The 56266-nt window shown below is 58.4% G+C and carries 53 protein-coding genes, 1 tRNA gene and 2 pseudogenes (1 of these 56 cut by a window edge); 37 read left to right on the top strand and 19 right to left on the bottom strand.

What is annotated here, in order from left to right:
* Window positions 1–121: the 3' portion of a polysaccharide biosynthesis protein gene (locus tag Q7W83_RS18225; RefSeq protein WP_473656432.1), read on the top strand. 1889 nt of this gene lie to the left of the window's left edge; 121 of the gene's 2010 nt are visible here — the last part of the coding sequence; the start codon falls outside the window, past its left edge; its stop codon occupies window positions 119–121.
* 582 nt (window positions 122–703) lie between these two features.
* Here the strand turns inward: Q7W83_RS18225 and Q7W83_RS18220 are convergent.
* Complete coding sequence (locus Q7W83_RS18220; RefSeq protein ID WP_473656431.1) at window positions 704–1900, bottom strand: hypothetical protein; 1197 nt, start codon at window positions 1898–1900, stop codon at window positions 704–706.
* 434 nt (window positions 1901–2334) lie between these two features.
* On the bottom strand, window positions 2335–2985 hold the full coding sequence (locus Q7W83_RS18215; protein ID WP_473656430.1) for a Wzz/FepE/Etk N-terminal domain-containing protein: 651 nt from the start codon (window positions 2983–2985) through the stop codon (window positions 2335–2337).
* Window positions 2986–3331: 346 nt separating this feature from the next.
* Here Q7W83_RS18215 and Q7W83_RS18210 point away from each other — a divergent pair, with 346 nt between their 5' ends.
* From Q7W83_RS18210 to fabF, 3 genes are all read left to right on the top strand, one after another.
* Window positions 3332–3667, top strand: a complete 336-nt coding sequence (locus Q7W83_RS18210) for a ComEA family DNA-binding protein (protein WP_473656429.1) — start codon at window positions 3332–3334, stop codon at window positions 3665–3667.
* 206 nt (window positions 3668–3873) lie between these two features.
* The gene (locus tag Q7W83_RS18205) at window positions 3874–4668 is read left to right on the top strand and encodes an SDR family NAD(P)-dependent oxidoreductase (RefSeq protein ID WP_473656428.1); all 795 of its coding nucleotides are present in this window, start codon (window positions 3874–3876) and stop codon (window positions 4666–4668) included.
* A 32-nt stretch (window positions 4669–4700) separates the two neighbouring features.
* Window positions 4701–5975, top strand: coding sequence for a beta-ketoacyl-ACP synthase II (gene fabF, locus Q7W83_RS18200; RefSeq protein WP_473656427.1), 1275 nt, complete (start codon window positions 4701–4703; stop codon window positions 5973–5975).
* Here fabF and Q7W83_RS18195 read toward each other — a convergent pair.
* On the bottom strand, window positions 5972–6529 hold the full coding sequence (locus tag Q7W83_RS18195; RefSeq protein ID WP_150630117.1) for a TetR/AcrR family transcriptional regulator: 558 nt from the start codon (window positions 6527–6529) through the stop codon (window positions 5972–5974). The two genes, fabF and Q7W83_RS18195, sit on opposite strands and share 4 nt — an antisense overlap.
* A gap of 176 nt (window positions 6530–6705) precedes the next feature.
* Here Q7W83_RS18195 and Q7W83_RS18190 point away from each other — a divergent pair, with 176 nt between their 5' ends.
* The gene (locus Q7W83_RS18190; RefSeq protein WP_473656426.1) at window positions 6706–7356 is read left to right on the top strand and encodes a GntR family transcriptional regulator; all 651 of its coding nucleotides are present in this window, start codon (window positions 6706–6708) and stop codon (window positions 7354–7356) included.
* Window positions 7357–7371: 15 nt separating this feature from the next.
* Window positions 7372–8223, top strand: a complete 852-nt coding sequence (locus tag Q7W83_RS18185; RefSeq protein ID WP_150630115.1) for an urea carboxylase-associated family protein — start codon at window positions 7372–7374, stop codon at window positions 8221–8223.
* Window positions 8224–8268: 45 nt separating this feature from the next.
* Here the strand turns inward: Q7W83_RS18185 and Q7W83_RS18180 are convergent, their stop codons facing one another.
* A complete protein-coding gene (locus Q7W83_RS18180; protein ID WP_017337332.1) occupies window positions 8269–8436 on the bottom strand; it encodes a DUF2897 family protein in 168 nt (55 codons plus the stop codon).
* 124 nt (window positions 8437–8560) lie between these two features.
* Complete coding sequence (gene eat, locus Q7W83_RS18175) at window positions 8561–9925, bottom strand: ethanolamine permease (protein ID WP_473656425.1); 1365 nt, start codon at window positions 9923–9925, stop codon at window positions 8561–8563.
* Between the two features lie 405 nt (window positions 9926–10330).
* Between eat and kdpF the strand changes: the two genes are divergently transcribed.
* The 6 genes from kdpF to Q7W83_RS18145 all read left to right on the top strand — a co-directional run bounded on the left by kdpF (window position 10331) and on the right by Q7W83_RS18145 (window position 18431).
* Window positions 10331–10420 (top strand): K(+)-transporting ATPase subunit F, encoded by a 90-nt coding sequence (gene kdpF / locus Q7W83_RS18170; RefSeq protein WP_007899818.1) that lies wholly within the window; start codon window positions 10331–10333, stop codon window positions 10418–10420.
* 8 nt (window positions 10421–10428) lie between these two features.
* Complete coding sequence (gene kdpA, locus Q7W83_RS18165; RefSeq protein WP_150630113.1) at window positions 10429–12123, top strand: potassium-transporting ATPase subunit KdpA; 1695 nt, start codon at window positions 10429–10431, stop codon at window positions 12121–12123.
* Window positions 12124–12133: 10 nt separating this feature from the next.
* Complete coding sequence (gene kdpB / locus Q7W83_RS18160; RefSeq protein WP_150637818.1) at window positions 12134–14191, top strand: potassium-transporting ATPase subunit KdpB; 2058 nt, start codon at window positions 12134–12136, stop codon at window positions 14189–14191.
* Between the two features lie 161 nt (window positions 14192–14352).
* Entirely contained in the window at window positions 14353–14898 is a 546-nt protein-coding gene (gene kdpC / locus Q7W83_RS18155; protein ID WP_150630111.1) for a potassium-transporting ATPase subunit KdpC, read from the top strand.
* A 133-nt stretch (window positions 14899–15031) separates the two neighbouring features.
* A complete protein-coding gene (locus tag Q7W83_RS18150; protein ID WP_150653026.1) occupies window positions 15032–17683 on the top strand; it encodes a sensor histidine kinase in 2652 nt (883 codons plus the stop codon).
* Between the two features lie 49 nt (window positions 17684–17732).
* On the top strand, window positions 17733–18431 hold the full coding sequence (locus Q7W83_RS18145; RefSeq protein WP_150630109.1) for a response regulator: 699 nt from the start codon (window positions 17733–17735) through the stop codon (window positions 18429–18431).
* 141 nt (window positions 18432–18572) lie between these two features.
* Here Q7W83_RS18145 and Q7W83_RS18140 read toward each other — a convergent pair whose 3' ends face one another.
* Entirely contained in the window at window positions 18573–19619 is a 1047-nt protein-coding gene (locus tag Q7W83_RS18140; protein WP_150630108.1) for a patatin-like phospholipase family protein, read from the bottom strand.
* A 222-nt stretch (window positions 19620–19841) separates the two neighbouring features.
* Between Q7W83_RS18140 and Q7W83_RS18135 the strand changes: the two genes are divergently transcribed.
* The 3 genes from Q7W83_RS18135 (at window position 19842) to Q7W83_RS18125 (ending at window position 21972) form a co-directional block, all read left to right on the top strand.
* On the top strand, window positions 19842–20120 hold the full coding sequence (locus Q7W83_RS18135; protein ID WP_045058957.1) for a hypothetical protein: 279 nt from the start codon (window positions 19842–19844) through the stop codon (window positions 20118–20120).
* 93 nt (window positions 20121–20213) lie between these two features.
* Window positions 20214–20972 carry a CHAD domain-containing protein gene (locus Q7W83_RS18130; RefSeq protein WP_473656424.1) on the top strand — a complete coding sequence of 253 codons (759 nt, stop codon included), beginning with the start codon at window positions 20214–20216 and terminating at the stop codon, window positions 20970–20972.
* 202 nt (window positions 20973–21174) lie between these two features.
* Window positions 21175–21972, top strand: coding sequence for an acyl-CoA thioesterase (locus Q7W83_RS18125; protein ID WP_150630106.1), 798 nt, complete (start codon window positions 21175–21177; stop codon window positions 21970–21972).
* On the opposite strand, the gene Q7W83_RS18120 is transcribed toward Q7W83_RS18125, so the two are convergent.
* The gene (locus Q7W83_RS18120; RefSeq protein WP_008027303.1) at window positions 21973–22338 is read right to left on the bottom strand and encodes an Mpo1-like protein; all 366 of its coding nucleotides are present in this window, start codon (window positions 22336–22338) and stop codon (window positions 21973–21975) included.
* 207 nt (window positions 22339–22545) lie between these two features.
* On the bottom strand, window positions 22546–24027 hold the full coding sequence (locus Q7W83_RS18115) for a methyl-accepting chemotaxis protein (protein WP_150630104.1): 1482 nt from the start codon (window positions 24025–24027) through the stop codon (window positions 22546–22548).
* Between the two features lie 179 nt (window positions 24028–24206).
* On the opposite strand from Q7W83_RS18115, the gene Q7W83_RS18110 reads away from it, so the two are divergent.
* The 8 genes from Q7W83_RS18110 (at window position 24207) to Q7W83_RS18075 (ending at window position 30711) form a co-directional block, all read left to right on the top strand.
* The gene (locus Q7W83_RS18110) at window positions 24207–24737 is read left to right on the top strand and encodes a hypothetical protein (RefSeq protein WP_150630103.1); all 531 of its coding nucleotides are present in this window, start codon (window positions 24207–24209) and stop codon (window positions 24735–24737) included.
* A 70-nt stretch (window positions 24738–24807) separates the two neighbouring features.
* Window positions 24808–24999, top strand: coding sequence for a PLDc N-terminal domain-containing protein (locus tag Q7W83_RS18105; protein WP_150630102.1), 192 nt, complete (start codon window positions 24808–24810; stop codon window positions 24997–24999).
* Between the two features lie 259 nt (window positions 25000–25258).
* Complete coding sequence (speE, locus tag Q7W83_RS18100; protein ID WP_150630101.1) at window positions 25259–26134, top strand: polyamine aminopropyltransferase; 876 nt, start codon at window positions 25259–25261, stop codon at window positions 26132–26134.
* 153 nt (window positions 26135–26287) lie between these two features.
* On the top strand, window positions 26288–26521 hold the full coding sequence (locus Q7W83_RS18095; RefSeq protein WP_150637829.1) for a hypothetical protein: 234 nt from the start codon (window positions 26288–26290) through the stop codon (window positions 26519–26521).
* A gap of 217 nt (window positions 26522–26738) precedes the next feature.
* Entirely contained in the window at window positions 26739–27080 is a 342-nt protein-coding gene (locus tag Q7W83_RS18090; protein WP_017337348.1) for a ribonuclease E inhibitor RraB, read from the top strand.
* Between the two features lie 452 nt (window positions 27081–27532).
* On the top strand, window positions 27533–28942 hold the full coding sequence (locus Q7W83_RS18085) for a circularly permuted type 2 ATP-grasp protein (RefSeq protein ID WP_150630099.1): 1410 nt from the start codon (window positions 27533–27535) through the stop codon (window positions 28940–28942).
* A 12-nt stretch (window positions 28943–28954) separates the two neighbouring features.
* A complete protein-coding gene (locus tag Q7W83_RS18080) occupies window positions 28955–29905 on the top strand; it encodes an alpha-E domain-containing protein (protein ID WP_150630098.1) in 951 nt (316 codons plus the stop codon).
* Window positions 29902–30711 carry a transglutaminase family protein gene (locus Q7W83_RS18075; protein WP_150630097.1) on the top strand — a complete coding sequence of 270 codons (810 nt, stop codon included), beginning with the start codon at window positions 29902–29904 and terminating at the stop codon, window positions 30709–30711. Before Q7W83_RS18080 ends, Q7W83_RS18075 begins: the two co-directional genes overlap by 4 nt.
* Before the next feature lie 75 nt (window positions 30712–30786).
* Here the strand turns inward: Q7W83_RS18075 and Q7W83_RS18070 are convergent, their stop codons facing one another.
* Complete coding sequence (locus tag Q7W83_RS18070; RefSeq protein ID WP_150630295.1) at window positions 30787–31608, bottom strand: c-type cytochrome; 822 nt, start codon at window positions 31606–31608, stop codon at window positions 30787–30789.
* 592 nt (window positions 31609–32200) lie between these two features.
* On the opposite strand from Q7W83_RS18070, the gene Q7W83_RS18065 reads away from it, so the two are divergent.
* From Q7W83_RS18065 to Q7W83_RS18055, 3 genes are all read left to right on the top strand, one after another.
* Window positions 32201–33406, top strand: coding sequence for an acetyl-CoA C-acetyltransferase (locus tag Q7W83_RS18065; RefSeq protein ID WP_150630096.1), 1206 nt, complete (start codon window positions 32201–32203; stop codon window positions 33404–33406).
* A 24-nt stretch (window positions 33407–33430) separates the two neighbouring features.
* Window positions 33431–35575, top strand: a complete 2145-nt coding sequence (locus Q7W83_RS18060; RefSeq protein ID WP_473656423.1) for a 3-hydroxyacyl-CoA dehydrogenase NAD-binding domain-containing protein — start codon at window positions 33431–33433, stop codon at window positions 35573–35575.
* Window positions 35576–35670: 95 nt separating this feature from the next.
* Window positions 35671–36393 carry an amidotransferase gene (locus tag Q7W83_RS18055; RefSeq protein WP_150630094.1) on the top strand — a complete coding sequence of 241 codons (723 nt, stop codon included), beginning with the start codon at window positions 35671–35673 and terminating at the stop codon, window positions 36391–36393.
* Between the two features lie 95 nt (window positions 36394–36488).
* On the opposite strand, the gene Q7W83_RS18050 is transcribed toward Q7W83_RS18055, so the two are convergent.
* The 3 genes from Q7W83_RS18050 to Q7W83_RS18040 form a co-directional block, all read right to left on the bottom strand.
* Complete coding sequence (locus Q7W83_RS18050; protein WP_150630093.1) at window positions 36489–37460, bottom strand: magnesium and cobalt transport protein CorA; 972 nt, start codon at window positions 37458–37460, stop codon at window positions 36489–36491.
* 157 nt (window positions 37461–37617) lie between these two features.
* A complete protein-coding gene (locus Q7W83_RS18045) occupies window positions 37618–38340 on the bottom strand; it encodes a 1-acylglycerol-3-phosphate O-acyltransferase (protein ID WP_150630092.1) in 723 nt (240 codons plus the stop codon).
* A gap of 213 nt (window positions 38341–38553) precedes the next feature.
* Complete coding sequence (locus tag Q7W83_RS18040) at window positions 38554–39243, bottom strand: crotonase/enoyl-CoA hydratase family protein (RefSeq protein WP_150653029.1); 690 nt, start codon at window positions 39241–39243, stop codon at window positions 38554–38556.
* 308 nt (window positions 39244–39551) lie between these two features.
* Between Q7W83_RS18040 and Q7W83_RS18035 the strand changes: the two genes are divergently transcribed.
* The 8 genes and pseudogenes from Q7W83_RS18035 (at window position 39552) to Q7W83_RS18000 (ending at window position 43817) form a co-directional block, all read left to right on the top strand.
* A tRNA-Ser gene (locus Q7W83_RS18035) sits at window positions 39552–39641 on the top strand.
* Between the two features lie 262 nt (window positions 39642–39903).
* Window positions 39904–41172, top strand: coding sequence for a GNVR domain-containing protein (locus Q7W83_RS18030; protein ID WP_473656422.1), 1269 nt, complete (start codon window positions 39904–39906; stop codon window positions 41170–41172).
* A 128-nt stretch (window positions 41173–41300) separates the two neighbouring features.
* Window positions 41301–41501: pseudogene (locus Q7W83_RS18025) on the top strand (YbjQ family protein); the annotation flags it as partial.
* A gap of 178 nt (window positions 41502–41679) precedes the next feature.
* Entirely contained in the window at window positions 41680–41868 is a 189-nt protein-coding gene (locus tag Q7W83_RS18020; RefSeq protein ID WP_150634790.1) for a hypothetical protein, read from the top strand.
* A gap of 312 nt (window positions 41869–42180) precedes the next feature.
* A complete protein-coding gene (locus Q7W83_RS18015; RefSeq protein WP_017337435.1) occupies window positions 42181–42552 on the top strand; it encodes a hypothetical protein in 372 nt (123 codons plus the stop codon).
* A gap of 189 nt (window positions 42553–42741) precedes the next feature.
* Window positions 42742–43170, top strand: a complete 429-nt coding sequence (locus Q7W83_RS18010; RefSeq protein WP_150637843.1) for a glycine zipper domain-containing protein — start codon at window positions 42742–42744, stop codon at window positions 43168–43170.
* 127 nt (window positions 43171–43297) lie between these two features.
* On the top strand, window positions 43298–43486 hold the full coding sequence (locus tag Q7W83_RS18005) for a hypothetical protein (RefSeq protein WP_150633968.1): 189 nt from the start codon (window positions 43298–43300) through the stop codon (window positions 43484–43486).
* A gap of 109 nt (window positions 43487–43595) precedes the next feature.
* Window positions 43596–43817, top strand: coding sequence for a hypothetical protein (locus Q7W83_RS18000; protein WP_458377699.1), 222 nt, complete (start codon window positions 43596–43598; stop codon window positions 43815–43817).
* A gap of 119 nt (window positions 43818–43936) precedes the next feature.
* On the opposite strand, the gene Q7W83_RS17995 is transcribed toward Q7W83_RS18000, so the two are convergent.
* The 3 genes from Q7W83_RS17995 to Q7W83_RS17985 form a co-directional block, all read right to left on the bottom strand.
* The gene (locus tag Q7W83_RS17995; RefSeq protein ID WP_458377698.1) at window positions 43937–44329 is read right to left on the bottom strand and encodes a hypothetical protein; all 393 of its coding nucleotides are present in this window, start codon (window positions 44327–44329) and stop codon (window positions 43937–43939) included.
* 155 nt (window positions 44330–44484) lie between these two features.
* Complete coding sequence (locus Q7W83_RS17990; RefSeq protein WP_407010694.1) at window positions 44485–44880, bottom strand: hypothetical protein; 396 nt, start codon at window positions 44878–44880, stop codon at window positions 44485–44487.
* A 3-nt stretch (window positions 44881–44883) separates the two neighbouring features.
* Window positions 44884–49752 carry an RHS repeat-associated core domain-containing protein gene (locus Q7W83_RS17985; protein ID WP_473656421.1) on the bottom strand — a complete coding sequence of 1623 codons (4869 nt, stop codon included), beginning with the start codon at window positions 49750–49752 and terminating at the stop codon, window positions 44884–44886.
* A gap of 261 nt (window positions 49753–50013) precedes the next feature.
* Here Q7W83_RS17985 and Q7W83_RS17980 point away from each other — a divergent pair, with 261 nt between their 5' ends.
* On the top strand, window positions 50014–50709 hold the full coding sequence (locus tag Q7W83_RS17980; protein ID WP_150633972.1) for an HAD-IA family hydrolase: 696 nt from the start codon (window positions 50014–50016) through the stop codon (window positions 50707–50709).
* A 62-nt stretch (window positions 50710–50771) separates the two neighbouring features.
* Here the strand turns inward: Q7W83_RS17980 and Q7W83_RS17975 are convergent, their stop codons facing one another.
* Entirely contained in the window at window positions 50772–51518 is a 747-nt protein-coding gene (locus tag Q7W83_RS17975; protein WP_150633973.1) for a 3-oxoacyl-ACP reductase family protein, read from the bottom strand.
* A gap of 126 nt (window positions 51519–51644) precedes the next feature.
* On the opposite strand from Q7W83_RS17975, the gene Q7W83_RS17970 reads away from it, so the two are divergent.
* On the top strand, window positions 51645–52568 hold the full coding sequence (locus tag Q7W83_RS17970) for a LysR family transcriptional regulator (RefSeq protein WP_150633974.1): 924 nt from the start codon (window positions 51645–51647) through the stop codon (window positions 52566–52568).
* A gap of 145 nt (window positions 52569–52713) precedes the next feature.
* Here Q7W83_RS17970 and Q7W83_RS17965 read toward each other — a convergent pair.
* Together Q7W83_RS17965 and Q7W83_RS17960 are read right to left on the bottom strand one after the other, a co-directional pair.
* Window positions 52714–52839 (bottom strand): annotated as a pseudogene (locus Q7W83_RS17965) (hypothetical protein); the annotation flags it as partial.
* Between the two features lie 258 nt (window positions 52840–53097).
* Window positions 53098–53838, bottom strand: coding sequence for a phosphoadenylyl-sulfate reductase (locus Q7W83_RS17960; RefSeq protein WP_008042297.1), 741 nt, complete (start codon window positions 53836–53838; stop codon window positions 53098–53100).
* A 173-nt stretch (window positions 53839–54011) separates the two neighbouring features.
* On the opposite strand from Q7W83_RS17960, the gene thrH reads away from it, so the two are divergent.
* Window positions 54012–54629, top strand: a complete 618-nt coding sequence (gene thrH, locus Q7W83_RS17955; RefSeq protein WP_150633975.1) for a bifunctional phosphoserine phosphatase/homoserine phosphotransferase ThrH — start codon at window positions 54012–54014, stop codon at window positions 54627–54629.
* 111 nt (window positions 54630–54740) lie between these two features.
* On the opposite strand, the gene pabB is transcribed toward thrH, so the two are convergent.
* Window positions 54741–56078: an aminodeoxychorismate synthase component I gene (pabB, locus tag Q7W83_RS17950; RefSeq protein ID WP_473656420.1), complete on the bottom strand. Its 1338-nt coding sequence runs from the start codon at window positions 56076–56078 to the stop codon at window positions 54741–54743.
* Window positions 56079–56266 lie beyond the last annotated feature (188 nt).

Genomic DNA, 56266 nt, shown 5'->3' with positions numbered 1-56266 from the left:
GGCAGTAGACCAAGATGATTACTCGCGTGTACGCCAGCTTTTACGTGAAACTGTAAGTGGTTATACACCCGATGGAGATATTGTTGATTGGATCTACCAGCAACGTCGCTTGGACTCCTGATTGGTTACATTATTTTGTAATCGATAGGTTGTTGCGTGGTAACCGCTGCCTAAACTCCCCATTCAAAGCGCTGAGCTAATCCCGAATGCTGTGCTCCCGATTTCTATCCGGAGCCAGCACCTCATGATGCGACTCGACGCCGCAGACGAAGTCATCGTCTTATCCGTTCAGGAACTGAACTGGTTACTCGACCTTTTTGATTTGTGACGCAACCGTCCCCATCAGGCTTTAACTCCAGGATTCTTGGTATTTCAGTGCCGCGAACACTATCAGCCACTGCTGAATCTGATCCGCGACGGATTCTGGAAAGCCCGGTAATTGCCTGCGATGAACTCATGTCCAGATGCTTGAAGAACCTGATCTAGGCCAGGCCAGCCGATTTTGGATCGCAGGCACAGTCGGTGGCCGACTCCGTGGAACTACTCGCCGGAAATGCCAACTATCAACTTGCCATGGAAATGCATGGAAGACCGATCATTGATCGGTCTTTTGCTGTCGGCCAGCTCAACACCAAATTAGTGCTATTACCGGGGGCGTGGGCTGACTGAGTTCTTTAGAAGTCAGGTCGGTGCTTTTAAATGGCTAACTTTGTGCTGTTTCGATGGAGGAAAGGTTGGACTTTCTCGTCAGCTTAAGTGCCACGCAGGCAAGTCCCCATGCCAGTGCAGGGTAGGGCCAGGCAATCGCTTTGGATGCAATAATGCCGACAGTGCTAACTATAGAGGCGTATATCAGGATTTCGACCTGTCTGTTCTGTTTGGCAACTCTTACTTGTTTTAATCCAACAAAAAGTGCCATCAACGTCAAATAGCAATACGCCATGAACGCAAATATTCCATACTGCTGCAGTACTGATAACGCATTATGGACGTAAGCTCCCGTTGTTCCATACTCCCTCACCTGACCCAAATAATCTCCCAAGATAGGGCTTTCAATTATTCCTGGTATGGCGCTTTGCAAAAGCAAAAGCCTTTCGTTGCCGCCGGATACAAGAGAGGCGTAACGAGCATTAACTCCAAAGTAAAGTAGAATAATTAAGATGGCAGGAATTGATGCGATTGCAATGGCTAGTGTAGGTCTGAAGCCGTAGTTGATGTAGACATAAAAAGGAATTATCGACAATATCAGAAAGAACTCGGTCCTTGAGCCGATAAAATACAGGGTGGCCAGCGATAGCGTTAATGTCAGGCTCTTGAGAAGCCTGCTTTTTATAAAGACACATAAAGTGGTTGTATAAACGACTGCGCCCGCAAGGCTTTGGTACGAGGCAATGGTGTTCGTCGATGGATCAACCTCTCGTGGCAGCCATATCGTGTTGTTGATTGGGCTATAGTAGAGGTAAGTGAAAAAAGCAAATCCCATGAAGCAAAGTATCAGTGATAAGGTAAATATTCTGCTGGTTGTAATGCTAATGCGAGATCCAATAGTGTATAGACCAATTAAAAGGACGATGTTTTCCAGGCTCCATCTCATTCCATCAGATGTGATATAGCTTCCTGTATTTATTGCGTGGTTTATCAACGTTGCTGCGATTATGTAGATAAAAAATGCGGTCGCCGGCACTGATATGATGGCAGAGCTCAAATTTACTTTTTGTTTTCCACTCAGCACATATAGGCCTGTTTTCGCCGATGTGAGTAGTATTGTAAAGACGATAAAAATACCAAACCAACCGACGTACGAAGCATACCCTTCACTGTGTGCAACATGGAAAAAGAAATAGCCAGGAAATAGCAGTAGCAAATATAACTTGAATAAGCCTGGAAATTTAAAGTTCATTGTCTGTCCATTTATGGTTTTGCTCTACCGCCGGATTCACTTTAGGGCACCGTTGTCTGTCATGTTGGGGGCTAAAGATTAACTACCTTAACTCAGTTTTAGCCGCGGTGTAGCCTAGAATTTTCGCCTCTCCAGCGAGCATTGATCTGCTCGATTTTTTTCGGCAGCCAGTCCAGTCATTTGATGGCCGGACAAGGTATCGAAGTCGAACTGTGGGCCAGAAGTTTCTCATGATAAGCGACTCTCTCCTGAAGCTTCTTGCGAAATCCTGACCCTTGCTACAAACCTGTTAATACCAATCTGGGTTTCTCTCAGTAGCCGCCGATAGTGCCTGTTCTTCAAGGTAGTATGCGTTTCTCCGTTTACGATGGCTGAAAGGTTCTCCGGTTGACTTTCTACTTTTCATACAGAAAACACAAGAGAGGTTTTTCCTTTTAGACTAGCGGCTTGATATATTTATTAAAAAGCTCTTTGGACAGAACCAATGTGCAGCCGATGAATAATCCAGCGATGATCCCAAGAAGTATGAAAACTTTCAGACTGTGCTGGACTTTGGCTGTGCTGATGGTGCCCAATTCGCCTAGCGAGTTGAACGCTTTAACTTTTTTGTTTTCTGCAAGTTCTGGAAGGTTAAGTGCTATTGCTTCGGCATTGGCCGCTACCAACCGAGATTTAAGTTGAGATCTCGCCAAGTCCTCAGTGTCGGATACTACGGATACTGTATAAATATTACTTCCCTTGACCGGGTCTGCCACGTTGACGCCTTTGACCGCTAACACACCAACAGCCGTAGAGAACGTTTCTTTTTTGATGGCTTTATATACACCGTTTTGTCCAAATCCATAACGATTAAATTCAGGGGACTGGACTTGCAAGTCTATTTCTTTAAAGAAATCATAAAGCGATGGAGGCGAAATATGGGTCGTGGCCACCCATTGGACGGGCAGAGTTGAATACCATACAGTCGCTAGAATCGCACAGATTGATGTGAATATTAGAATGTGCCATTTTTTTTTCCAAAGAGGAATAATGATGGCTGTTAGATCTATCTCATCACTATTGGTTGTGGCTTTTGCATTGTTCACACTCAAATCCTTTATCTTTTATGTATTTTTACGAGTTGGTTGTACGTCGACGGCGATATTACTCTAGAAGTCGCTCAAAATCATCAGGGCTCTCAGGTCTCTCGCGTAGTAAGTTGCGCTGGACACCGTTCTTGTGGTGGCGAGCGTCACTGGAGCTGTCAGTGGAACGAGTTCGGGCAGATGCCACTGACTGCATAAGCAAGCGGTGGATAGCTGGACCCACCGTGATCCTGATTGTTTCACATCCTGTAACGGACGTGTTTTTGACAAGCTTCAGGCATCGCCTAAGTTTGGGAGGCAGCTTCGGAAAAGCTGCTATCCCAATCGATGTCATGGAGTGTCATCTATGCGTACCGGCTATTTCAGTTCCCTGCTATTTGCTCTGCTCGCCAGCGGTTCTATCGTTGCTTTTGCGGCCCCGGCCGTGAAAACCGAGGTGTCTGCCGCCCCAGTGGCTGTGGAGATCTCTACTCAATCACAATCTGGCCGAATCAATCTCAACGGCGCTGATGCATCAACCTTGCAACGAGAGTTGTCCGGCATCGGGGAGGCCAAGGCCAAGGCGATTGTTGCGTATCGTGAAAGTAATGGGTCGTTTGCGTCGGTAGACGAGCTGCTCGAAGTGAAGGGAATCGGCAAAGCCATTCTGGATAAGAACCGCGAAAAGCTTGAGGTGAACTAAGCTTGTAATTCAGCGCCATGGGCCGGTCATTGACCGGCCTTTTTGCATTCTGGCGTACGTGGCGATTTAGCGCCTTCCGTCGATGGGCGAAAAATTACGGCTGTCATATTGTGATTGAATTATGCCTATAATAAATTCGTCGTTCGGCTTGGCGCTGTGAAGCGCAGGCGCTTTTCTTTCCCTTGTGCATTTCCAGGAGCACTGTCATGAATTCTGTCCAGGTCCAAGGTACGGCTCTCGTTACCGGTGCTTCTTCCGGCATTGGCGCGATTTACGCTGAGCGGTTGGCGGCGCGTGGTTTTGATTTGTTGCTGGTCGCTCGCGACGAGCCGCGTCTTGAGGCCGCGGCGAGCAAGTTGCGCACCGAGCACGGCATTCAGGTCGAGGTGCTCAAGGCCGACCTGACTCAAAAAGACGACGTGTTGAAACTTGAGCAGCGCCTTCGCAGCGATTCGAGTATCAGCCTGCTGCTGAACAACGCGGGTGTCGCGTCTGATGGCTTGCTGGCCAACGCCGATTTGGACCAGGTTGAACGCTTGATTCAATTGAACGTGACGACGGTCACGCGCCTGGCTTCGGCGGCGGCCGCCAGTTTTGCCAAAGCCGGCCGGGGCACGATCATCAACATTGCCTCGGTGGTGGCGCTGTTTCCCGAGCGTTTCAATGCAACCTACAGCGCCAGCAAGGCTTATGTGTTAAGTCTGACCCAGTCGTTGAACGCCGAGCTCGATGGCACCGGTGTCAAAGTACAAGCCGTGTTGCCCGGCGTAACACGCACGGAAATCTGGGAGCGCTCCGGTGTCGACGCGACCCAGATTCCGGCGGACATGGTGATGGAGGCGGGGGAGATGGTCGATGCGGCGTTGTCCGGTCTCGACCAGGGTGAACTGATCACCATTCCTTCGTTGCCCGATGCTTCCGAATGGGATGCGTTTGTCGCGGCGCGTCATGTGATGGCGCCGAATCTTTCCAAAAGCAAGGCCGCTTCGCGTTACAAGTGAGGCACCTTCCATTGGCTTGAGGTAGTTGCGGTATGAGTGAACGTCGAGTGGTTGTAACGGGCATGGGTTTGGTTTCGCCGCTGGGTAGCGGGGTCGAAGCGGTCTGGGCGCGCCTGTTGGCCGGGCGTTCCGGGTTGCGCAGTTTGCCGGACGACGTCGTGGCTGATCTGCCGGCCAAGGTCGGTGGCGCAGTGCCGACGCTGGCCGAAGATGCCGAGGCGGGTTTTGATCCGGTTCGTGCGACGCCACCCAAAGAGCAGAAGAAGATGGACCGTTTCATACTGTTCGCCATGGAAGCGGCGCGTCAGGCAATCGAGCAGGCCGGTTGGCAGGCGCAAACCGCTGATGCTCAGGAGCGCACGGCTACCATTATCGGTTCAGGCGTCGGCGGTTTCGGCGCGATTGCCGATGCGGTGCGCACCACCGACAGTCGTGGCCCGCGGCGATTGTCGCCTTTCACCATTCCCTCGTTTCTGGTCAACCTAGCCGCGGGCCATGTGTCGATTCAGCATGGTTTCAAAGGTCCACTGGGTGCTCCCGTAACGGCGTGTGCGGCCGGGGTTCAGGCGATTGGCGATGCGGCGCGGCTGATTCGTTGTGGCGAAGCGGATATTGCGGTGTGCGGCGGCGCGGAAGCGGCGATCGATCGGGTCAGCCTTGCCGGGTTCGCCGCTGCTCGCGCCTTGTCCAGCGGTTTCAACGACACCCCGGAACGTGCTTCGCGCCCATTCGACCGTGATCGCGATGGTTTCGTCATGGGAGAGGGCGCGGGTCTTTTGGTGATCGAATCCCTGGAGCATGCACTGGCCCGTGGCGCGCAACCGCTGGCGGAACTGGTCGGGTACGGCACCAGCGCTGACGCCTATCACCTGACCGCCGGCCCCGAAGATGGCAGCGGTGCGCGACGCGCGATGTCACTGGCGCTGGCTCAGGCGGGGATTGCTGCCGCACAGGTGCAGCATCTCAATGCTCACGCGACCTCGACGCCAGTTGGAGATCTGGGAGAGTTGGCGGCCATCAAATCGTTGTTCGGCACGGATAACAAGATTGCGGTCACGTCGACCAAGTCGGCCACCGGGCATTTACTCGGCGCAGCGGGCGGGATCGAGGCGATCTTCACGCTGTTGGCGATCCGTGATCAGATCGTGCCGGCCACCCTCAATCTGGATAACCCGGATCCGGCCGCGCAAGGTGTGGACATCGTCCATGGTCAGGCGCGGCCAATGGCGATCGAGTACGCGCTGTCCAATGGCTTCGGGTTCGGCGGGGTCAATGCCAGCGTACTCTTCAAGCGCTGGGAGGGTTAATCCCGGGGCTTTTTGAGAAACTCGCGTGTGACGTCGAGAATCCGCTGGGCCAGATCGGCGCTCTCGACACTGCGCGACAGCAGTAGCGCCCCGACCATTGCGGACATGATGAAGATACTCTGGTCGGCGGCACCCTCGCCTTCAAGGGTGCCTTGTATTTGTTCGAGCCGTGCATTGAGCACCTCATCGGAGGTCGGACTTGGCTGTCCGCGCATGCCGAGTTCCGATGACATGGTCGGCAGCGGGCACCCTTCATGGGGCGAAGTCTGGTGCCATTCGGACAAATACGCGTCAATGAACGCCTCCAGTGGGCGCTCCTGAGCGAACAGCTCAGCGCAGACGATCTCCACCTCGGCGCCTGCGGCCTGCAGGGCTTTCTCTACCAGTTCATCCTTGGATTTGAAATGCGAGTAGAAGCCGCCGTGAGTCAAACCCAGCGCTTTCATCAGCGGCTGCAAGCCGGTCGCGCCAATACCGTCGCGGCGAAATCGCGCTGAGGCTTCCTTGATGATGCGTTGGTGGGTCTGGGCTTTGTGGTCTTGCGAGTAACGCATCGGGAGTCTCCGCAACAATGCGCCATCTTAACCAATGGGAATGGGATGGTGACTGTACTTCTACTTCTAAAAAGCATGCAGATGCGTCCAACTTCTTCATAGCATTGCGAAGGAACTGGCACGGATAGTGATTACTCATTAGCGGACGATTGTTGAACAATCATGAGGCAATAAGTATGAGCGGACTGTCCCTGGCCGACCACATTACCCTGGAGTTGCGCGCCGACATCATCGGCGGGCGTTTGCTGCCCGGTATGGCGTTGGTGGAAAACGATCTGGTGTCAGCCTACAACGCCTCCCGCAACACCATTCGCGAAGCCTTGCATCGCCTGGGGCAGGAAGGTCTGACCCGCTATGTACGCAACAAAGGCGTGATGGTGCGTCGCCTGGGCGTGGACGATGTGCGGGATCTGTTCAATGTTCGCCGCACGCTGGAGTTGCAGGCCATCAGCGCCAGTCGGCCGCTGCGCGATTATCAGTCCGACCGGATGCTCCAGGCCCTGGAAGCCACTCAACTGGCCCGGGAGCGCGAGGACTGGCGTGCCGTGGGCACGCACAGTCTGGCGTTTCATCAACACATCGTCGGGTTGCTGCGTAGCCCGTTGTTCGATGAGTTCTTCACCAATGTCGTTGCGCAACTGCGCCTGGTGTTTTGCTCCGCACCCGATGAGTCACGGTTTCAGGCACCGTGGCTGGCGCGCGACCGGCAGATCCACGAGCTATTGGCCGAGGGCGACAAACGCGCCGCCGAGGACGCCATGAGCCTTTATCTTGACGACTCCGAACACCTTCTCTTGCAAATGCTTGCCCCTTCTTCCCCTCACTGATCGAGGATTCGTGCCATGTACAAAGACTATCCGGCGGCCTACCAAGTCAGCAAAGGTTCAGCCTTGCAGGTGGACAAAGCCTTCTATGAAAAGATCCGGGATACACAGGAGGGGCGCACGCTGATCGAGCAGTTCGAAGTGCCGATCCGCACCGGCCGCGCCTGGAACGTCCCGGCCGGGCATGTGTTTCGTGTGACCACGCCGGTCGGCCCGCAAGTCGGGGATTTCAATGTCTGGAATGCCAACGATCCGCGCGAACGCTTGTGGGCGTCGCGCACGCGGCAGTTGCAGGGGGCACATGTCAGCACTCACGACCGGCTCTGGTCGAACCTGCCATTCTTGCGGCCGCTGGTGACCATCACCGATGACAGCCTGGCCGGCTACGGCATCGACGAACATGGCGGACGCCTGCACGACTTGCTCGGCACCCGCTGCGATCCCTATGTGAACAAAATGCTCACCGGCGAAGACTTTCACCATCACTGCCATTCCAACCTGACTCGCGCGGTATTGCCCCACGGCTTAACCGAATTCGACGTGCATGATGTGCTGAACATTTTCCAATGCACCGGGCTCAACCACGACGACATGTACTTCATGAAAGCCTGTCCGGCGCAGAAGGGCGATTACCTGGAGTTCTTTGCCGAGATCGATTTGTTGTGTGCACTCTCGACCTGTCCGGGTGGCGATCTGTCGCTGGCCATGTGGGGGCCGGACGCGCAGGACCCGCTGAGCGTGTGTCGCCCGCTCGGGGTAGAGATTTACAAACTGGAGGATTCGTTGCTCGAAGGCTGGAGCCAGCCTGAGCGAGCGGCATACAAAGGGCTGCATGGCTTGCACATCGCCAAGGCCGAATGGGAACAGTAGAAACGCCAAACCCTGTCATTCGATGAGAATGACAGGGTTTTTGTTTTAGCGGTCCTGCGCATCCTTGGCGTCCGCTTGCGCGTTGCGCTCAGCGACGCGTTTACGTTGCTCATCGGTCAGTTCGACCTTGTTGGCGGTGTCACGCAACATCATCAAACCGCCAACGATCGAGCCGATTGCAACGACCAGAATCAACCAGGCATACCAGGGCATAGGGCTCTCCTTGAGGGCAGGCCGATTGGCGGGTTTCGCCAATCGATCGTGCATACCACTTTGAGCGATTCAGCTTCGCACTGGTTCCATTCTATGCCTGATATGCCAGCAGCACCGCGACTGTTTAAAGCCCGGTCAACATCGCGTCCGCTGGTGCATCGGCGCGCAATTGCGCGGTCAACATGAAGTACACGAAACCCACCGCCATGAAGCCGAGGAAAATCAAGCCGATCAGCGTATTGAACCAGGCCATCGCCACCAGGCACACCACGGCCAGTAACAGCGCAATGAACGGCACCAGCGGGTAGCACGGCGCGCGGAACGTGCGCTCCAGGTTCGGCTCGGTTTTACGCAGTTTGAACAGGCTGAGCATGCTCATGATGTACATCACGATCGCGCCAAATACCGCCATGGTGATCATCGCGGCGGTCAGCGTCATGCCGCCGAGGTTGATCAAACCGTCGCTGTAGATTGCCGCGATGCCGATCACACCGCCGGCGATGATTGCCCGGTGTGGCGTCTGGAACCGTGAGAGTTTGGCCAGCGACGCCGGCAGGTAACCGGCACGGGCGAGGGCGAAGAACTGCCGCGAGTAGCCGAGGATGATCCCGTGGAAACTCGCCACCAGGCCGAACAGGCCGATCCACACCAGCATGTGCAACCAGCCGGAGCTTTCGCCGACCACGGTTTTCATCGCTTGCGGCAGCGGGTCGTTGATGTTCGACAGGGTGCGCCAGTCGCCGACGCCGCCGGCAAAGAACATCACGCCCATGGCCAACAACACCAGGGTCAAAATCCCGCTGATGTACGCCTTGGGAATCGTGCGTTTCGGGTCCTTGGCTTCTTCGGCGGCCATGGCCGCGCCTTCGATTGCGAGGAAAAACCAGATGGCAAATGGAATCGCCGCGAACATCCCGGTAATCGCCGGTGCGCCGAACACATCGGAACCGGCCCAGCCATTCAGCGCGAAGTTGCTGAAACTGAACGCCGGCGCAACAACGCCCATGAACACCAGCAATTCAGCCACCGCGAGTACACAGACCACCAGCTCGAAGGTGGCCGCCAGTTTCACGCCGAGGATGTTCAGGCCCATGAACACGATGTAGGCGCCGACCGCTGCGTGTTTCGGATCAAGTGCCGGGAACTGCACGTTCAAGTACGCGCCAATGGCCAGTGCAATGGCGGGTGGGGCGAAGACGAATTCGATCAGCGTCGCCAGCCCGGCGATCAGTCCGCCTTTCTCGCCAAAGGCGCGGCGGCTGTAGGCGAAGGGACCGCCTGCGTGGGGAATGGCAGTGGTCAGTTCGGTGAAACTGAAGATGAAGCAGGTGTACATGGTGGCGACCATAAAGGACGTCACCAGAAAACCGAGTGTGCCCGCCACGCCCCAGCCGTAACTCCAGCCGAAATACTCACCGGAAATCACCAGCCCGACCGCGATGCCCCACAGGTGCAGCGTGCCCAGCGTGGGTTTGAGTTGTGTGTTCATGCGTTTGCTCCCTGAACGGTTTGGAAAGCTCGGGGAGGGCGTGTGCAGCGGGCGTGCCAGTGGGGTGATGGCAGTCGTAAAGCGTAAAAAGGTGTCGTATCGGGGATGTTAGCTGCTGGATGCATGCATTTTTGTGCGCCAGTTGAGGGCGCGGTTGTCAGTTCTGCCGCCATCGCGAGCAGGCTCGCTCCCACATTGGACTGCGGTGGCCCAAACAACATCAAACCCCTGTGGGAGCTAGCCTGCTAGCGATGGGGCCCGCCCAGACAACGCTGTAACAAAGCCATAAACCCACTCTTTACGCTTTCTTTATGCACAGCCAACACCCTCGACCTCGCTCCTTTACAGCCTTCCTTCCGACAATGGCTCCACACGCGGCAATACGCCGTAACACGGAGAACTTCCATGAGCGTTCTGGACGGGGTGTCACTGCTATTGGCAGTGGGGCTGTTCATTTATCTGTTGGTTGCGCTGTTGCGCGCGGACCGGAACTAGGAGCGGCTATGCACAGTTATGACTATTGGCTGGTCCTCGCGTTTTTCGCGGTGGTATTGGTCCCGGCACCGTTTCTTGGGCGGTTCTACTACAAGGTCATGGAGGGGCAGCGCACCTGGCTGACACCGATCCTGGGACCGGTGGAGCGTGGTTGTTATCGGGTGGCCGGCGTTGATCCGCAGGCCGAACAGAGCTGGCAGAAATACACCCTGGCCTTGCTCGCCTTCAACCTTGCGGGCTTCTTGCTGTTGTTCGCGATCCTGTTGTTCCAGGATCACTTGCCGCTCAACCCGCAAAACCTGCCGGGTCAGGAGTGGACGCTGGCGTTCAACACCGCCGTCAGTTTCATGACCAACACCAACTGGCAGGCCTACAGCGGCGAAGCCTCGCTGAGCTACCTGAGTCAGATGGCCGGCCTTACCGTGCAGAACTTCGTCAGCGCCGCCACCGGCCTCGCTGTGCTGGTTGCGCTGTGCCGCGGTATCGGTCGCAAATCGACCAAGACCCTTGGCAACTTCTGGGTCGACATGACCCGCGCCACCCTCTACGGCTTGTTGCCGCTGTGCCTGCTGCTGGCGCTGTATCTGGTCTGGCAGGGCGTGCCACAAACCTTCGCGCAGTACGTGAATGCCGTGACGATGCAAGGCGTCGATCAGGTGATCCCGCTCGGCCCGGCCGCCAGCCAGATTGCGATCAAGCAACTGGGCACCAACGGCGGTGGCTTCTTCGGCGTCAACTCGGCGCACCCGTTCGAGAACCCGACGGCGTGGAGCAACTTGTTCGAAGTTTCCTCGATCATCCTGATCCCCGCCGCCCTGGTGTTCACCTTCGGCCATTACGTGAAGGACCTGCGTCAGAGCCGCGCAATCATCGCCTGCATGCTGGCGTTGTTCCTGATCGGCGGCGCCACCTCGTTGTGGGCGGAAAACCAACCGAACCCTGGCCTGAACAACGTCGCCGTCGAACAGACTGCGCCGCTGGAAGGCAAGGAAGCGCGCTTTGGCACCACCGCCACCGTGCTGTGGTCGGTGACCACTACCGCAGCGTCCAACGGTTCGGTCAACGGCATGCATGACAGCCTCAACCCGCTGAGCGGCATGGTCGCGCTGGTCAACATGATGGTCGGCGAAGTGATCTTCGGCGGCGTCGGCGCCGGGCTCTACGGCATGTTGCTTAACGTGCTGATCGCGGTGTTCCTCGCCGGCCTGATGATCGGTCGTACACCGGAATACCTCGGCAAGAAACTGCAGGCCAAGGAAGTGCAATTGCTGGTGGTGACCTTGCTGGTGATGCCGGTCGGCGTGCTGGTGCTCAGTGCGATTGCCGCCAGCCTGCCAGGTCCGGTGGCCTCGGTAACCAACCCCGGTGCCCACGGTTTCAGCCAGTTGCTTTATGCCTATACGTCGGCCGGCGCGAACAATGGTTCGGCGTTCGGCGGTTTCGGCGCCAACACACCGTTTCACAACCTGATGCTCGGTTTTGGCATGTTGATCGGTCGCTTCGGTTACATCCTCCCGGTACTGGCCCTGGCCGGCAGCCTGGCGATGAAGAAAACCGCACCGATTGGCCAGAACAGCTTCCCGACGCATGGCCCGCTGTTCGTGACATTGCTGACCGTGACCATTTTGCTGGTGGGTGGTTTGACCTTCTTGCCGACGCTGGCGCTGGGTCCAATCGCTGAACACTTGAGCATGGGCTTCTGAGGATCTGATGATGAATTTGCCCGCAACTAAACCCGTCGCCGTGAAGGCGCCGGAGCAACCGAAAACCGCGATCTCGGCCCTGTGGCGCCCGGCGCTGGTGCAAGCCTTCGTCAAGCTCGATCCGCGGCAATTGCAGCGTGCGCCGGTGATGCTGGTGGTCGAACTGACCGCCGTGCTGACCACCGTGTTGTGCTTCATTCCCGACAGCGCCGTGCCGACCTTTGTCGCTGCACAAATCGCACTGTGGCTGTGGTTCACCGTGCTCTTCGCCAACTTCGCCGAAGCCCTGGCCGAAGGCCGCGGCAAGGCCCGCGCCGACAGCCTCAAGGCCGGCAGCGAAGGTTTGAGTGCGCGCCGCAAAACCAGCAATGGCGCCTTTCAAGTGGTGCCGGCGACCAGCCTGCGCAAGGGCGATGTGGTGCGCGTCGAAGCCGGGGAAATGATTCCCGGTGACGGCGAAGTCATCGAAGGCATCGCGGCAGTTAACGAGGCGGCGATTACCGGTGAATCCGCACCGGTGATCCGCGAATCCGGCGGCGACCGTTCGGCCGTCACCGGCAACACTCGCCTGGTCTCCGACTGGCTGCTGGTGCGCATCACCGCCAACCCTGGCGAGTCGACACTGGACCGCATGATCGCGCTGGTCGAAGGCGCCAAACGCCAGAAAACCCCGAACGAAGTGGCGCTCGACATCCTGCTGATCGGCCTCACGCTGATCTTCCTGCTGGTGGTCGTCACCCTGCAACCGTTCGCCCACTTCGCCAACGGCAGCCTGCCGCTGGTGTTCCTGGTGGCGTTACTGGTCACGCTGATTCCGACCACCATCGGCGGTTTGCTCTCGGCCATCGGTATCGCCGGGATGGACCGTCTGGTGCGCCTGAACGTGATCGCCAAATCCGGCCGCGCCGTGGAAGCGGCGGGGGACGTGCATGTCCTGCTGCTGGACAAGACCGGCACCATCACCTTTGGTAACCGTCGTTGCACCGCGGTGTATACCGCACCGGGGGTGAACGCCAAGGAGCTGGCCGAGGGCGCGCTGTTCGCTTCGCTGGCCGATGACACGGCGGAAGGTAAATCCATCGTCGAGTACCTGCGGGGCCTGCATCCGCAGCCTGAGCCAAGCACCGAGCTCTTGACCGCCGTACCGTTCAGCGCTGAAACCCGTCTGTCCGGCGTTGACTATCAGGGCCGCGTGTATCGCAAAGGCGCAGTGGATTCGCTGTTGGCGTTCGTCGGCCTGAAACGCGCCGATCTCGCACCTGCTCTGTCCCGTGAAATCGACAAGATTGCCCAGAGCGGCGGCACGCCATTGCTGGTCTGCGTCGACGGTAAATTGCTCGGTGCGATCCACCTCAAGGACGTGGTCAAACCCGGCATCCGCGAACGTTTTGCCGAGCTGCGCAAACTGGGGATTCGCACCGTCATGGTGACCGGCGACAACCCGCTGACCGCAGCAGCGATTGCGGCCGAAGCGGGTGTGGACGACGTGCTGGCCGAAGCCACGCCGGAGAAAAAACTGGCGCGTATTCGTCATGAGCAGAATGACGGTCGTCTGGTCGCCATGTGCGGCGACGGCGCCAACGACGCCCCGGCCCTGGCCCAGGCGGACGTCGGTATGGCGATGAACGATGGCACGCAAGCGGCGCGCGAAGCGGCGAACATGGTCGACCTCGACAGCGACCCGACCAAGCTGCTGGACGTGGTGCAGATCGGCAAGGAATTGCTGGTGACCCGCGGTGCGCTGACGACCTTTTCCATTGCCAACGACGTGGCCAAATACTTCGCGATTCTGCCGGCGCTGTTTGCCTCGATCTACCCGCAATTGGGCGTGCTCAACGTCATGCACTTGACCAGCCCGCAGAGCGCGATTCTGTCGGCGATTGTGTTCAACGCCTTGATCATTGTGGTGCTGATTCCACTGGCGTTGCGCGGCGTGCGGGTGCAGGCGGCGAGTGCGGCGGCGTTGCTGCGTCGCAATCTGCTGATCTATGGGCTGGGCGGGATTCTGGTGCCGTTTGTGGGCATCAAGGCGATCGACATGCTGTTGACGGCGTTGCATCTGGTTTGACCCTGGCGAGCGCTGCGCGCTCGATCGCCGGCAAGCCGGCTCCTACGGTGTACGCGAGTGTCACGAACGTCTCCGCCCCGTAGGAGCAAGCTTGCTCGCGATGAACACACCACGGTCCACCTGACCAAACGCAGTTTTTCACCGAATTCGAGGATTTTGAAATGTCCACAATGATACGTCCGGCCCTGAGCCTGCTGGTCCTGATGACGCTGATCACCGGCGTCGCTTACCCGTTAGTGGTCACCGGTGTCGCGCAGGTCGCGTTTCCGGATCAGGCCAATGGCAGCCTTGTGCGCGACGCCGACGGCAAAGTCCGCGGCTCCTCGCTGATTGCCCAGGATTTCACCGGTGACGCGTGGTTCCATCCACGGCCATCTGCCGGCGCTTTCGCCACGGTGTCGAGTGGCGCCAGCAACCTCTCGCCAAGCAACCCGGCACTGGCCACTCGGGTGATCGACGATGCCAACAAACTGTTGGTGCCGGGTCAGGGACCGGTACCGTTGGCGCTGTTGACCACTTCGGGCAGCGGGCTTGATCCACACTTGCCACCGGCGGCAATTGCCTATCAACTGGCGCGAGTTGCGGCGGCGCGGAATCTGCCGGTGGCGACGCTCCAGAACCTGTTGGATGCGCACATCGAGCAGCCGTTGGTGGGGCCGCCGGTGGTGAATGTGTTGGCGCTGAACATGGCGTTGGAAAAACTGTAGATCGGTGGTGGCGTCAATCGCTGGCAGGCTAGCTCCCACAGGTGAGTGCTGACTTCTTGTGGGCGCTAGCCTGCTAGCGATGGCGGCAGAACAATCCACCCCATCAACCTCTGAAAAAAAGAGATATCAAAGCATGAGTGACTCCGGCCGCGCCGACGCGCTGTTAGCAGACCTGCCCCGCGATGGCCGTGGCCGGCTCAAGGTTTTCCTCGGCGCCGCGCCCGGTGTCGGCAAGACCTTCGCCATGCTGCAAGCCGCCCATACCCAACAGCGCCAGGGCGTGAAACTCATCGCCGGCGTGGTCGAAACCCATGGCCGTGCCGAAACCGAAGCGCTGCTCGGCGGCTTGCCGCAGCAACCCCTGGTGCGCTCGGAATACCGTGGCGTGACCCTCGAAGAAATGGACCTCGACGGCTTGCTCGCCGCCAAGCCGAAACTGGTGCTGGTGGACGAACTGGCCCACACCAATGCACCGGGCAGTCGTCACGCCAAACGCTGGCAAGACATCCAGGAACTGCTCGCCGCCGGCATCGACGTGTACACCACGGTCAACGTTCAGCACCTGGAGAGCCTCAATGATCAGGTGCGCGGTATCACCGGCGTGCAGGTCCGCGAAACCCTGCCGGACTGGGTGCTGCAAGAAGCCTATGAACTGCTGCTGATCGACTTGCCCCCACGGGAGCTGCTTGAGCGTTTGCGTGACGGCAAAGTCTATGTGCCGGAGCAGGCGCGGGCGGCCATCGATGCGTACTTCTCCCAGACCAACCTCACCGCCCTGCGTGAGCTGGCGATGCAAACTGCTGCAGCTCAGGTCGATAACGACCTGACCCAGGGGTATCGTCAGCTCGGCCAGGCCGCACCGACGGTGCGCGGCCGTTTGCTGGTTGGCGTCGATGGTGATGCCCAGGCCGAGCGTCTGGTGCGTCACGCCAGCCGCGTCGCTCAGCGCAGGCATCTGCCGTGGAGTCTGGTGCATGTGGATACCGGCAGCGTGCGTGATGAGCAATCACGCCTGCGTTTGCAAAGTGCCCAGCAACTGGCCGAACGCCTCGGGGGTGAAGTGGTATTGCTGCGGGCCGGTGAGGTGGCGAAAACCCTGATTCAGCACGCCACTGAACGACGCGCCAGCCTGGTCCTGGTCGGCCGGTCCCGGCAGCGATTGCGCCGTCGGCTGTTCGGTGGCGGCTTGGCCGAGCGTTTGTTGCGCCATGCGCGCGGGCTGGAAATCAACGTCATCGACAACGATCACGAACAGGACCCACCAAGACAACGTCCCGCACAGTCGCTGGTGTGGTTCGACTATGCGCTGGCGCTGGTCGCAACCGTGCTCGCCAGTGCGCTGGCCTGGGCGGTGGCGAGTGTCTTGCCGCTGCCCAATATTTCACTGGTGTTCCTCGCCGCCGTGTTGCTGGTGGCGGTGCGCAGCAGCCTCGGCCCAGCGCTGGCCTGTGCCGCGCTGTCCTTCCTGACTTACGATTTCCTGTTCATTCCACCGAATTTTTCCTTCAGCATCCAGCGCGAAGAAGACGTGTTGACCTTGCTGTTCTTCCTGTTGATGGCCGCGCTCACCGGCAACCTCGCGGCGCGTCAGCGGCGGCAATTGCAGGCCTTGCGCGACACCCAGGAGGAAACCACCGAACTGCTCGACCTTTCGCGCAAACTGACGGCTGCCACTGACCGTCAGGCCGTGGTCAATGCCGCCGCTCATCACCTCGAGGGCTGGAGCGATCTGCAATTGTGCCTGCTCAATCGCGATGGCCAGAGCGGCTGGAAAGTCGAAACCGGTGGCCCGCTGGAGCTTTCCGAAGCCGAACGCGCCGCCGCCGATTGGGCCTGGCAACACGATCAACCCGCGGGCGCGGGCACCGGCACGTTGCCGTTCGGGCGTTGGTGGTGGTGGCCGCTGTCGGTGGAAGACGGGCCGCTGGCGCTGCTCGGCGTCTGTGCCAAAGAAGGGCAGACCTTGAGCGGTCAGCGTCGACGGTTACTGACCGCGCTGAGTCAGCCGCTGGCCCAGGCGCTGGCGCGTGCGCAGTTGGCCGAAGACCTGGAAGCGGCGCGGCTGCACGGCGAAACCGAGCAACTGCGCAGTGCCTTATTGGCCTCGGTGTCCCACGATTTGCGTACACCGCTGACCTCCATGCGCGGCAGCATCGACAGCCTGTTGGCGCTCGGCGAAGCCATCCCGCTGGAGGATCGCCGGGAACTGCTCGAAGGCACCCGCGATGAAGCCGAACGCCTTGATCGCTATATTCAAAACCTGCTGGACATGACCCGTCTCGGCCACGGCGCGTTGAAGCTGGCGCGGGACTGGGTGTCGCCGGCCGACATCGTGGGCAGCTCGCTCAATCGCCTGCGCGCGGTGCTGGCGCCATTGCAGGTCAGCACTGACGTACCTGCGGAGCTGCCGCTGCTCTACGTTCACGCCGCGCTGATCGAACAGGCGCTGGTCAACGTGCTGGAAAACGCTGCACGGTTTTCACCGGTGCATGGGCGTTTGCAATTGCGCGCCGGCGCGGATGAAAACGAGCTGTTCTTCTCGGTCAGCGATGAAGGCCCGGGGATTCCGGAGGAGGAGCGGGCGAAGATTTTCGACATGTTCTACACCGCCGCGCGGGGGGATCGTGGCGGGCAGGGCACGGGGCTGGGACTGGCGATCTGTCAGGGCATGGTCGGTGCACACGGCGGGCGAATCAGCGTCGGCGAGGGTATCGAAGGGCGTGGCACTTGCATCACCCTTCATTTGCCGTTGCAGGAGCAGCCTGCGTTTGAAAGTGAGCGCTGACAGTGAAGCCTGATACCCTTTGGAATTCTCCATGCCACGATCAGAAATAATGAGCCAGACCGCGACCATTTTGGTCATCGACGACGAACCGCAGATCCGTAAATTCCTGCGCATCAGCCTCGCTTCCCAAGGCTATAAAGTACTGGAGGCCGGCACCGGAACGGAAGGTCTGGCACAGGCCGCGTTGAACAAACCGGACCTGCTGGTGCTCGACCTCGGCCTGCCGGACATGGACGGCCAGCAAGTGCTGCGCGAATTTCGCGAATGGTCGACGGTGCCGGTGCTGGTGCTGTCGGTGCGTGCCAGCGAAGGGCAGAAAGTCGAAGCACTGGATGGCGGCGCCAATGACTACGTGACCAAACCGTTCGGCATTCAGGAGTTTCTGGCGCGGGTGCGTGCCCTGTTGCGACAGGCGCCGGTGGGCGAGGCTCAACAAGCGGCGCTGGCGTTCGGCCCGTTGACTGTGGACCTGGCCTATCGCCGGGTGCTGCTCGACGGTGTCGAAGTGGCGTTGACCCGCAAGGAGTACGCGGTGCTGGCGCAACTGGCGCGGCATCCGGGGCGGGTGATCACCCAGCAGCAATTGCTCAAGGATATCTGGGGGCCGACCCATACCGAAGACAGCCACTATTTGCGGATTGTGGTTGGGCATTTGCGGCAGAAGCTGGCGGATGATCCGATGCAGCCGAGGTTTATCGTGACCGAGGCGGGGGTTGGGTATCGGTTGTTGAGTGAGGGTGGGCTTTAGTATTTGTGTTGCCTGATCCAGCCCCATCGCTGGCAAGCCAACTCCCACAGGTGTTGAGGTGATCACAGTACTTGTGAACGATACAAATCCTGTGGGAGCCGGGTTTGCCAGCGATGAGGTTCTAACAGCCTCCCGAGAACGTCAGGATTCTCGATCTCGCTCGCTCTCATACCTGTCCAGCGTATCCCGCGCAATTTCGCGCCCCAGCGCGATCAACTCCGGCGCCTTGTAAAACTCGAAAAACCGGCACACCCGCTTTGGCACGTTGATCAGAATATCCGGCGGATACCCGGCAATCTTGTACTGCGCCAACGACGTCTGCATCACCTCGAAACTCTGGTTGATCAAATCCAGCAAGGACGCCGGGCCCACGTTATCGATGATGAACGAACCGGTGGCGGACTTCGGTGCGCCGTCGCGTTCAGGAGCAGCCGCCGGTTGCTGGGCTTCGGGTTCGGCGGACTCGATCCAGGGGTTGATCTCGGCTGCTTCTGCAATCAACGCTTCTTTTTCCAGCAGCAGCAATTTCTCCGCTTGCTTGCGGCGGAACGGCAACTTCGAGCCCACCGAGTTGATCAGGCTGTCAAACCGGGTCCTGAACGCGGCGGGGCGCTGGATCACCGGCAATTTATAGTGGCGCTGGTTGGTGGAGTTGAGATTGACCGCGATGATCAGGTCGCAATGGCTCGACACCACCGGCACGATCGGCAACGGGTTGAGGATGCCGCCGTCTACCAGCATGCGATTGCCCTGCATCACCGGGGTGAACAGGCTCGGAATTGCCGCCGAGGCGCGCATCGCCTGGTGCAGGCAACCTTCCTGAAACCAGATTTCCTGCTGGTTGGTCAGGTCGGTGGCGACCGCCGTGTAGGGGATGCGCAAGTCTTCGATATTGATTTCGCCGACGATCTTGCGGATCTGCCCGAAGACCTTCTCGCCGCGAATCGCCCCCAGCCGAAAACTGACGTCCACCAGGCGCAACACGTCGAGGTAATCCAGGCTTTCGATCCAGTTCCGGTATTCGTCCAGTTTGCCGGCCGCATAAATCCCGCCCACCACGGCGCCCATCGAGCAGCCAGCAATGCAGGCGATGTCGTAGCCACGCCGTTCGATCTCTTCAATGACACCGATATGGGCATAGCCCCGGGCTCCACCTGAGCCCAACACCAGTGCGACACGCTTTTTCATGAATCGACCTCTTCTGAACAAGGTTCAACAATGCACCCATCGAGGGCTGTGCTTCAATCGCTAAGGTCGTATGGCAGGGTGACGGCGTCGTTTTTTCGACACTCCATGGCGGCAGGGGGTATTCTCGCCAGCGCTAGAGTTTGCGCGGCGGGAGCAAGGCACTTTTCACGCGCCAGACCGTCTTACGTGCACGACTGTTTACCTATTGTTGAGGTGTAAGTGATGAAAGCCTGGATCTGTGTGCCCTTGATTGCGCTGGCACTCGCCGGTTGTGCCGGTAAAACCGCTTACCGTGACAGCTGTGGCAGCGGGATCGATGCCGCGTGGCATGAGCTGGACCTGGCCAAGGCCGAAGGTTTCGCCGGCACCGTCAGTTACTCCAAGGCCCTGTCGTTACTGACCGGCGCCAAGACCCAGCAGCAATTCGAAGCGTTCGAAGGCTGCACCAAGAAAGCCGAAAAGGCACGCTTCTATATTCGTGAGTCACGTGCCGGCCGTTAATCAAGGCGCTAGTCTGTAGAAGCCGGCTTGCCGGCGATGGCGCCATCACGGCCACCCTCGCCAGCAAGCCGGCTCCTAATTGGAGTCAATCCCATGATTAATCGGTTGGTGGCTCATGTTCTGGGCCTGGAAGTCCGTTTGCTGGCCTGTCAGGCCCGTTTGAGTGCTCGAACAGACCCGGAAGCGTTGCACGATCTGCGCACCACGGTTCGCCGTTTGCGCAGTCTGCTGCGTCCATTGCGCGGCTTGCCCGGGGTCGAGCAGCTGGAAGTGGCGGCGTCCCGGGTCGGTGACCTGACCACGCCGTTGCGAGATCGTGAGGTGCTGGCGGCGTACTTGCTTGAGCACGATCAACCCGAAGCAGCGCAGCGACGCATGGCGCAGATGGCCAAGGCTTATCCGGCCGTTGCGGCGAGCCCTGAGCTGGCGCAGTTGCTGATGATCCTTGACGCCTTTCCGCGTTTCTTGCGCGCCTCGCAGCGTCAGGGGTTGCTCAAGGGCTTGGGTCAACGCATCGGGAAACGCCTGGCCAAACAATGGAAGAAACTCGACCAGGCGCTGCATGATCCCGCCCATGATCGCCATCGTCTGCGCCTGTTGATCAAACGCGTTCGCTACGGCATCGAAGCGTATCCCGAGCTGGATCGCTTGCCGAAACCGGCACTGCCCAGACTGAAATCGGCCCAGGCCGCATTGGGCGATTGGCACGATTGCTGGCAATGGCTGGCCCGGGCCGAACAGGAAGCCGATTTGCAGCCTTGCGTGGCCGTGTGGAAAACCACCATGGTCAACGCTGAGGGTCGTGCGGACCGAGTCCTCGACAAACTCAGTGCCGCCTGTTTCAAATCCTGAAACCTCCGCCGATCCAATGTGGGTCTCATCGCCAATAGGGCGGACAACACAAAACCCTGTGGGAGCGGGCTTGTGTTGAACATGAAAGTTGTGTTCGATCCGATTGCGGCCTATCTGTCAGTCTCTTTGGCCAGAATAAGCGCTGTGTCGTCCCCCGTGGCTGGTTAACATTCCTCCATCCTTTTCTGCCCTTGAGGTTTTCATGCGCTTTTCCGATCTGCTCGACGCCGTCCGCAGCCAGCCGCTGGAGCTGTCTATTCCGGCCGAATGGGCACAGGGGCGTGCCAGCTTCGGCGGCCTGGTGGCGGCTTTGCAATACGAAGCCATGCGCGCCAGGGTGCCGGCGGATCGCCCCGTGCGTTCGCTGGCGATCACTTTTGTCGGGCCGGTCGAGCCTGAAGTGCCGGTCAGTTTTGAAGTGGATGTCCTGCGCGAAGGCAAGGCTGTCAGCCAGGTACTGGGGCGGGCGATGCAGAAGGGCCAGGTGGTGACGCTGATCCAGGGCAGCTTCGGCGCCTCGCGACCGTCCGAAGTGGCGGTATCGGCGACGGCGGCCCCGGAAATGAAACACTGGGATGACTGCCAGGAACTGCCGTACATCAAAGGCGTGACCCCGGAGTTCATGCGCCATCTGGCGATGCGCTGGAGCGTTGGCGGTCTGCCGTTCACCGGTAATAAATCCCGCGAGATGGGCGGCTGGGTGCGCTTGCGTGGGGACGTGAAGGAAGAGGCGGTCAGTGAGGCGCATATCCTGGCATTGGTGGACGCCTGGCCACCGGCGCTGTTGCCGCACCTGACGAAAGTCGCGATGGGCAGCACGCTGACCTGGACCATCGAATTCGTCCAGCCACTGCTGGAACTGAGCACGCTGGACTGGTGCAAATACTTCGTTGAAATCGAACATGCCGCTGACGGCTACGGTCACGCGGCGGCGAAGCTGTGGAACGCACAGGGTCAGTTGATTGCCATGAGCCGGCAGACGGTGACGATTTTCGCCTGATCAGTGACGACGGTGGCGCTCACGCCAGGCGCGCCACCAGCCGCCGCTGAGGAAAAACCGTGGGAAGGTCAGGAATTGCTCGACCAGCAGGCGCGATACCGCGTCCTTGCGATCACTGAACGGCTCGGAGGCTTGCGCCTCCAGGCTGTGACCGTGGCGTTGCAGGCCCAATGCCGCCAGCAGGCCGATGACGCCAATCGCGAAGTTCGCAAAGCTCAGGCTGAACACACCGCACACCAGCAGCAGAAACGCCACGATGAACAGCGGCACGGCAATCAGGTGCAACACCAGATTAGCCGGGTGCTGGTGATTGTCCGGGTACGCGCGCCATTGCCAGGCGGGAAGGTTGGGGTGACGTTTGCCCATGATGCTGATCCTCGATCCATGTTGAACACATGGTTGAAGAATAGGCGCGGCATGGGCGGGCGGCGAATCAAGGATGGCTATCGGAGTGATAGGTGTCATGGGCAATATTGATGTTGACCGGGCTGGCACCTTTGCCGACAGGCCGGCCTCTCTCCCACATTGGAATGCATTTCAAATGGGGGAGCGAGCCTGCTCGCGATGGGGCCGTTACAGCTTGAGCTGCCCAATGGCCTTGCTCAACTCGCCGGCCAACGCCGCCAACTCATTACTGGTCGTCGCCGAATCCACCGTCTGCTGCACGGTGTTCTCGGTCACATCGCGAATGCTCACCACCGCCCGGTTCATCTCTTCCGCCACCTGGCTCTGCTGCTCGGCCGCCACGGCGATCTGCGTGTTGCTTTCACGCATCTGCGCCACGGCGCTGGTGATTTCCAGCAATGCGGCGCCGGCCTCTTGAGCCTGTTGCACGCAGTCGTCGGCCTTGAACGAGCTTTCCTGCATGAAGTCCACCGCGTCCCGGGTTCCGGCCTGCAGCGCCGAGACCATCAGGGTGATCTCATCGGTCGAGGTCTGCACACGTTTGGCCAGGTTGCGCACTTCATCGGCGACCACTGCAAAGCCACGTCCCATTTCCCCGGCCCGGGCCGCTTCAATCGCGGCGTTCAGTGCCAGCAGGTTGGTTTGCTCGGCGATGCTGTGAATGACATTGACCACGCCGTTGATTTTCTGACTGTCCTCGGCCAGGCGCTGAATCATCTCCGCCGTCTGCTGCACGCCAGTGGATAACCCTGCAATCGACTTCTGCACGCGACTGACCACTTCCTGGCCGCTGCCGGCCAGGGTGTCGGCGGTTTGCGAAAGGTCGCGGGTGGCGCCGGCGTGCTGGGCGATGTGATAGACGGTGGCGGTCATTTCGTTGATCGCCGTGGCGGCCTGGTCGGTTTCGCTTTGCTGGCCCAGCATGCCGTGACGAACCTCGTTCATGCTCGATGCCAGCCGCGCGGCGCCGACATCCAGTTGCCGCGCGGTGTTGGCGACAGTGGTGACCACCCGTTGATAACCGGCCTGCATGGCGTTGAACGCGCCGGCCATCTGCCCGACCTCGTCGTTGCAGGCCAGCGGTACACGGGCCGAGAGGTCGCCGGTTTTCTCAACGTGAAGCATCACGTCTTTCAAAGTGTTGAGCTGGCTGAGCAGAAAACGGATCAACAGTTGCGACGCGCCGAGCATCGCCAGCATCAGAATGAACACCGCGACCGCGTAGTTGGCGAAACGCTCACCGAACACCTGGCTCAGGCTCGGGCCATACGCGATCACCGCCACCTGTTGACCATCGGTGCGCGTGAACACTTCGGCGCCCATCAGCAGGTTGTCGCCGAATAGCGGCATCGAGTTGATCTCGACCCAGCCGTTGGCATCCGCCAGTTCCAGCACGGGCTGCTCGTTCAGCAACGGTGCCTGCCCGCGACTGAATGTCAGCAGGTTATCGGCTTTGGGCAGCGCTTGCCCGGCAGGCCAGGCGTTGAGCAATCGCGCCTGTGCCTGAGCGGACGCTTGAGAGGCATGACTGCGGGCCTGCTGTTCGAGCTGTACGGCGTACAACACCAACAGCAGGGTGGTGACGAAGGCGACAGCGTTGACCGCCCAGAATTTATATTTCAGCGAGATGTTGCTAAGCCAGGCACCCATGGAGGTCTTCTCTGATAGCGGAAACAGCATTGGCAAGGTGCCAGCATTGTGCCGCTACCCGAGGCGCTGGATCTTGATATGCGTCAACATTCCCCCTCACGCTCGCGCGCAGGAACTGCGGGACGTAATGCGCTATCCTTCGCGCCTTCAAAATTCCCTCGCTACAGGATTCCGCCCCCATGAAAGCCGCACTCGTCGAACTCATCAGCAAAATCAGCTCCGGGTGCATGAGCGAAGACGAAATCCTCAAAGTCGCTGACGAAGCGGCCCAGGCCTACGCCGATCCAGAGGCTTTTCTGACGGCCAATCCGGACATCAACTACGACGACACCTTCCCGATGCCATTGGGCGAGTGGGTCGTCGTCGGCAGCCTGCCGGAAACCGTGCTGTTCCAGGCCGACACCTACATGGACCTGTTCGCGCAGATCGTCGCGTCGTTCGGCCCGGGCGTGGATTTCAACATCAAACCCAAGCAACTGGCCAAAACCGAAGCCCTGACTGCGCTCAATCGCATTCAGGTGCAGATGGGCAGCATGAATAAGGAGAATGGCGGTTACACGCTGATGAACTTCAGCCAGCTGCTGGACGACGAGCTGCAAGTGGTGCTGGTCTATGGCAACGACGTTGCGCGTGTGCTCGAGCTGTGCGCTGAAGTCGGCATCACGGCCGCGCCGTCCCTGGAAGCCCTGAAAGTCGCCATCCACGTTTGATGGAATAAAACGGAACCCTCGCCAAGGCCGGCTATCCTAAGAGTGCAATCCACTCTTAGGGAGCGACACCATGGGTTCCACGTTCAACGGTCTGGTTGGCCTGATCATTCTGGCCCTGGATATCTGGGCAATCATCAACGTGCTGAAAAGTGGCGTCTCGACCGGGATGAAAATTGTCTGGGTGTTGCTGATCCTGCTGCTGCCGGTCCTGGGCCTGATCATCTGGGCCATCGCCGGGCCACGGGGCAATGTGCGGATCTGACCCGTTTCCCGAAACACCACCGAACCTGTGGGAGCTGACCTGCCAGCGATGGCATCACTGCGGAGTCTCTGATAGACCGCAGCGATACTATCGCTGGCAGGCCAGCTCCCACAGGTTTGGCGTCGAGCCGTCAACTGACGTTCGACCTGTCATCTTCCGCGACGTAGAATGCGCGCCTTTCCCGGGCAATCGAGCTGATCGATTGGCCTTCATGGGCGGGTAACCGTCCGTTGCCACCGCATTCATCGGAGCACTTCCCATGAGCAACACTCCAACCAGCGATTACCTGGAAACCCTCTACGAAGGCTACGGCCAGCGTTTTCGCATGGAAAAACTGCTGCACGAAGTGCGCACCGAACACCAGCACCTGGTGATTTTCGAAAACCCGCGCATGGGCCGGGTCATGGCGCTGGACGGTGTGATCCAGACCACCGAAGCCGACGAATTCATCTACCACGAGATGCTCACCCACGTGCCGATCCTGGCGCACGGCAGCGCCAAACGCGTGCTGATCATTGGTGGCGGCGACGGCGGCATGCTGCGTGAAGTGGCCAAACACGGTGGCGTCGAGCACATCACCATGGTCGAGATCGACGGCACCGTGGTCGACATGTGCAAGGAATTCCTGCCGAACCACTCCAAGGGGGCGTTCGATGATCCGCGCCTGAACCTGGTGATCGATGACGGCATGCGTTTCGTCGCCACCACCACTGAAAAGTTCGACGTGATCATTTCCGACTCCACCGACCCTATCGGTCCGGGCGAAGTGCTGTTTTCGGAAAACTTCTACCAGGCCTGCCGTCGTTGCCTCAACGAAGGCGGCATCCTGGTGACCCAGAACGGCACGCCGTTCATGCAGATCGAAGAAGTCAAAACCACCGCCGGGCGCCTGCGCAGCCTGTTCCCGGACTGGCATTTCTATCAGGCCGCCGTGCCGACCTACATCGGCGGCTCGATGACCTTTGCCTGGGGCGCGACCGACACCGCCTATCGCAAACTGTCCCGCGAAACCCTGCAACAGCGCTTCGCCGGCAGCGGCATCATCACTCGCTACTACAACCCGGAAATCCACATCGGCGCGTTTGCCTTACCGCAATACGTGCTGCAAGCGATCAACAAGCCAAGCAACGACTAAGCTTATTCACATCCCCTGTGGGAGCTGGCAAGCCAGCTCCCACAGGTTCTGTGTGTTTTCATGTTGGTGTGCCGTAATCCGTTTGAACGATCAGTCAGGCCAAAAGTCCAGATAGGTGTAAGCCCATTTGCGGGTTTGTTCGAGGAGGCACTGATGCAAAAGTGGAAAATCACTTTCGTGGATGATCACGGCGAAACAGTCGATGAAGTCTTTGAGTGCGACGAATGCCCGGACAACGAGCATGCCGCCAAACTCATCAAGGCCCGTCTCCTTCCTGTCGCTGCCGAACTGGATCTGAACGATCTGGAAGGGCGCACTGCTGATGCGAGCGTCAAGAATCTCAAGTCCCAGAACAGCATACAAATCCTCGGCATCACTCCCGTCTGAAACACTCTCTGGCACACTCTTGAAACACCAGGCCTTGGCAGCGGCGCTTACTTGAGGCTACTCTGCAATCGAGATCAGCGATTGGATCGCTAAGGTCTGGTCTTGTCAGCTACATGCTTGTTTCCCCTCGGCAACGTGGTTGCCGCAATGCTTGCACCATTCGGTTGCAGGCGTCGGGAGTACGGAAAGTCTATCCATCGGTTCAGGAGGACGTTTCATGAGCACAGCCTATCAAGAAGACATCAGCAGCTCGGTGCTGCGCCGCATGAAAGAAGGCGGTTTTGACTTTTCACGTTTCCATCCCATCGAGTTCTACGCCATTTTTCCGGACGAGGAGCGGGCACGCAGGGCGGCAGGGCATTATTCCGGCGAATCCATGAATGCACAGATCAGCGTACGGGACGACGGCGCATGGGCCCTGGAACTGAGCAAAGTGATGTCCGCCACCTACGACGGCATCGGCGACTTTGAGCAGGATTTCGAGGCGGTGGTCGAGCCTTTGGGTGGCATCATCGAAGGATGGGGCGTCAAGCAGGAGGTACGAGGGCTACTCGCATAACACTATGAACAGCGACAACATCCACTAACGGCTGACCTACGGGTTGGCCGTTTTCGTTTGTGGATTCAACGCCGACCTGTGTAGGAGCCGGCTTGCTGGCGGTGGCGTCCTCCCAATCTCCGCAAAACTGGCTGCCACGCCACCGGGCACAAATCCGGAAACAAAAAAAAGCCGCCCGAGCAGGCGGCTAAAAGGGAAGTTCAGTAAGCATTTCCAGCGAATGCGCCGATTATCCGCACCAACTGCCGGGCACTGAAATCAACTCTGACTATGCTGGTGATAGGCGAAAGCATTGCTTCGCAATGAAGCGGGGGCGATCAGGTTGGGGCATTTACCGCACAGGATTGGTGCGGTGCTAATGGCGTGATTATCCAACTGATTGATATTAAAGCGTTTCTGCCGATGGCACGGGCCTTGCGAAGCCTAGATGTCCGGGTGACAAGGAGTACGGCATGATCCGCACCTATTTTGATGAGATGTACGATGCCGGCGGCCAGGTCCGTCCGCATTATCGGGAGTTTGCCCGTTGGCTGGCCGAAACGCCTGACGAGCTTCTGGCACAACGGAGACGCGAGGCCGATCTGTTGTTTCATCGCGCCGGGATTACCTTCACGCTCTACGGGGACGAGCAGGGGACAGAGCGCCTGATTCCCTTCGACACCATTCCGCGCAGCATCCCCGCCAGTGAGTGGCGGATTGTCGAACGCGGCTGCATCCAGCGGGTCAAGGCGTTGAACATGTTCCTCGCCGACCTCTATCACGAGCAGCGCATCATCAAGGCCGGCATCATCCCGGCCGAGCAAGTGCTGGCCAATGAGCAATACCAGTTGGCGATGCAGGGGCTGGATTTGCATCGGGATATCTATTCGCACATCTCCGGCGTCGACCTGGTGCGCGATGGCGACGGCACGTACTACGTGCTCGAAGACAACCTTCGTACACCCAGCGGCGTGAGCTACATGCTCGAAGACCGCAAGATGATGATGCGACTGTTCCCCGAGTTGTTCTCGGCCCAGCGCATCGCCCCTATCGACCACTATCCGAACCTGTTGCTCGACACCCTGAAAAGCTCCAGCCCCATCGACAACCCGAGCGTGGTGGTGCTGACACCGGGTCGCTTCAACAGCGCGTTTTTCGAGCATGCGTTCCTTGCGCGAGAAATGGGCGTTGAACTGGTAGAAGGCGCGGACCTGTTCGTGCGGGACGACAAGGTGTTCATGCGCACCACCGACGGGCCGAAAGCGGTGGATGTGATCTACCGTCGCCTCGACGATGCGTTCCTCGATCCGCTGGCGTTCAACCCGGACTCGATGCTCGGCGTGCCGGGGCTGCTGTCGTCCTACCGCTCGGGCAACGTGGTGCTGGCGAATGCCATCGGCACCGGGGTCGCGGACGATAAATCGGTGTATCCGTTTGTGACGGACATGATCCGTTTCTACCTCGATGAGGAACCGATCCTGAAAAACGTGCCGACGTTCCAGTGTCGCAATCCTTCTGAACTGTCCCACGTGCTGGCCAATCTTCCGGATCTGGTGGTCAAGGAAACCCAGGGTTCCGGCGGTTACGGAATGCTGGTGGGGCCGGCGGCGACAGCGGCGGAAATCGAATCCTTCCGCGAGCGGATCAAGGCCAAGCCCCACGCGTACATCGCGCAACCGACGTTGTCCCTGTCGACCTGTCCGACCTTTGTCGAAAATGGCATCGCACCACGCCACATCGACCTGCGTCCGTTTGTATTGTCTGGCCGCGAAACCCGGGTTGTGCCCGGTGGTTTGACCCGTGTCGCCTTGCGTGAAGGCTCCCTGGTGGTGAACTCCTCCCAGGGCGGCGGAACCAAGGACACCTGGGTGGTCGAGGATTGAAGGAAGCCTGCCATGTTAAGTAGAACTGCCTCGGATTTGTATTGGATGTCGCGTTACCTGGAGCGGGCGGAAAACCTCGCACGGATGCTCGACATCAGTTATTCACTGTCACTGATGCCACAGGATGGTCGCGGGGATGGTCTGCATGAGCTCGCCATGCCGCTGCTGATTACCGGCACCCTGGACGATTACCTCGAACGCCACGGCGAGTTGCATGCCGAACGGCTGCTGCACTTTTTCGCCCTGGACGCGGCCAACCCGGCGAGCATTTACAGCTGCCTCGGTTCGGCGCGGGCCAGTGCCCATGCCGTGCGGGGGCGAATCACCGCGGACATGTGGGAAAACATCAACGCCACGTGGCTGGAAATTCGCGGCATTGCCGAGCAAGGCTTGAGTCGCTACGGCATGAGCCGGTTCTGCGAGTGGATCAAGGAGCGTTCCCATCTGTTTCGTGGCGCGTCCTACGGCACGATCATGCGCAACGATGCGTTCCGGTTTATTCGTCTGGGCACCTTTATCGAAAGGGCTGACAACACCTTGCGCCTGCTCGATGCGCGCTACGAAATGGCGGGCGATCAGGCCGAAGCGGTCAGCGACGGCACGGCTCACGCCTATTACCAGTGGAGTGCCTTGTTGCGAGCCTTGTCGTCGTTCGAGGCCTACACCGAAATCTACCGCGACGCCCCTGGCGCCCGGCATGTGGCCGAGTTGCTGCTCTTGCGCGCCGATGTCCCGCGATCCCTGCGCGCCTGCACCGAAGAAATCGACCAGATCCTCGCTCAACTGCCGGGGGCCAATGGCCGTCCTGCGCAACGTTTGGCCGCCGAAATGGACGCACGCCTGCGCTACACCGGCATCAACGAAATTCTCGACGAAGGCCTGCATGCCTGGCTGACCGAGTTCATCCCGCTGGTGCGCCAGTTGGGTAACGCCATACACAGTTCCTACCTGGAGGCTGCATGAGACTTTCCATTAGCCACGAGACCACCTATCACTACGAAGATCAGGTGCGGGCGAGCATCCAGTACCTGCGACTGACCCCTCACGACAGCGAGCGCCAGCACGTGCTCAGCTGGCAACTCGACCTGCCGCGCCCGGTGCGCGCGCAACTCGATCCGTTCGGCAACATCCTGCACGTGCTGACCATGGACGAGCCGCATGAAGCGATCATCATCGGCGCCCGTGGCCAGGTCGATATCGACGAACTGCGCGAAGCCGAACACGAGAGCCAGTCGGCGCTGCCGTTCCTGCGTTTCACGCGCCTGACCGAAGCCGACGAAGCGTTGCGTGCGTTTGCCGAGAAAGAATGCAAAAAGCGCCGGGATCGTACGGCGCTGATCGATTTGATGCATGGCCTGAATTCACACATGACCTACACGCCGGGCTCCACCGAAGTGGACACCAGCGCTGCGCAAGCCTTCGCCGGGCGTTCGGGTGTGTGCCAGGACCACACGCACGCGTTTCTCGCCTGCGCCCGCAGCCTGGGCATTCCGTCACGTTATGTGTCGGGCTATTTGTACAGCGAGAACAGCGAGCATCTGGCCAGCCACGCGTGGGCGGAAGCCTGGCTCGATGACGCGTGGTACAGCTTCGACGTGACGAACGAACTGGCACGGCCGGAGCGGCATTTGAAGCTGGCGGTGGGCCTGGATTACCTGGATGCTTGCCCGGTGCGCGGGATGCGTCGGGGCGGCGGGTGTGAGCAGATGCATGCGAAGGTGTTTGTGTCGCCGACGCCGATGCCGGTGATTTCAGTCCAGCAGCAGTAAGCCGGAACGCCGCACAACCTTGCAGGCGCTGGCAAGCCAGCTCCTGCAAGGGACCGCGTCAGGCCGGGGCTTGCTTCAGGGTTTAACTTTGCGCCCGGCCATATGCTTCAAATACCCCACCAACATGTCCAGATCCCCATCCGGCAGCACCTGTGGAGCAAACCCCGGCATCTTTGCCTGCGGCCACTGCCGCAAACTCTGCGGATCACGGATGTACCGTTTCAAAAAGTCCGCGCCAAAATACTCCGTCGGATTAAACGGAATATTCAGATCCGGTCCGAACTGCGCATCCCCGGCGCCGTTCAATCGATGGCACGCCAGACAGTTCTTCTGAAACAGTGCAAACCCCAGATTCACCGGATCGTCCGCCTTAAGCGCCGGGTCCGGCAGCAGGGCAGGGAAGCGCTCGGCCACCGGCGCCATGCGTTTGATGTGCGCCACTTGAAAGGGCCATTGCTCGGGACTGATATTGCCCGCTTGCGGGTCGGTCCAGACCAGATAAAACGGCCCGGCACTCGGCTTGCCTGCCGACAGCGCCGGCCACGGTTTGGCCGGGTCCTCAATCGCCAGCCACGCTCGGGCACCGTGCGTATTGAGCAGCGGCGCGGCCGCCAGTTCGGCGGCAAAACCATCCAGGGCTACCGCTTGCAGGTGATCGTCAGGTTGGATGCCGGTCAACAGCGCCGCCAAGGGCACGGCGCGATAACTCATGTCCCGTTTGTAGGAAACGTCGTTGGTAATGGTGAGGGTCTGAACCTGAGGATGCTTGAGCAATTCCTCGGTCTGCCAGGTGCGACTTTGCCCGCCCAGCTCCAGGTTCAGCTGTGCTGCAAACAGAGGCGTGCTGAGCAGCAAGGCCCCGAACAAAATGAGCGTTTTCAACAGATCGCCGTCCATGTCGTGGAAGTGCCGCAAAGGTTGGCACACCCACGCTGGCCCGGATAGCGAGCCAGTCACATTTTTAAGAGGCGATGGAAAACGTGCGCCGGTTTTTCAATAAAAGACTCAGCCGATCACCTTGGTCAGGTTCGGCAAAATCAACAACAGCGTAGTGGCGAAAAGAATGAGCCCGGCTTGACGTACTTTCGAGTGTTTGAACATGGCTTGACCGCCTTTTTTGTTATTTCCTGATGCCTGCCTGCATATCTCCATGACGGCAGAGCGTTGCACTTCCTGTAGGGCGAGCGCCTCGGCAAAACCCGACGACAACTTCGCATATGTTCACCTTAGGGCCCGCGTCACTCGTGGTTTAGATCCCTTTCGTATGGAGAACGCACTTATTGCTTTAAAAATGGCATGAGGCCTATTGCCAGCTTCTTTGCCGCCCGTTTGCTAGACATGTCGGTGTCCGGAAACAGTCAATCCGGTAGCACACTACCGTCCGTCTGAGCGTGTCCGTCAACGCCGGTGAGCATTGTGGTCATTGAATCGGCGGTGGCTAGGCATAAGGTGAGGGCTCAGTATTTTCACTGCCAGGTTCGAGGACGTCATGACCCAAGCTTTGATTTTCGACGCGTTACGCACGCCCCGTGGCAAGGGCAAGTCCGATGGCGCGTTGCACAGCGTCAAGCCCGTGAACCTCGTGGCCGGGTTGCTCAGGGCTCTGGAGCAGCGCACTTCGCTCGACACCAGTCAGGTCGACGACGTGGTGCTGGGCTGTGTGACGCCGGTCGGTGATCAAGGTGCGGACATCGCCAAGACTGCGACCCAGGTGGCCGATTGGGACGTCAGCGTCGCGGGCGTGCAGATCAACCGCTTCTGCGCGTCGGGGCTGGAGGCCGTCAACCTCGGGGCGATGAAAGTGCGTTCCGGCTTTGAAGACCTGGTGGTGGTCGGTGGCGTCGAGTCGATGTCCCGTGTGCCGATGGGCAGCGATGGCGGCGCCTGGGCGCTGGACCCGGAAACCAATTTGCACAGCCATTTCACCCCGCAAGGCGTGGGCGCCGATCTGATTGCCACCCTCGAGGGCTTCAGCCGCCAGGACGTCGATGCCTACGCGCTGCACTCTCAGCAAAAAGCGGCGCGGGCGCGGGCCGATGGTTCGTTCAGCAAATCGCTGGTGTCGGTGCGGGACCAGAACGGCATCATCCTGCTCGATCACGATGAGTTCATCCGCGCCGACTCCACCCTGGAAGGCCTGGGCAAACTCAAGCCGAGCTTCGAGATGATGGGGCAAATGGGCTTCGACGCCACGGCATTGCGGGTCTACAGCCACGTCGAGCGAATCAACCACGTGCACACGCCGGGCAACAGTTCCGGGATCGTTGATGGCGCAGCGTTGATGCTGATCGGCTCCGAAGCCAAGGGGCGGGCGCTCGGCTTGCAGCCACGGGCGCGAATCGTCGCCACGGCGGTCACCGGCACTGACCCTACCATCATGCTCACCGGCCCGGCGCCGGCCACCCGAAAAGCGCTGGCCAAGGCCGGGCTGCGGGTCGAAGACATCGACCTGTTCGAGGTCAACGAGGCGTTTGCCTCTGTCGTATTGAAATTCATCAAGGACATGGCCATCGACCCGGACAAGGTCAACGTCAACGGCGGCTCCATCGCTATGGGGCATCCGCTCGGCGCCACTGGCTGCGCAATCCTCGGCACGCTGCTCGATGAACTGGAATCCCGGCGCCTGCGCTATGGCCTCGCGACCCTGTGTGTCGGCGGCGGCATGGGCATTGCCACCATCATCGAACGCCTCTGAGCCACGATTTCAAGGAAACCCTCCATGACCGAAGCCATTCGTTACGAAAAAGGGCAGGACCAGATTGTCGTCCTGACCATCGACATGCCGGGCCAGAGCGCCAACACCATGAACGCGGTTTACCGCGAGGCCATGGCTGCGTGTGTGGCCCGTTTAGTGGCTGAAAAAGAAAGTATCGCCGGCGTCATCATTACCTCCGCCAAGAAGACCTTCTTCGCCGGCGGCGACCTCAATGAACTGATCAAGGTCGGCAAGCCTGAAGCCAAAGCGTTCTACGACATGGTGCTGACCCTCAAGGGCCAATTACGCACGCTGGAAACCCTGGGCAAACCGGTGGTCGCCGCGATCAACGGTGCGGCGCTGGGCGGTGGCTGGGAAATCTGCCTGGCCTGTCATCACCGCGTCGCGCTGGACAATTCATCGGTGCAGCTCGGCTTGCCGGAAGTCACCCTTGGCCTGTTGCCGGGCGGTGGCGGGGTGGTGCGCATGGTCCGGATGCTCGGTCTGGAAATAGCCTTGCCCTATCTGCTTGAAGGCAAGAAAGTCCGTCCGCAACAAGCCCTGCAGGCAGGTTTGATCGATGAGTTGGCGGTGGATCACGATGAGCTGCTGAGCAAGGCGCGCACCTGGATTCTGGCCAATCCGACGGCGGTACAACGTTGGGACGTGAAGGGTTATCAGATACCTGGCGGTACGCCGTCGAACCCGAAAGTCGCGCAGATGCTGGCGAGTGCGCCGTCGATCCTGCGCACTAAAACCCAAGGTTGCATGCCCGCACCGGAGAAGATTCTTTGCGCCGCAGTGGAAGGCGCGCAGGTGGATTTCGACACGGCGCACCTGATTGAAACCCGTTACTTCACCGAGCTGACCACCGGTCAAGTCTCGAAAAATCTGATTGGCACCTTCTGGCTCCAGCTCAACGAGATCAATGCCGGCGGCTCACGACCTCAAGGGGTTGCACCTTATGTGACACGTCGCGTGGGTGTTCTGGGCGCGGGGATGATGGGGGCCGGGATTGCCTTCGTCAGTGCTTCGGCCGGTATCGAAGTAGTGCTCAAGGACATCAACCTCGCGGCGGCGGAAAAGGGCAAGGCTCATTCAGCGACGTTGCTGGACAAAAAAGTTGCCCGCGGTCAGTTAAGTGCCGAGCAGCGCGATGCGGTGCTGGCGCGGATTAAAACCACTGAGAATGACGTTGATCTGGCCGGTTGCGACCTGATCATTGAAGCGGTATTCGAAGACCGTGAACTGAAAGCCAAGGTCTCCTCTGCCGCACAAAAAGTCGTCGGCCCGGACGCCGTGATTGCTTCCAACACCTCGACCTTGCCCATCAGCGGCCTCGCCACCGCCGTGCCGGATCAGAGCAAATTCATCGGCCTGCATTTCTTCAGTCCTGTGGAAAAAATGCCGCTGGTGGAAATCATCAAGGGCGCCAATACCAGCGATGAAACCCTGGCCCGCGGTTTCGATTTCGTCCTGCAAATCAAGAAAACCCCGATTGTGGTCAACGATAGCCGCGGCTTCTTCACTTCGCGAGTGTTCGGCACCTTCACCAACGAAGGCATTGCCATGCTCGGCGAGGGTGTCAGCGCGCCGATGATCGAGACCGAAGCGCGCAAGGCCGGCATGCCCATCGGGCCTCTGGCGATCTCCGACGAAGTTTCCCTCAGCCTCATGAGCCATATCCGCCAGCAAACGGCCAAAGACCTGCAAGCAGAAGGGAAACCGCTGATTGAGCACCCGGCGTTTGCCGTGATTGACTTGCTGCTCAACGAATACAAACGTCCGGGCAAAGCGGCAGGAGGGGGGTTCTACGAGTACCCGGTCGGCGGCCAGAAGCACTTGTGGCCAGAGCTGAAAAGCCGTTTCGAGAAGACTGACGGGCAGATCTCACCAAAGGACGTGCGTGATCGCCTGCTGTTCGTGCAAGCCATCGAAACCGTGCGTTGCGTGGAGGAGGGCGTACTGACCTCGACCGCGGATGCCAACGTTGGCTCGATCTTCGGCATCGGTTTTGCGGCCTGGACCGGCGGTGCGCTGCAGTTCATCAACCAGTACGGTGTGAAGGACTTTGTCGCGCGTGCGCAATACCTGGCCGAGCAGTATGGCGAACGGTTCGCGCCACCCGCATTGCTGCTGGAGAAAGCGGCCAAGGGGGAGGTATTTTAAGGGACCGATGACGACTCGCGGGGCTTGCCTTGGGACGGTGTTTCGAGGCAGGCTCTGGGGTGTGCATTATTCCCATCACGTGTCAGGTATTTTTTATGTCGTTACGCATCTGCATTCTGGAAACCGACATCCTGCGTCCGGAACTGGTCGATCAATATCAGGGTTACGGGCAGATGTTCCAGCGTCTGTTTTCGCAACAACCCATCGCGGCCGAGTTCACTGTCTACAACGTGATGCAGGGCGAGTACCCAAGCGATGACGAGACCTTTGATGCCTATCTCGTCACCGGCAGCAAAGCCGATTCCTTCGGCACCGACCCATGGATTGAAACCCTCCGGGCTTACCTGCTGACCCGTTACGAGCGCGGCGACAAACTGCTCGGCGTGTGCTTCGGCCATCAGTTGCTGGCACTGCTGCTGGGCGGCAAAAGCGAACGTGCGACCCAGGGCTGGGGTGTCGGCACTCACAGCTACAAACTGGCGGCCAAGGCGCCGTGGATGAGCCCGGTGCGGGAAGAACTGACGTTGTTGATCAGCCACCAGGACCAGGTAACGACGCTGCCGGAAAACGCCACGGTCATCGCCTCCAGCGATTTCTGCCCGTTCGCCGCGTACCACATCAACGACCAGGTGCTGTGTTTCCAGGGGCACCCGGAATTCATTCACGATTACTCGCGAGCCTTGCTGGATATTCGTCAGGAAGCGTTGGGCGAACAGGTTTATACCAAAGGCATGGCGAGCCTCGAGCATGAGCATCATGGCGCTACCGTTGCGGAGTGGATGATGCGGTTTGTGGCGCACAAACCCGAAACGGTTTAACGCTAAAAGCATCGCTGGCAACCAGCGCCTACAGAGGTTTGCGTTTCCTTTGTAGGCGCTGGTTGCCAGCGGGTTCACATACGACGCGGTATCGACTACAACCACCCCGATTTCTTGAAGCTCGCCCACAAACTCACACACCCCACCGCAATAAACCCCAGCACCGCGAAATACCCGTAATGCCAGGTCAGCTCCGGCATGTTCTGGAAGTTCATCCCGTAGATACCGGCCACCGCCGTCGGGAATGCCAGAATCGCCGCCCACGCCGCAAACTTGCGCTGCACCACGCTCTGCCGTGACGCCTCCAGCAATACCCCGACTTCAATGGTCTGGCTGGCAATGTCCGCCAGGGTTGTCAGGTCTTCCATCTGCCGGGTCACATGGATCTGCACATCGCGGAAATACGGGCGCATGTTCTTGTCGATGAACGGAAAGTTCAGCTTCTGCAGTTCCTCACCGATCTCCACCATCGGCGCCGCATAACGACGCAGGCGCAATACGTCTCGGCGCAGGCCATGAAGCTTCTGGATGTCATGCTCATTGAGGGCGCTACACAACACGTTGCGCTCCAGCTCATCGATCTCGGCATGAATGGCTTCGCCCACCGGCTGGTAGTTTTCAATCACGAAGTCGAGGAGGGCATAGAGTACGAAGTCTTCCCCGTGTTCAAGCAGCAGCGGACGCGCCTCACAACGCTGTCGGACATAGGCGTAGGACGCCGAATGACCGTTACGCGCGGTAATGATGTAGCCGTTGCCGGCAAAGATATGAGTCTCGATGAACTCAAGCTTTCCTTCATGGCGGATTGGCGAATACGTGACGATAAACAACGCGTCGCCGAAGGTTTCGAGCTTCGGTCGGCTGTGTTTTTCCAGGGCGTCTTCGATGGCCAGTTCGTGCAGATTGAACTGGCGTTGCAGGTTGGCCAGTTCCTGGGCGTCCGGCTCTTCGAGGCCGATCCAGACAAAGTGGCCAGGCTTGGCAGCCCAGGCAGCGCCTTCGTCGAGGGTGATATTGGTGACTTTCTTACCGGCGCTGTAAACCGCAGCAGCAACAACTCTACCCATGATGTTCGTTCACTTCTTATTGGCAGGCTTTCGTTAGCAAATGGGGCAGGCGGTGTTCAGCTTAGCCTTGTCTGCTGCTTGAGAGTCAGTGAAATCTGTGGCGTTCGCCGGTAAGGCGTCGCCGACAAAAGAAAACCCGCACAGGGCGGGTTTTCTTTTACGCGGCTTGCAGTTGCCGGTCCATCGAAGCAATGCATTCGCGCATCTGCTCGCGGCACTGGGCGATCAGCAGCGGCATGTCGTCCAGGCTAAGACCTGCTGTAGGAATCGCCGGCAACGAACGGATCAGAATTTTCCCACTGCGCCAGCGGTTCAATCGCATGTGTTTGACGTAACTGCTGACACACACCGGGACGATCGGCACGCCCGCCGCGATCGCCATCTGGAACGCACCTTTCTTGAAGGGCAGCAGGTCTTCGCCGAGATTGCGCGTACCTTCCGGGAACACCCAGATCGAGGTGTCTTCATGTTGCAAGGTGTGCGTGGTGGTCAGCATCGACTGACGTGCCTTGTGCGCATTGCCACGGTCAATCAGCACATTGCCGGCCAGCCAGAACAACTGGCCGAACAACGGCACCCACTTCAGGCTCTTCTTGCCGATGCACACGGTGCGGCGGGGCACCACGTTGCCGAACACAAACAGGTCATAGTTGGACTGGTGATTGGCGATGATCACGCAGCTCTCGGGTTTGTCCATCAATGGCCCAACCTCGGCCTTGACCCGCAAACGCAAAATACACATTGCCGGCCACGCATACAGACGCGCGCACAAACGGCTGTTGTCCGGGTTGAACGGGCGGCATAGCCCCAGAATTACTCCCAGCACGCCAGCGAGAATAAAGTGCAGCCCCATCAATAACATACGAAACACAAACAGCATTTACAGGCCCCACCGGGACAAAAGGTGGCGCAGTGTACGGATGTGCACTGTTTTCGGCAATTGCCGCTATAGAGGTAGGAGATAGCCGATGTTTGAGCGCATGTTTCCGACTTGTTGGTCAGACGTGTTCTAGAGCGGTTGTAGACTTTTCAACAAGGCGCGTATGAAAAAGCCCGACACGATGGTCGGGCTTTTCGGTGCAGCGTGTCTGGATTAAACCAAATGCTCTTGATCCTGAATGATTGCGTTGTCCAGGGTGTCCAGCAGTGCCTTGCGCACTTTCAGTTTGGTGTTCTTGTGCGCGGTCATGTTGATCTTCTTCAACTGACGAGCTGCTGCCAGCGCTGCGCCTTGCAGCTCTTCGGGCGACACCACCAGATCGAGGAAACCCGCATCCACGGCACTCTTCGGGTTGAACATCTCACCGTTGATCACCGAACGATGCAGCGCTGCCTTGCTCAGACGATCACGGGCGATTTCAATGCCGGCGTGGTGCATTGTCATGCCGATCTGCACTTCGTTCAGGCCAATGCTGAACGGGCCGTCGACACCAATGCGGTAATCCGCCGACAACAACAGGAACGCACCCTTGGCCACTGCATGCCCAGGGCACGCGACGATCACCGGAAACGGGTGCGACAGCAGGCGACGGGACAGCGTCGAGCCAGCCGTCACCAGCGCCACCGCTTCTTTAGGGCCGGCTGTCATCACCTTCAGGTCATAACCTCCCGACAGAATCCCGGGGGTACCGGTAATGATCACCACCGCACGATCAGTCACCGCCTGATCCAGCGCAGCATTAAACGCAGCAATCACGTCTGGAGAGATGGCATTGACCTTGCCGTTGCTCAAGGTCAGGGTCGCGATTCCGTCTTCGAGGTGGTAGGAAATCAACTCACTCATGACGCTATTCCTTATATGAAAGTTGGGGCAGACGTTACCCACCGCCGCAGGCCAGGTAAAGCGCCGTGACTGACCCGTCAGTCACCCTTTCCCCGCCGGGCAAGCGCAGCCTGCCACCCCCGCCGGGCGTTCCCCTCTCTATAAAGGAGCGCGCGAAGCCAGAGATTGGCAGGTATGCCATGGTCCGGAATGCGCCAGAACCTCTAAACCGCTAAGCACATGAAAATTCTGCAAAAAAAGTTTGCCATCAGAAAAGCTTTCGACTACATTAGCGCGCCTCGACAGACAGAACATGTTTGACGAGATACGGTGAAGTGTCCGAGTGGCTTAAGGAGCACGCCTGGAAAGTGTGTATACAAGAAATTGTATCGAGAGTTCGAATCTCTCCTTCACCGCCAAATTCGATGTAACCAGAACCCCTGATTTCGAGAGAAGTCAGGGGTTTTGTGGTTTCTGGCGTCTGAAAAAGCTGGGAAGAAGGTTCAGCACGCAGCCAGAAGCGCAGCCGGTAACGTTATCAAGCGCTAGCGGTAAACCGGCATGCCTGCAACAGAATGAGATAATTTAGCAATTTCACTAGCCTTTTTCAGAAAGATCCTACATCGGAAGACGGTTTTTTTAGATCAAATGGTCACCGGGTTTTAAGAGTGATGTGGGCTAATGAACGATCATCCTAAGTTTCCAAGTGCGGCGTCATCTGAAGAGCTGGATTTACTCGAGCTTTGTCGAGCAATCTGGGAACAAAAATATTTGTTGTTTGGAGTCGTCGCATTATGTGGTTTAGCTGCTCTGAGCTATGTTTCGTTCGTAACACGGGAATTTCAAGTCAGTAGCGTTTTGCGCCCTGTGGCTATCAATGAACTTGACGCCTTGAATAGATCCCAGTTGTACACGTTGCCTCCAATCGAAGCCCTGTTGAAAGTCCGGGGGGAACTAGAGTCTTACGAAACTCGTCTGGGATACTTTCGCAAGAATGAAGCGCTCTTCGGTAATTTGCAGTCGCCAGGAAGAACGCTTGAGCAAACGTTCGAGTCTTTTAACAAGAGATTTGTTTCGATAGCGCTGCAGGATACTGGGAAACTCGACAATTTCAATGCTTCTGTCCGGTTGACTTTTACTTATCCAGAAGGCTTGGATGGAGCGGCTATTTTGAATGGATTCGTTAAGTATGCAATCGATGCGGGGCATGAAAAAATTGCTACTGATTTGAAGGTAATAAGGGATAACCGTTTGTTGGAGCTTAGTAGCAAAATCAGTGCATCTCGCGCCAATTATGATACTGAAAAAGAAGCCAAAATCGCCTTGTTACATGAGGCCGATATACTCCGGCGAGCTCAATTGCAAGATGAGCTCAAGGCTTTGCGCCTTCAGTTGCAAACACGACGACATGATCGGATTACCCAACTGGATGAGGCCCTGAATATTGCCAATACATTGGGAATCAAGAAGCCAGCCATGCCGCCATCCTTGACCGGTCCTGAATACGTCAGTGCCGGTAACATGATAATTGGCGTTCAACAATTACCGCTTTACTTCATGGGGTCTGAAGCGCTTGAAGCGGAACGTACAGTTTTGCAGCGGCGCAACTCGGACGACTTTACCGAAACGCGCATTGCTGAAATTGCCAAAGCGCTGAAGCTACTTGACGCGAACCGTGAGGTGGAGGTGCTGAGTCAGAGGGAAAATGAAGATCTTTTCTTGCGCGATGTAGAGCCGCTACGTTCCGAAATCTCCCGGTTGAGTAATTTAAGTGTCAGTCTGAATAATCTCAAGATGGTTACAATTGATCAGTTTGCACAGCCACCCTTAGGTCCAGTAAAACCCCAAAAATTGCTGATTGTTTTATCGGGCTTGATGTTGGGTTTCATCTTGGGATTATTCCTGGTGTGTATTCGTCATTTTACAGTTGCGAAGGAGCGGTCTAGGTAATTCCGGGCGACGACTAGTTCACAGTGTCTAACCTGCCACCGAGTGGATGATTGTTCTATACGCTCCGGCCGTTCGATGCGCTGTTGCAGCACTTGTCCAGGCTGCTTTGAAAATGAGTAAGCAAAATCGATTTTTTCGGCGGGCGCTCGCAGACGCTGGAGCGCGCCTTAAAAGAGACATGGATTCTAGCCACTGACGAGATCAAGGAACGGGCGCGGGCACTGCAGGCCGACGCGGTAGTGGGGCTCGATTATGAGATCAGCATGCCGGCCGGCAAGGGCGGTATGGTGGTGGTATTTGTGACCGGGACGGCCGTCAAACTGAGGTGAATCGCGCAACGGTTCATGTGTATTTCCGTAGGAAACCGTGCTGGCCATTCGTCGGGCGTTCGGCAATCTGAATTACAAGTCCGGTAGTGACCGGCTAGTCTCAAAAGCTTGGTGGTCGGTATGTTTCAGGCAAATAGGGCTTGCCGGTATCGATCCCGCATTTGAGAGGGGCGAAAAGATGGCTGATCCGTATATCGAAGACGACGGTGCTGAATTTCCGATCAATAATTGCGTGCGGTGTGGCCAGACAGACTATGTGGTGGCTTACGGTGACGATGAGGTCAAGCTCGGCAAAATGAAATCCCAGGTGCCCCGAGGGCCGAAGGCGAAATTTTTACCCAAGGTAGCGGCCCCTGTCAGGAAGTAACCCGTCACCTCCAGACCCCGTCATTGAGCGGGGTTTTTTATGCCCGAAACTTTTTTTTGCCGCGTGTGTTTTTCCGCCAGAGCTTTCACAAAGTTTTCACAAGGTCTTACGTAATCTCAACTCATCCGTTAGAAAGCAACACCTGGCCCGTCTCCCCAGCGGGCTTTTTTTTGCCTGTCATAAAACCTTTTCCATAAACGCTGTCCAACCGTCGCCGATGGTGAGGTTGGGTCTGTGCGTCTGGACTTTCTCGCTGCTTGAGCATTCAATCTCGACCCTTTCTTATCTCCCCCTGTTTTTGAGGTTCTTGTCATGCGTTTAACTCTGCCCGCTCTGGTTCTGGGGCTTTTGGTTGCTCAAGGTGCAATGGCTGCTGGCGACGGCACTGCCGCGCTGGGCGGCGGTCTGGGTGGCGCGCTGGGTAATGTGGTCGGCCAAAGCATGGGCGGCAGCACTGGCGCAGCGATTGGTGCTGGCGTAGCGGGCGCCGCTGGCAGCGCCGTTGCAGCACGCAAAGGCAGCCGCACCAAAGCAGCCATCGGCGGCGGCGTGGGTGCAGCGGGCGGCTCGGTGATCGGCAACAGCCTGGGCGGCAAGACCGGTTCGACCATCGGCGCAGGCTTGGGCGGTGCTTTGGGCGGCGGCGTGGGCAGCAACCTGGCCAAGGGCCACAAGCGCCACTGATTCTGATTGATCCGTTCAAAAGCCCGGCTTGATGCCGGGCTTTTTGTATCTGGTTGTTTCTCTTTCGCTGCTATTGCATCTATTAGCGGTCCAACCGTCATCGCTGGCCGGATTCAGTGGGGGCAGGTGCTAGACTCCGCCCATCCGCAGCGCGTCCTTTCCCCCGATGCGGAATTAGAGGTTCATATCATGCGTTTGACATTGTCCACGTTGTTTCTGGGACTTTTGGTTGCTCAAGGTGCGATGGCTGCCGGTGATGGCACCGCTGCTGTTGGCGGTGGTATTGGCGGTGCATTGGGTAACGTGGTTGGCCAGCAGATGGGCGGCAGCACCGGTGCCGCGATTGGCGCAGGCGTGGGCGGCGCGGCGGGCAGCGCTGTTGGCGCGCCCAAAGGCAGCCGTACCGCAGCGGCGGTCGGTGGTGGTTTGGGCTCGGCGGGCGGCTCGGTAATTGGTAACAGCCTCGGCGGCTCCACCGGTTCGACCATTGGCGCAGGCCTCGGCGGCGCAGCGGGTGGTGCGGTGGGCAACAACCTGGGCACTGACAGTGGCGGCTCCCATTCCGGCAACGGGCACAAAAACAAGCATAAGAATAAGCACAAGAACAAACATCACTGAGTCGACAGTCAGTGACAGTAAAACCCGGCCTGGTGCCGGGTTTTTCGTTTTCGCGAGCATGACATCGGAACGATTGACCTCAGCCCGCCTCGAACTTTATACCCACCTGAATGTTATGAGGCATGCCATGACTCCCGAAACCGAAGGCAAGGAAGAAAAAGGCCCAAGCGGACTTCCGTTCATCAACGACCCTGGCAACGAAGATCCTGGGTCACTGATGGATGACGCGACGGTGCCGCTCAACGATGCCGATGACGCGGGTGACGTAGGGCTGACTGAGTTTGAAGACGAGGATGAAGACGAAGACGAGCAATGATCAGCCGTTATGATTGGAGTGACCGGTCGTCTCCTTGATCGAACGGTCTTCGTCGCGGAGCCATCGAATTTTCAGGAGCTTGTTTTTCAAGTTCTTTGAGAGGTGCTTTATGAACGCTGATTCGAAAGATACCGACATCGATGACACCCCCGAGTATCCGCTGCCTTCGCCGACTGATTCGCTGAGTCGTGATCAGCGGCCGCCGGATGATGAAGAGGCGGGGGTGGAACAGGTGCCTGACGGTGATGTAAAGCGCAGTGATACTGATGTTGAAGCGCTTCCTGATGATCCGGATATTGCGGGGAAGGATGCTTCCGGCCAACCCAGCTAAGCTTGTGCGTAAGGACTTGCCTACCATCCGCCACTTAGCTCGTGCCAGCTTTATAATAGCTGTCTGCACGAGTAATTTGATTGCGCCCCTAGGCCCCGAGGCTATTACGTTAGCCAGAATTAGCCTGTTAAAGAGTCCACCCAGCGTTTGTAAAAATTTCGCTGCTGCTGAATGTCATTAGTAATATCGCTCTCCTCATAATCAAAGATTCTGACTACATCATAGCATTCGGCAGGCCTACCCAGTTCAAGCTCATATGCCATCAACCCCAAGGACATCTGTGATGACATTCTAGATGGATACACATTGAGTTTGGCGCCTTTGCACAAAAATTTAGTATTCGGGATGTCTGCTCGCAATAAGCCAAAACATACGTAAAAATCATGAGCTGTGTATGTTTTTCTTATGCCGTTTTCCATAAATAAGGATAGCGACAACTGTTTTAAATCAAGTTTTATTTCTGCTATTTGGATATGTCCTCTAGTGTTTGTGCGGATTTCTATTTTATTCATGTTGGCTTTTTGTCCGGACTGGTGTGAGTAAACTTTGTCGCTGATCGCCGCGTATGCAATGGGGCTTGGAGGGCCTTTGTTGATTTTTTATAAGTGCTGTGCTTTTAGCTCAGTGATTGTGAAATAGATAACAAATTATTCTAGTCTTCTCAATTTTATGGCTGCTTAATGGATTTCAGCCATAGAAAGAAAAAGTCTGTCTGCATCTGTGGATCATTAATGATGTCTTGATCGTCGTAGTCGAAAATGTTCACTAAATTTTTTCTGGTAATACGCGAGCCTAATGTATGTTCGTAAGCCATAATCCCCGACGTCATCTGTGATGACATGGATGAAGGGCGCACATTTAGCTTTGCTCCTTTGCACAGGAATTTGGCTTCTGGCATGTCCTTTAAGATTTTTCCAAGGCACTCATAAACATCTTGCCCTGTAAATTTTTTTGTTTGACCGTTTTCCGTCGTGATACGTATGGTTGGTGGATGTTCGTCGTAATCCATTACGACTGACTTCATTTCTTTGTCGATCAGCACAGATATAGTTTTAATGGTCATGGATTAGTTCCTTCTAGGGTTTGGTATTGAATGTCCCACGTAACTGCCATCTTTTTTCAGAGGGGTGGCGCCTAGAATGTCTTCGCTTTTTATTCGGCCCGGAATAGCTATTTCATCTTCATAGCTATACGGGATGTCATTGGGGTGAAGCTCTTTGTTGATGTCGTGTCCGGGGATTTTTTTCAATGTGTACAAGTAACCCTTCATGGTTCTAAACCTAGTGCCAAAGTCTATGCCGACTTCACGATCAGTTGATGTACTTACAAAATTGCTAGGTGGATTTTTATTATCCCAAGCATGAAGTAATAAATCGGTGCTGTCCCCAAGACTTACAAACCCCGTTTGAAAAATATCGTCTGGGCGACGTAGATCACCACGATATAGATATTCACCTTCTTTAACCGAAGAGGGAAGCGCAGGCTCCCCCTCACCAGTTTCAATCTTGTGGACTGGGTCTTCCACCCTTCCAGCCGCCCCACACCTCCCCGCCCCCGGACAATCACTCAACCCCAACGGATCAACCCACCCCGTCGGGTTCCGCGTGTACTGGTACTGGTTCAATCCTCCGCCCAATTTGCTCGGATCCGGCGTCAAATACCGTCCAAGCTCAGGCTGGTAATACCGATGCCGGTTGTAGTGCAAACCCGATTCCGAGTCGAAGTACTGGCCCTGAAACCGGAGCGGCTGGTCGAGGATCTGGTGGGTGTCGCGGTTGAGGCGGGTGAGGCGGCCGTAGGCGGTGTATTGGGCGGCCCAGACGATTTCGCCGCTGTAGTCGGTGAGTTCTTGTGGTGTGCCGAGGTGGTCGAGCTGGTAGTAGAACGGGCAGGCGTTACGCGGGCCTTTGCCGTCGAGCATGACCAGAGGGCGAAAGCTGCCCGGTTCGTAGATGTAGCTGCGGTAGTGTTCACCACCGCCTTCGGCGACGAGGTTGTTGCCTTGCCAAAAAAACTCGGTGATGTGGCCATCGACGTTTTTGCTGATGCGGCGACCGAAGGCATCGTAGCGGTAAGTCGCCTGGCTGCCGTTGGGCAGGGTGACGCTGATCAGTCGGTGCTGACAGTCGTAACGGTACTCGGTGACCAGTTTTTGTGCCGTGCCGCGGCGTTCGCGGATCAGGTTGCCAAAGGCGTCGTAATCGTAGTGACGGTCGCCTTGTATCAGCAGGCGATTGCCTTTGACCGTAGCCAGACCGGGGCGGTCCTGCATCAGCAGGTTGCCGGCCGGATCGTGGGCGAAGTTTTCCGGTTGGTGATCTCGGGAGTGGCGGACGCGGATCAGGCGATCGAGCGAATCGTAGTGATAGCTGCGCTGGCCGTGGCGGCTGTCGGCAATGCGGTCGAGGTTGCCGTTGGCGCTGTAGACATAGTCGCGGCGATACAGCGGTTGCAGGTTTTGCCGGACAGCGTGGGTGTTCAGCCGGCCTTCATTGTCATACTGATAATCGCTGAGCAGCAGGCCTTGCTGGCGTTGCTGTTCGCGGCCGGCGAAAAAGGTGTGAGCGGTGAGTCGGGCGCCATTGAGGTCAATGGCCGTCAGTGCACCGCCCTTGGCGTGATGGAAATCGAGTTTGCTGTTGTCGGGCAGGCGCAGGTGGTTGAGCTGGCCACAGGCATCGTAGCCATAGCGCAGGGTGCCCCAGCCTTGGTGTTCGGTGACTAGCCGACCCTGCTTGTCGTATTCGAACTCCAGGGGATGATCGTGACCGTCATCGACGCTGACCAGTCGGCCAAGGCTGTCGTAGCGATATTCGACATTGACGCCGTCGGGCAGCGTCTTGACCAACAACCGTCCCGTCGAATCCCGAAGATAAGCCGTGACCCACTGCGAGCCGTCGTCACCGAATTCAGTCTTTTCCAGCAGCTGTCCATTGAGGTCGTAGGCATACGCGGTGCGTCGGCCATCGAATCCGGTTTCCTGCCGGATCAATCCATTGAGCGTGTAGTCCAGCTGATGTTTTTCGCCGGACTCATTCTCGATTTCGGTCAGCAACAACCGTGCGTTGTCGTATCGATAAAGCCGTTGTGTGCCATCGGGGTTGATCCGGCGGCTGACCAGATGCAAATCATCGGCGTATTCAAAACGCGTGATGCGACCCAGCTCATCGCGTTCGGCGGTGATCTTGCCGTAGGCGTTGTAGGTGAAGGCACGACTGGCGCCTGTGGGAAGCGTCGTCTGAATCAGTCGTCCAACGGCATCCCATTTATAACGGGTGACGGCACCGTGTTCGTCCTGACGGGTCACCTGCCGTCCCAGCGCATCGTAGGAAAAACGCCGCTGATCACCACCCGGCAAGGTCTCTTCGATCAGTTGACCCAAGGCATTCCGGACGAAGACCTGTCTGCTGTTGTCCGGAAAGCGGATCGACAGCAGCTGACCTTTTTCGTCGTGGTGATAGTGGGTGATATTTCCCTCGGGGTCGGTCATCTCGATGACATCACCCTGAGCATTGCGCAAATACTTCCACACGGCGTTGCCGTGGTACCGCGCATGCAGGAAACCATTGCGGTACTCGTAGGACGTTGGATCACCTTCGGGGGGAATTTGGGCGATCAGTCGTCCGACGTCGTCATAGCGATAGTGGGTAATTGCCCCGAGCGGATTTCTTTCGGCAATCAGCCGCCCCTGGTCGTCATGGACATTGAGGTGTTCCGCCCCGTCGGGTTCGACCCTCCGCACCAGGCGCGCTCGATCGTCGTGCTGATAAAACGCTTCACTGCCATCAACGTTTTTCACCTGCACGCCGCCGTCGTCATCCCAGACATAGCGCGTGTCCATCTGCGAAAACGACGCCCAATGCCGGATGCATCTTGCAGACTTGCCGAACCGTTCCCACTCCCAGAAGAAACTCGCGCCACCGGCCAGTTGCCGCTGCAGGATGACGTGCTGGTCGTCATAGTCGTAGCGTTCGCTTTCGCCGGCGGCGTTGGTTGCTTCGATCAGGCGATGACAGGCGTCATAGCGGTAGGTAACCAGTGTTTGCTCGGTGCGCCAGGCCTCTTCCAGGGTGCCGGCGGGATGAAAGCGCTGATACTCGACGGCGGCGAGGTGTCGGCGGTCGTAACGCAATCGCAGCGAGCGCCCGGCGCCGTTGTCGAGACGCATGATTCTGTCGGCGGCGTCCCTCTGCACTGTCAGACGGTTGCCATAGGCATCACTGATCGCTGTCAGTCGGCCTGTACGGAAGTGGTAAAAACGCGTTGCTTCACCTGCCATCGCGAGGATCAGTTCTTCCGGCTCATCCCCCAGAAAAATCGCCGTCCGTGACAGGCTGTTGTGAATGGTCGGGCGTTCGACATTGGGTAAAGGGAAAGTCGTACGACGGTTTTCGTGGTCGATCCAACTAACCTGTTCGCTGTTGATTTCCAGTCGGTGTGCAAGGGCATGACTCCAGCCAAATCCGAGCCCGCAGTCGATTTCAACGGCACTGGTGCGGTACACGCGGGTGAACTCGAACGGCAACCGTCCATCCAGCGAACCATCGATCAGGGTCAGCAGTTCTTCGCCGGTAACCATCGATACCGGGCAGCCGTTGGTCGTGGTTTTATCCGCTGAATCGACACTGTCGCCGTTCGGGTTTTGCGCGGGAGCAGGGGCGTCATCACGATGTTCCTGGCGGCTCAGGCGCGTCTTGGCTTCGGACTTGTCACGGGCAATGGCGACCGGGTTGTTCACCCGCACGATCGGTGATTCACCCGTGGTGATGTGCAACGGAGTCGCCGGCGCAGGGTTGAGCGGCACGTTCCGCGCGTTGAGCATCAGCGGTTTGAGGGCGTCGGCGTGATGGGTCAGATCAGACCTGGTCGTGAGTTCGGCCAGGCGCAGACTCGCGGCAGTCAGCCATTGTCGGGCTCGCTCGGACTTGACCTTGCCCAGCACCTTGGCGCTGATGCCGAGTTTCAGACCTATGGGACTTGTGAGGCGCGCCAGCAGGAACGCGACGAGTATTTCTGTACGAACTTCCGCGACGACTTCGGCGATGTACTGCGGCGGCAACATTCGCAGCCAACTGGTGAACGCCGCGAGATGAATGAACATCAACGGTTCATCACTCAACACCAGCATCACAGTGGCGATGGTCTCGGCCGAAGCGTTCAGCAATGCCTCGAGCTGAACCTCGGTCAGGTATTCAAGTAGCTTTTCGCTATTGGCCTGCAAGTCCGCGATCAGGGCGTAGATCTGCTTCACGTCATCCCACAAGCCGTGTAGCGATTTCTCGAATCCGCGCCAGTCGGCCCGTTGCAGCATGCCGTAGCGTTCGGTGAAACGAGCCTCGGAAAACCCCGCCCACAACGGTTGAAACTCGCTCGTCCACTCGTTGCGCAACCAGCTTTCAAGCTCATCGATCACGCTTTGATAGGAGGTATAAAGCGCTTGGACGTGAGCGGTGGAAACGTGGGGAAAGAAGGTGATGCGGTAACGATGACCGCGCCAGCACTCAGGGATTTCGAGAATGCCGCTGGGGCCGATGGTGTGATGGGTCGGTTCAGCAAAGATAATCTCGCCGTTGCTCTTTTCAGTGATCATTTCGAGCATCACCGGCGTATCACCAATCGGCACGAACCGCGCCGCGTCGAACATATGTACGAGGGTCAACGGGCCGTTGGCCGGGCACGTGGCGAGTGTCGAACTGACAGGCGCGGTGGAGTCCTTCGGTGCACTCAAGCGAACGTCGTTGCCGACCGTGAACACTTGCTCGACATCCAGCGCCCACCCCGTCCAGAAGTTTTCCGCCCAGGCTTCGTAGTCGTTGAGGCACAGGCGAAAATCGTCGAGCAGTGCTTCAACGTCCGGTTGCTCGGGGGGCATGGCTGCCACCACCAACAGGCCGATGGCGTTGTTCAAGGCCAGGACCTTGTCAGGGTTGAACATTCGCAGTCCCTCGCGCGGATCAATTTGGGTCGCGAGACTTTGCGGGGGATCAACGAGGAAAGAAGTCGGGAAAAGAGGTGTTTGGTGTAGGGCGAATCGCTAAATCATGTTCAGTGCTTCGGCGAAGGTTTCGCCGCCGTCGAGAGATTGCCCGTTGCTCTCTGCCGACCACGATGGCTATGCTGCTGAACCCTTTAATCAAATCCCGGAATCAGGTGTGCCTGAGCCGAACGGGATGTCATTAAAAACGGATCAGATGCGATGAATGCACCGCTGAAAGAGTTCGGCCCGATCAAAGCCGTGATTTTCGACATGGATGGCTTGCTGCTGGACACCGAGGGCATTTACACCGAGGTCACGTCCATCATTGCCGGGCGCTATGGCCGGACCTTCGACTGGAGCGTCAAACAGAACATCATCGGCCGTGGCGCGGGTGATCTGGCGCGTTATGTGGTCGAAGCGCTGGATCTGCCGATTACTGCCGAGGAATTCCTGGTGATCCGCGAGCCGCTGATGCGCGAGCGTTTTCCGACCGCGCTGGCGATGCCCGGTGCCGAGGAGCTGGTGCGACACTTGAAGGCCAACAACATTCCGATCGCGGTGGGCACCAGTTCGTCGCGTCAGTCGTTCGGCCAGAAAACCACCTTGCACCGTGACTGGTTTGCGCTGTTCGACTTCGTCGTGACGGCCGATGACCCGGAAGTCGGTGCGGCCAAACCGGCGCCGGACATTTTCCTCACCGCGGCGCGACGCCTGGGCGTAGCGCCCGAGGATTGCCTGGTGTTCGAAGATTCGCCGTTTGGCGTGACCGCGGCGAAAGCGGCGGGGATGACGGCGATTGCGATCCCTGATGCGGCGATGGCCGATGAAAAATACGCACACGCGGATGGCATTCTTCGTACGCTGAAAGCGTTCAAGCCGAGCGCTTGTGGTTTGCCGGCGCTTGAGTGGGCTTGATGCTGAAAATGTGGGAAGGACCGGGCCCTTCCCACAAGTGTTTTGCGTATGACTGACTTGTCTCAGGCGCCGAAACCACCGTCGATGGTCAGGCTGGCACCGGTGATGTAACCGGCTTCCGGCCCGACAAGGTAGGCGACGAAACTGGCGATTTCTTCCGCTTTGCCATAACGACCCACGGCCATCAGCGGGATCAGGCTTTCGGCGAAGTCGCCGCTGGCCGGGTTCATGTCGGTGTCGACCGGGCCCGGTTGGACGTTGTTGATGGTGATGCCGCGTGGCCCGAGGTCGCGGGACAGGCCTTTGGTCAGACCGACCAGTGCTGCTTTGCTCATGGCGTACGGGCCACCGCCGGCGAAGGGCATGCGGTCGGCGTTGGTGCTGCCGATGTTGATGATGCGACCGCCTTCGGTCATGTGTTTCGCGGCGGCCTGGGTGGCGATGAACACGCTGCGCACGTTGACCGCCAGCGTCTGGTCGAAGTCTTCGAGTTTGAAATCTTCCAGCGGGGCAACGGCCAGCACGCCAGCGTTGTTGACCAGGATGTCCAGGCGACCGAAGGCGTTGACGGTGGCGCTCACGGCGTTGCGAATCGCCTCGGCGTCGGCACTGTCAGCCTTGATGGCCAGCGCTTTGCCGCCGTTGGCAGTAAGGCTGTTTTGCAGCTCTTCGGCCTTGGCCGTGGAGCTTACGTAGGTGAAGGCAACCGTCGCGCCTTCAGCGGCCAGGCGTTTGACGATGGCGGCGCCGATGCCGCGAGACCCGCCTTGAATCAAAGCCACTTTGCCGCTTAGGTTCTGAGTAGTCATGTTGATCTCCAAAGTCGCCGAGGCGAGATGCCTCGGTTGATGGAGCCTAGTATCGATTCAGGATTACAGGCTGTGTAGACGGTAATTGCGATAGTCTGTGTAAACCAGAAGTTTATAGTGGCGCTTATGGAAACCTTCAGCAGTATCGAGTGCTTCGTGCGCAGCGCCGAAGTCGGCAGCTTTGCCGAAGCCGCGCGACGACTGAGCCTGACCCCGGCAGCGGTGGGCAAGAGTGTTGCAAAACTTGAGGCGCGGCTCGGTGTGCGGTTGTTTCAGCGCAGCACCCGGAGCCTGACGCTGACCGAGGCCGGTCATCTGTTTCTTGGCGAAGTCAGTTCCAGCCTGCACACGATTCAGAATGCCGTGGCCAATCTCGCGAGCGCCGAGGGACGTCCGGCGGGAACGCTGAAAGTCAGCATGGGTACGGTGTTCGGGCGGTTGTACGTGGTGCCGTTGCTGGGCGAGTTTCTAAGGCGGTTTCCGGCAATCAACCCGGACTGGCATTTTGATAACCGCCAGGTCGATCTGATTGCCCAAGGGTTCGATGCCGCGATTGGCGGTGGATTCGAGCTACCGCAGGGCGTGGTCGCGCGCAAGCTGACGCCGGCACATCGGGTGCTGGTGGCTTCAGCCGAATATCTGGCGGGGCGTGAGGCGGTCGTCGAGCCGGATGATCTCAAGCATCATGACGGGATTCTGATCAGGTCGCCGCAGACGGGGCGTGTACGATCCTGGCAATTGACCAGCCGCACTCAGCAACACAGCCCTTTGACGCTCAAGGCGCGGATGACCATGAGCGATTCCGAAGCAGCTTGTGCGACGGCGGTCCAGGGGTTGGGGATTGCGTTGGTGAGCATGCCGTTCGCTTCGGGTTATCTGGAGGCGGGGACGTTGCAGCGGGTGTTGCCGGACTGGTATGTGGACGATGGCAACATTTCTATCTATTACGCGGAGCACAAGTTGTTGCCGGGGAAGACCCGGGCGTTTGTGGACTTCATTATCGAGCAGTTTGCGCAGCAGGGCTTGGGGGCGCGGTTTAGTGCGGTTTGAGTCTGACTGGGGACCGAGTTGCCGCCATCGCGGGCAAGCCCGGCTCCCACAGGTTTCGTGTCGTTCCATATGATGTGTACGACACCGGACCTGTGGCAGCGTGGCTGCCCGCAATGAACGATAACGCGGTCTACCTGCCAAACCGCCCCGGCCAGCCAACGATGTTCTGATGAACCGCCGTCAGCAACACCCGAAAGACAACCGAGGCGAGGTACGTCTGAATCCCGAACCAGGCGATGGCGATAATGGCGCGGATCAATGCAGGTATTTTTTTTTCAGCGGGAATATCGGGGGAGGGGCTACGGAGTGATTCAGAAAGGGCGGATGTAACCATTTGGGGCGCAGAAAAAAGTGCACACATAAATGGCACCTATGGTGACATTCGTGTGTACACATTTTGAGGTCAGTCATAGACCCTGTGGGAGCGGGCTTGCCCGCGATAGCGTCGGCACATTAAGCATCAATGTGACTGAAAGATCGCTATCGCGGGCAAGCCCGCTCCCACAGGGGGATTTTACAAGGCTCGAGATCAGGCCTTGGATTTACTGATGATATTCCCCGCATGCAACCCGCATTCTTTCTGCGTCGCCTCTTCCCACCACCAGCGACCTTCACGCTCGTGCTGGTTCGGCAGTACCGGGCGGGTGCACGGCTCGCAGCCGATGCTGATGAAGCCGCGCTCATGCAGGCTGTTGTACGGCAACTCGAGCATGCGGATGTAGCCCCAGATCTCTTCGCTGGTCATCTGCGCCAGCGGATTGAATTTGTACAGGGTGCGTTCCGGGGTGGAGAACGCGGTGTCGATTTCCAGCACGGCGACGGCGCTGCGAGTGCCAGGGCTCTGGTCCCGACGCTGGCCGGTGGCCCAGGCAGTCACGCCCGAGAGCTTGCGACGCAGCGGCTCGATCTTGCGGATGCCACAGCACTCGCCATGCCCGTCCTTGTAGAAGCTGAACAGGCCTTTTTCCTTCACGAAGGGTTCAAGTTTCGTGTAGTCCGGCGACACCAGCTCGATGTCGATCTTGTAGTGCTCGCGCACCTGATCGATGAAGCGGTAGGTCTCGGGGTGCAGACGGCCGGTATCGAGGCTGAACACTTTGACGTTCTTGTTCAGCTTCCAGGCCATGTCTACCAGCACCACGTCCTCGGCGCCGCTGAAAGATATCCACAGGTCATCGCCGAACTCGGCGAACGCGAGTTTCAGGATGTCCTGGGCGGACTTGTTGGCATAGGTCGTGGCGAGTTCCACGACATCAAACGATGGGCTCATCAGGGCGGCTTCCTACAGGTCGGTGGCGCTGGGCGCTCTATATGGGCCTGATGGTAACAAAATCCTGCAGCCGCTGGCGCGCCCTCTGCGTTGCGCAGGTCAGCCCGAGTCGCTAGAGTTCGGCAGTCCTTTTGCTCGCTCGACTCAATAATCAATACAAATGGGAGTGTCTTGTGGAAATTGCCTGTCTGGATCTGGAAGGTGTGCTGGTCCCGGAAATCTGGATCGCCTTCGCCGAAAAAACCGGGATCGAATCCCTCAGGGCGACCACTCGGGATATTCCCGACTACGACGTTCTGATGAAGCAGCGCCTGCGGATTCTCGATGAGCATGGCTTGAAGCTCACCGACATTCAGGAAGTGATTGCCACGCTAAAGCCGCTGGACGGCGCTGTCGAGTTCGTCAACTGGCTGCGTGAGCGCTTTCAGGTGGTGATTCTGTCAGACACGTTCTACGAGTTTTCCCAGCCGCTGATGCGTCAGCTGGGCTTCCCGACCTTGCTCTGCCACCGATTGATTACCGACGATGCCGGGCGGGTGACGAGCTACCAGCTGCGTCAGAAGGATCCGAAGCGTCAGTCGGTTCTGGCGTTCAAGAGTCTTTACTATCGGGTGATAGCGGCTGGGGATTCCTACAACGACACCACAATGCTGGGCGAGGCGGATGCGGGGATTTTGTTCCATGCGCCGGACAACGTGATTCGCGAGTTTCCGCAATTCCCGGCGGTGCATACGTTTGAGGATTTGAAGCAGGAGTTCATCAAGGCTTCGAATCGGGCGTTGAGTTTGTAGTCGTTTTCAAGGACGCCATCGCGGGCAAGCCCGCTCCCACAGGTTTTGTGTCGCCCCGCAATTGTGCGATCAACACAAAACCTGTGGGCGCGTGGCTTGCCCGCGATGCTGTTAAAGGTTTTGCAGGGTGTCGAGCAGTACTTTCACCTTGGTAATCGATTCCTGATACTCGGCCTGCCACTCCGAATCCGCCACGATCCCGCCTCCGCCCCAGCAACACACCTGCCCATCTTTCACCAGCAAGCTGCGAATCGCGATTGAACTGTCCATCTCGCCGCGCACATCCAGATACAGCAACGAACCGCAATACAATCCGCGCCGAGTCGGCTCCAACTCATCAATGATCTGCATCGCGCGAATCTTCGGCGCTCCGGTAATCGATCCGCCGGGGAAGCTGCCAGCGATCAGATCCAGCGCATCGCGGTCATCCGCCAGTTCGCCGGTCACGCTGCTCACCAGGTGATGCACGTTCGGATAACTTTCGAGACTGAACAACTCCGGCACCTGCACCGAGCCGATGCGGCACGTACGCCCGAGGTCATTGCGCAGCAGGTCGACAATCATCAGGTTTTCCGCGCGATCCTTGGGGCTGGCCAGCAGTTCGGCGGCGTTTGCCGCATCTTCGGCTGCGCTCTGGCCCCGGGGGCGAGTGCCCTTTATCGGGCGGGTTTCCACGTGGCGGTCGCTGACTTTGACGAAACGCTCTGGCGACAGGCTCAGCACTGCGCCACCGTCGGGCAGGCTCTGGAAACCGGAGAATGGCGTCGGACACGCCGCGCGCAACGCGCAGTACGCGACCCACGGATCCCCTTGGCACTCGGCGCGGAAGCGCTGGGCAAAGTTGACCTGATAGCAGTCGCCCGCCTGAATGTATTGCTGGATACGTTCTATCGCCTGGCGATAGTCATCAGCGCTCAGGTCGGCGTTCATCGGCGCCTTGAGTTTGAACGATTCGATCGTTTCCGCCACGGGCTGACTGAACAGCGTGATCAGGCGTTGACGTTCGCTGTCGCTCAGCGACGGGTGGAACACCAGCTGGCTGGTCATCCGTTGGTGATCGCTGATCAGCGCCCAGTTGTAGAGCCCGAAACGCGCATCCGGCAATTGCAGATCGTCCTGTGCCTGGCTCGGCAGGTCTTCCAGATGACGGCCGAAGTCGTAGCTCAGGTAGCCGATCAGGCCGCCGGCGAAGGGCAGATCAGGTGGCAGCGCCGCCTCACCGAGTCGTGTCAGATTGTCGCGAAGGCGTTGAAGGAAATCGCCACCGCTTTCGTCAGGCATCACCGCCAGTTGTTCCAGTGGCCAGGCACTGAGCAGGTCATAACGCCCGCGATCAGCCGTTGGTCGGCCACTGTCGAGCAGCACGGCACCGGGGGCATGACGGATTGCCGCGAAGTACTCGGCGGGGTTGGCGCGATAGGGCAGCGGGTGTACGGAGCAGGTCAACATGGGCGGGGCAGATCAGCCATCGAGGCGGGGTGGCGATTGTAGTCCCGTCGGGGAATTGCTCCTAGAGGGGATGTCGGGGATTGGCAATTGGGCGACAAGATTGGGAGGTGTGGTGCCTGTCAGTCCGTTATCGCGAGCAAGCTCGCTCCCACCGGGTTCAGCGCAATCCCTGTGGGAGCGAGCTTGCT

The organism is Pseudomonas sp. 300 (assembly GCF_055803035.1).
Note: the sequence above shows the minus strand (reverse complement) of the source record. Positions and strands in the feature narration are given on the sequence as shown.

What these genes read in the sequence shown, in the direction of transcription:
- Q7W83_RS18220 (WP_473656431.1), bottom strand. Translation starts at nt 1,900, where the DNA reads ATGAACTTTAAATTTCCAGGCTTATTCAAGTTATATTTGCTACTGCTA.
- Q7W83_RS18210 (WP_473656429.1), top strand. Translation starts at nt 3,332, where the DNA reads ATGCGTACCGGCTATTTCAGTTCCCTGCTATTTGCTCTGCTCGCCAGC.
- Q7W83_RS18205 (WP_473656428.1), top strand. Translation starts at nt 3,874, where the DNA reads ATGAATTCTGTCCAGGTCCAAGGTACGGCTCTCGTTACCGGTGCTTCT.
- fabF (WP_473656427.1), top strand. Translation starts at nt 4,701, where the DNA reads ATGAGTGAACGTCGAGTGGTTGTAACGGGCATGGGTTTGGTTTCGCCG.
- Q7W83_RS18195 (WP_150630117.1), bottom strand. Translation starts at nt 6,529, where the DNA reads ATGCGTTACTCGCAAGACCACAAAGCCCAGACCCACCAACGCATCATC.
- Q7W83_RS18190 (WP_473656426.1), top strand. Translation starts at nt 6,706, where the DNA reads ATGAGCGGACTGTCCCTGGCCGACCACATTACCCTGGAGTTGCGCGCC.
- Q7W83_RS18185 (WP_150630115.1), top strand. Translation starts at nt 7,372, where the DNA reads ATGTACAAAGACTATCCGGCGGCCTACCAAGTCAGCAAAGGTTCAGCC.
- Q7W83_RS18180 (WP_017337332.1), bottom strand. Translation starts at nt 8,436, where the DNA reads ATGCCCTGGTATGCCTGGTTGATTCTGGTCGTTGCAATCGGCTCGATC.
- eat (WP_473656425.1), bottom strand. Translation starts at nt 9,925, where the DNA reads ATGAACACACAACTCAAACCCACGCTGGGCACGCTGCACCTGTGGGGC.
- kdpF (WP_007899818.1), top strand. Translation starts at nt 10,331, where the DNA reads ATGAGCGTTCTGGACGGGGTGTCACTGCTATTGGCAGTGGGGCTGTTC.
- kdpA (WP_150630113.1), top strand. Translation starts at nt 10,429, where the DNA reads ATGCACAGTTATGACTATTGGCTGGTCCTCGCGTTTTTCGCGGTGGTA.
- kdpB (WP_150637818.1), top strand. Translation starts at nt 12,134, where the DNA reads ATGAATTTGCCCGCAACTAAACCCGTCGCCGTGAAGGCGCCGGAGCAA.
- kdpC (WP_150630111.1), top strand. Translation starts at nt 14,353, where the DNA reads ATGTCCACAATGATACGTCCGGCCCTGAGCCTGCTGGTCCTGATGACG.
- Q7W83_RS18150 (WP_150653026.1), top strand. Translation starts at nt 15,032, where the DNA reads ATGAGTGACTCCGGCCGCGCCGACGCGCTGTTAGCAGACCTGCCCCGC.
- Q7W83_RS18145 (WP_150630109.1), top strand. Translation starts at nt 17,733, where the DNA reads ATGAGCCAGACCGCGACCATTTTGGTCATCGACGACGAACCGCAGATC.
- Q7W83_RS18140 (WP_150630108.1), bottom strand. Translation starts at nt 19,619, where the DNA reads ATGAAAAAGCGTGTCGCACTGGTGTTGGGCTCAGGTGGAGCCCGGGGC.
- Q7W83_RS18135 (WP_045058957.1), top strand. Translation starts at nt 19,842, where the DNA reads ATGAAAGCCTGGATCTGTGTGCCCTTGATTGCGCTGGCACTCGCCGGT.
- Q7W83_RS18130 (WP_473656424.1), top strand. Translation starts at nt 20,214, where the DNA reads ATGATTAATCGGTTGGTGGCTCATGTTCTGGGCCTGGAAGTCCGTTTG.
- Q7W83_RS18125 (WP_150630106.1), top strand. Translation starts at nt 21,175, where the DNA reads ATGCGCTTTTCCGATCTGCTCGACGCCGTCCGCAGCCAGCCGCTGGAG.
- Q7W83_RS18120 (WP_008027303.1), bottom strand. Translation starts at nt 22,338, where the DNA reads ATGGGCAAACGTCACCCCAACCTTCCCGCCTGGCAATGGCGCGCGTAC.
- Q7W83_RS18115 (WP_150630104.1), bottom strand. Translation starts at nt 24,027, where the DNA reads ATGGGTGCCTGGCTTAGCAACATCTCGCTGAAATATAAATTCTGGGCG.
- Q7W83_RS18110 (WP_150630103.1), top strand. Translation starts at nt 24,207, where the DNA reads ATGAAAGCCGCACTCGTCGAACTCATCAGCAAAATCAGCTCCGGGTGC.
- Q7W83_RS18105 (WP_150630102.1), top strand. Translation starts at nt 24,808, where the DNA reads ATGGGTTCCACGTTCAACGGTCTGGTTGGCCTGATCATTCTGGCCCTG.
- speE (WP_150630101.1), top strand. Translation starts at nt 25,259, where the DNA reads ATGAGCAACACTCCAACCAGCGATTACCTGGAAACCCTCTACGAAGGC.
- Q7W83_RS18095 (WP_150637829.1), top strand. Translation starts at nt 26,288, where the DNA reads ATGCAAAAGTGGAAAATCACTTTCGTGGATGATCACGGCGAAACAGTC.
- Q7W83_RS18090 (WP_017337348.1), top strand. Translation starts at nt 26,739, where the DNA reads ATGAGCACAGCCTATCAAGAAGACATCAGCAGCTCGGTGCTGCGCCGC.
- Q7W83_RS18085 (WP_150630099.1), top strand. Translation starts at nt 27,533, where the DNA reads ATGATCCGCACCTATTTTGATGAGATGTACGATGCCGGCGGCCAGGTC.
- Q7W83_RS18080 (WP_150630098.1), top strand. Translation starts at nt 28,955, where the DNA reads ATGTTAAGTAGAACTGCCTCGGATTTGTATTGGATGTCGCGTTACCTG.
- Q7W83_RS18075 (WP_150630097.1), top strand. Translation starts at nt 29,902, where the DNA reads ATGAGACTTTCCATTAGCCACGAGACCACCTATCACTACGAAGATCAG.
- Q7W83_RS18070 (WP_150630295.1), bottom strand. Translation starts at nt 31,608, where the DNA reads ATGGACGGCGATCTGTTGAAAACGCTCATTTTGTTCGGGGCCTTGCTG.
- Q7W83_RS18065 (WP_150630096.1), top strand. Translation starts at nt 32,201, where the DNA reads ATGACCCAAGCTTTGATTTTCGACGCGTTACGCACGCCCCGTGGCAAG.
- Q7W83_RS18060 (WP_473656423.1), top strand. Translation starts at nt 33,431, where the DNA reads ATGACCGAAGCCATTCGTTACGAAAAAGGGCAGGACCAGATTGTCGTC.
- Q7W83_RS18055 (WP_150630094.1), top strand. Translation starts at nt 35,671, where the DNA reads ATGTCGTTACGCATCTGCATTCTGGAAACCGACATCCTGCGTCCGGAA.
- Q7W83_RS18050 (WP_150630093.1), bottom strand. Translation starts at nt 37,460, where the DNA reads ATGGGTAGAGTTGTTGCTGCTGCGGTTTACAGCGCCGGTAAGAAAGTC.
- Q7W83_RS18045 (WP_150630092.1), bottom strand. Translation starts at nt 38,340, where the DNA reads ATGCTGTTTGTGTTTCGTATGTTATTGATGGGGCTGCACTTTATTCTC.
- Q7W83_RS18040 (WP_150653029.1), bottom strand. Translation starts at nt 39,243, where the DNA reads ATGAGTGAGTTGATTTCCTACCACCTCGAAGACGGAATCGCGACCCTG.
- Q7W83_RS18030 (WP_473656422.1), top strand. Translation starts at nt 39,904, where the DNA reads ATGAACGATCATCCTAAGTTTCCAAGTGCGGCGTCATCTGAAGAGCTG.
- Q7W83_RS18020 (WP_150634790.1), top strand. Translation starts at nt 41,680, where the DNA reads ATGGCTGATCCGTATATCGAAGACGACGGTGCTGAATTTCCGATCAAT.
- Q7W83_RS18015 (WP_017337435.1), top strand. Translation starts at nt 42,181, where the DNA reads ATGCGTTTAACTCTGCCCGCTCTGGTTCTGGGGCTTTTGGTTGCTCAA.
- Q7W83_RS18010 (WP_150637843.1), top strand. Translation starts at nt 42,742, where the DNA reads ATGCGTTTGACATTGTCCACGTTGTTTCTGGGACTTTTGGTTGCTCAA.
- Q7W83_RS18005 (WP_150633968.1), top strand. Translation starts at nt 43,298, where the DNA reads ATGACTCCCGAAACCGAAGGCAAGGAAGAAAAAGGCCCAAGCGGACTT.
- Q7W83_RS18000 (WP_458377699.1), top strand. Translation starts at nt 43,596, where the DNA reads ATGAACGCTGATTCGAAAGATACCGACATCGATGACACCCCCGAGTAT.
- Q7W83_RS17995 (WP_458377698.1), bottom strand. Translation starts at nt 44,329, where the DNA reads ATGAATAAAATAGAAATCCGCACAAACACTAGAGGACATATCCAAATA.
- Q7W83_RS17990 (WP_407010694.1), bottom strand. Translation starts at nt 44,880, where the DNA reads ATGACCATTAAAACTATATCTGTGCTGATCGACAAAGAAATGAAGTCA.
- Q7W83_RS17985 (WP_473656421.1), bottom strand. Translation starts at nt 49,752, where the DNA reads ATGTTCAACCCTGACAAGGTCCTGGCCTTGAACAACGCCATCGGCCTG.
- Q7W83_RS17980 (WP_150633972.1), top strand. Translation starts at nt 50,014, where the DNA reads ATGAATGCACCGCTGAAAGAGTTCGGCCCGATCAAAGCCGTGATTTTC.
- Q7W83_RS17975 (WP_150633973.1), bottom strand. Translation starts at nt 51,518, where the DNA reads ATGACTACTCAGAACCTAAGCGGCAAAGTGGCTTTGATTCAAGGCGGG.
- Q7W83_RS17970 (WP_150633974.1), top strand. Translation starts at nt 51,645, where the DNA reads ATGGAAACCTTCAGCAGTATCGAGTGCTTCGTGCGCAGCGCCGAAGTC.
- Q7W83_RS17960 (WP_008042297.1), bottom strand. Translation starts at nt 53,838, where the DNA reads ATGAGCCCATCGTTTGATGTCGTGGAACTCGCCACGACCTATGCCAAC.
- pabB (WP_473656420.1), bottom strand. Translation starts at nt 56,078, where the DNA reads ATGTTGACCTGCTCCGTACACCCGCTGCCCTATCGCGCCAACCCCGCC.